The following is a 54,735-nucleotide window of genomic DNA, read 5'->3' as shown; positions in this document are numbered from 1 at the left end:
TGGCAGGGCGGGGCGCGCGATCCGGCGTGAACGGGTGGCGCACGGGTGTGACCGGTGACGCCGCCGGTGGAGGGGAGCGGGGGCTGACCAGCGATCCCGTGGTGTTCCGCATCCCGATGCGCACCCGCTTCCGCGGGCAGACGGCCCGCGAGGGCGTGCTGCTGCGCGGCCCGGCGGGCTGGGGCGAGTTCTCGCCGTTCCCCGAGTACGGGCCGCGCGAGTGCGCCCGCTGGCTGGCCTGCGCCCGCGAGGCCGCCTTCGAGGGCTGGCCCGCGCCGGTCCGCGACACGGTCCCGGTCAACGCCACGGTCCCGGCGGTCGCGGCCGAGCGGGCCTTCGAACTGGTCCGCGGCTCCGGCTGCGCCACCGCGAAGGTCAAGGTCGCCGAGCCCGGCCAGAGCTTCGCCGACGACCTGGCCCGGGTGGAGGCCGTGCGCGACGCCCTCGGGCCGTCCGGGCGGCTGCGCGTGGACGCCAACGGCGCGTGGAGCGCCGACGAGGCGGTGCGCCGGCTGAAGGAGCTCGACCGGTTCGGCCTGGAGTACGCCGAGCAGCCCTGCGCCACCCTGGAGGAGCTGGCGCTGGTGCGGCGCGCCTGCGACGTGCCGATCGCGGCCGACGAGTCGATCCGCCGCGCCGAGGACCCGCTGCGCGTGCGGGCCGCCGAGGCGGCCGACATCGCCGTGGTCAAGGTCCAGCCGCTCGGCGGGGTGCGGCAGGCGCTGCGCGTGGTCGAGGCGTGCGGGCTGCCCGCCGTCGTCTCGAGCGCCGTGGAGACGTCCGTGGGGCTGGCCGCGGGGCTCGCGCTGGCCGCCGCCCTGCCCGAGCTGCCGTACGCGTGCGGGCTCGGCACGATGACGCTGCTGTCCGGCGACGTCACCGCCGACCCGCTCATCCCCGAGGGCGGCGCGCTGCGCGTGCGGCGGCCCGAGGTGGACGAGCGTGCCCTGTCAGAGTTCGCCATCGACTCACCCCGATGGCTCGGCCGAATGCAGGAGGCGTCCCGGTGAATCCCGCGACCGCGCTGGCCACGGTGCTCGTCGACGAGCTGGTGCGCTGCGGCCTGACCGACGTCGTGCTCGCGCCCGGCTCGCGCTCAGCGCCGCTGGCGCTGGCGCTGCACGCCGAGTCGCGGGTGCGGCTGCACGTGCGCGTGGACGAGCGCTCGGCGTCGTTCCTGGCGCTCGGCCTGGCCCGGCGCTCGGAGCGGCCCGTCGCGCTGATCTGCTCCTCCGGCACCGCCGCCGCGAACTTCCACCCGGCCGTCATCGAGGCGGGCGAGTCGGGCGTCCCGCTGCTCGTGCTCACCGCCGACCGGCCGCCCGAGCTGCGCGGCACCGGCGCCAACCAGACCATCGACCAGGTGAAGCTGTACGGCACGGCCGCCCGCTGGTTCGCCGAGGTGGGCACTCCTGAGGACCGTCCCGGCCAGGTCGCGTACTGGCGGTCGCTGGCCTGCCGCGCCTACCAGCGCGCCGCCGGGCCCGCCGACCCCGGGCCGGTCCACCTCAACCTGGCCTTCCGCGAGCCGCTGATCCCCGACGGCGACACCTCGTGGAGCGAGCCGCTCGACGGCGACGCGACCGGCCCGTGGGTGCGCACCCGCGTCGCGCCGCCGCCCGTCGCCCTGCACCTGCCGCCGACGCGGCGCGGCGTGCTGGTGGTCGGCGACGGCGCCGCCAACGTGCGCCGCTACGTCGCCGCCGCCGGGATGGCCGGCTGGCCCGTCCTGTCGGAGCCGAACGGCGGCGGCCGCTACGGCGACCACTCCGTCTCGACCTACCACTACCTGCTGGCCACCCCCGAGTTCGCCGACGCGCACGCGCCCGACGTGGTCGTGACGCTCGGCCGGCCGGGGCTGTCGCGCCCGCTGCTGTCGTGGCTCAAGCGCGTCCAGGAGCACATCGTCGTCGCGCCCGCCCTCGACCGCTGGCCCGACCCCACCCGCTCGGCCACCCAGGTGGCGCAGGCCGTGGAGATCCCGGTGGCCTCCGGCGACGACGGCTGGCTGAACTCCTGGCGGCACGCCGACCAGGCGGCGCGGGCCGCGGTGGACCAGGTGCTCGACACCTCGGGCACGAGCGAGCCGCGCCTGGCCCGCGACCTGGCCGACACGCTGCCCAACGGCGCCCTGCTGTTCTGCGGCTCGTCCATGCCGATCCGCGACCTCGACCAGGCCATGCGGCCCCGGCGCGGGCTGCGGCTGCTGGCCAACCGGGGCGCCTCCGGCATCGACGGCGCGGTCTCGACGGCGATGGGCGCCGCGCTGGCCCACAACGGGCCGTCGTACGCGCTGCTCGGTGACCTGTCGTTCCTGCACGACCAGAACGGGTTCATCCTCGGGCCGCGCGAGCCCCGGCCCGACCTGTGCGTGGTGGTGGTCAACAACGACGGGGGCGGGATCTTCTCGCTGCTGCCGCAGGCGGCGCTGCGCGACCCGTTCGAGCGGGTATTCGGCACGCCGCACGGGGTGGACCTCGGGTACGTGGCCGCCGCGACCGGCACGCCGTACCGGCTGGTGGAGGAGCTGGGAGACCTGCCCAAGGCGCTGCGCGGCGAGGGGCCGCGCGTGGTGGAGGTGCGCACGGACCGGGAGGAGAACGCGCTGGTCCACGCCCGCCTGCGCGACGCCGCCCAGGACGCCATCCGCGCCGCCCTGGCCTGACCGGCCCGGGGCGGCTCCCCGCGCCTTCGCGGAGCCAGGAAACTGTGCCGGGGTCACGCGCCGCCGGGGTGGTGCGGGAAGAGGGCCGCGGCCACGTGGCGGGTGTCGGCGTACTCGACGACCGAGGTGATCCGGCCGTCCCGCACGGTGTAGATCCCGACGCAGCGGTTGTCGTACGTGCCCCCGTACACGGTCCGCGCTCTGGCGGTCCATTCGGCGACCACGCGGTCGCCCTCGGCGATCGTGCTGACGAGCTCGATCCGCGTCGTGCCGGGGACGAGGAGCGGGCCCATGCCGCCGAGGAAGTCCTGGATGATCGCGTCGCGGCCGCGCCACACCTTCGAGATCGGCAGGTCGCCGGGGTAGTGCCAGGTCGCGTCCGCGGCGAAGCTGTCGTGGACGACGTCGGCGTCGCCGTCGCGGACGGCCTCGACGTAGCGGATGACGACGTCCCTGGGGTCGGTGCCGGCGTTCATGATCAGGCTCCTTGGTCGGTGGCGCGTTCAGGCGAGGGTGAGGACGGCCTTGCCGCGGATGCGGCGCTCGCGCAGGTCGGTGAGGACGGTCGCGGTGTCGGCCCAGTCGGCGATCCGGCCGATCTCGGGATGCAGGCGGCCCCCGGCGGTCAGCCGGACGAGCGCCGCGAGGTCGTCGCCGAGCGAGGTGTCGGCGTCGAGGTAGTGGAAGTGGCGGATGACGGCCGACTCGGGTCCGTCGAAGAACGCGAAGAAGTCGAGCGTCGCCGGTCGCCGGCTGGCCTGCCCGAACCAGATGAGCGTGCCGCGCCTGGCGGTTTTGGCCAGGGCCGTCGCGAGGGACGGGCCGCCGGTCGATTCCAGGACGAGGTCGTACGGGCCGGGCGCGTCGGCCAGGTCGTGGACGACGGCGGCCGCGCCGAGCTCGATGAGCCGGGCGCCGCGCTCGGCGTCCCGGGTGACGGCGGTGACCTCCGCTCCGGCGGCGGCCGCCAGCTCGGTCACGTAGTGCCCCACGCCCCCGGACGCGCCGGTCAGCAGCACGCGCCGCCCCAGCACCGGCCCGGCCGTGCGCAGCAGCCGCAGCGCGGTCAGCCCGGCGAGCGGCAGCGCCGCGGCCTGGAGGGCGGAGACGCCGTCGGGCAGCACGGCCAGCGCGTCGGTCGGCACGGCCGCGTACTCCGCCCAGCCGCCGGCCATGGGGTGGCCGACGACACGGGCGATGCCGTTCGGCCCGCTCCCGTCCGCGGCCGGCTGGACGACCAGGCCCGCGACGTCCTTGCCGGGCCTGTCGCCGGGCGCGGGCGCCTCCAGCTTGAACGTCTCGCCCCGGTTGACGGAGAACGCCTCCACCTTCACCAGCGCCTCGTCCGGGCGCGGCGTCGGCTCGGGGACGTCGGCGAGCACGACCGGTTCCCTCGGATCTCCGGTCGGGAGCAGAGCCTTCACGGCGGGTACCTCCTGGGTGATGCGGTCCTCGGGCTGTCGGTGGCCAGTCCAGCAGGTGGGGGGACGGCGGGGCCAACAACGGAGCCGTCCGGCCGACAACGCCGCGTTGTCGGATATGGTCAGCGGCGTGGACCTGGATCTCGTTCTGGTTCGCGCGTTCGTCGCGACCGCCGAGGAACTGCATTTCGGGCGTGCCGCCCAGCGGCTGACCACCAGCCAGCAGGTGCTGTCCAAGCGCGTCGCGCGCCTGGAGTCGCTGCTCGGCGTGCGGCTGTTCGAACGCGAAGGCGGCACGCGCCTGACCGAGGCCGGTGAGCGCTTCGCGCCGGCCGCGCGCGAGGCTCTGGCGGCGGGGGAGCGCGCGGTCGCGGCGGCGCTGGGGACGGGGCAGGTCGTCCGGATCGACGTCTGGGGCCATCTGTACGCGCCGATGCGCACGGTCGCGCAGGCCGTGGCGGCGCTCGGCCCGGTACGCCTGGAGCCGGGCCCGGCACGTGACTGGCCGTCGGTCGCGGAGATGCTGCTGCGCGGCGACACGGATCTGGGCTTCGGCCGGGTGCACCCGCTCGGCGGGGGCCGCGACGCCGGCCTCGCCCAGCGGCTGGTGCGCCTGGAGCCCGTGGACGCGGTGGTCAGCACGTCCCACGCGCTGGCCGGCGCCGCCGAGCTGCGCCCGGCCGACCTGCGCGACAGCACCCTGTGGTGCCCGGCCGAACTGACCCGCCTGGACTTCCTGCGGCGCTTCGCCGACGAGTTCGGCATCACGCGGCGCCAGGACGGCCCCAACCTGGGACTGGACCATCTCGTCGAGCACATCCGCGGCGACGCGGCCTGCTTCACCCTGTTCCCGACCGACGCGCCGCTGCCTGACTACGCGGGTCTGCGCTCGATCCCGCTCACCGCGCCGACCCCGCTGTACGCCTGGTCGCTGGCCTGGCGGGAGACCCGCCGCCACCCGCTGCTCGACGTCCTGTTGCGCGGTTTCGCCGACGTGGGCCGCGCCCGGCGCTGGCTGGAGTACGCGCCGGAACGCGACTGGCTCCCGGACACCGACCACGCGAAACTGGCCGGGGTGTGATCATTGCTCGCCGGCGTCGTGCCGGGGCCGCCGCACGTAGCCGTGCAGGAAGGTGTGCACGCCCGCGGCGACCATCTCCCTGAGCGCGCTCTCGTCGTGCAGGGCGGCCCGGTCGGTCAGGTTGTCGGCGGAGATGAGCAGCATCAGGTGCCCGGCGGCGCGTGCGGGATCGTCGATGGCGAGCTCGCCGCGCTCGGCGATCCGGCGTAGGCGCTCGGCGAGTTCGCGCCGGGTGCGGCCGGGGCCGCTGTCCCGCCAGAGCTCGAGTGCCGCCGGCGGGATGTGCTCGATCTCGGCGTTGATCTGGCGGATGAGCGCGAAGTGCGGGGCCAGGTCCGAGGTCAGCACGCCGAGCCAGGCCATCCCGAAGTCGACGAGGTCCGCCTCCAGGTCGACGACCTTGCTCAGGTGGCGGTCGATGATGTCGACCATGGTGTCGGCGACCCGCCGCGTGCTCTCCTGGATCACGGTCTGGAACAGCTCGGCCTTGTCGGTGAAGTGGTTGTAGATGGTGCGGTTGGAGACGCCCGCCTCGGCGGCGATCGCGTCCAGCCCGGCGCGGGTGTAACCGTCGCGGGCGAACAGCGTCAGTGCTCCGGTCACGATCGCGCGGCGCTTGTCGGGCTGGCCGACCGGCTTCTTTCTCTCCGTCACGCTGCCTGAGGTTATCGGATTGCACCGTCGATTGCATTCGCTACACCGATCGATGTAATGTCTACACCGTTCGGTGCATCTACGTCCGTAGGAGAGATCATGACCAGGATCGGGATCGTCGTCGGCAGCACCCGCCCCGGCCGCCGGGGCCGTGCGGTCGCCGAGTGGGTCGCCTCGGTGGCCGCGCAGGAGCAGCCGGAGGCCGACTTCGAGATCGTCGACCTCGCCGACTTCGCCCTGCCGCTGCTGGACGAGGAGCAGCCGGCGCTGTTCGGCCGGTACGGCAACGCCCACACCGTGCGCTTCGCCGAGGCGGTCTCCCGCTACGACGGGTTCGTGTTCGTCACGCCGGAGTACAACCATTCGATCCCGGGCGCGCTGAAGAACGCCCTGGACTTCGTCTACGCCGAGTGGAACAACAAGGCGGCCGGCTTCGTCGGTTACGGCCTGCACGGCGCGACCCGCGCGGTCGAGCATCTGCGGCTGATCCTGGCCGAGCTGCGGGTCGCCACCGTGCGCACCCAGGTGGCGCTGTCCCTGCACCACGACTTCACCTTCTCCGCCCCCACCGAGCCGGGCGCCTTCACACCCGGCGCGCACCAGCACCAGACCCTCTCGACCCTGCTGGCCGACGTCGTCGTCTGGTCCCGGGCGCTGCAGCCGGTCCGGGAAGGAGCCCTGGCATGAGCGCGACCCCCGGCCTCCTGTCCGCAGCCGCCCTCGACGAACTGGCGGACGCCGTCGCCGCCGGCGCGACGATCGCCGGGCTCGGCGAGTCGACCCGGTTCGCCCACGACACCTTCGACCTACGCGACCAGATCTTCCGCAGGCTGGCCCATCGGCACGGCTTCCGCGCGCTGGCCCTCCAGGACGGCGCCGCCGTCGCGGCGACGCTCGACACGTTCGTCACCGGAGGCGACGGGGCCGCGGCATCCGCGGCATCCGCGTTGGACGGCGCCTGGCGGCCCTGGCGCACCGCGGGCATGGTCACGGCGCTGGAGTGGATCCGCGGGTTCAACCGGGACCACCTCGACGACCCCATCCGCATCTTCGGGGTCAAACCGGCCCAGGCGCGGCCGGAAGACTACGACGCCGTGCTCGGTCACGTCCGCCGTGCCGCCCCGCACCTGCTGGCCGAGCTGGCCGCCCACCTGGAGCCGATCCGTACCGCGCACGAGATCGACGAGCACGTGCAGCGGGCCCGAGGGCTGCATCCGGGCCGTCCCTTCGCCGAGCACGCCCGCGACGCGCTCGCCATCGTCGAGCGACTGCCCCGCCACGCCGACCTGGACGCCGACCTGGACGCCGTCCTGGCCCGGACGCGGCTCATCGTGGACTTCCACGAGCGCAGCGTCGCCGGACGCGGCGACTACGCCGGCGACGCCCGGGTGTGGGCGGGCACGATCATCGAGCACCAGCGCCGGACCGGGCACCGCGTGGCCTACTGGGACGGCATCGCGCACACCTCGGCCGCTCCGGCGACGCTGGGCCTGGCTCCTCAGCGCGGCCCTCAGCCCACGGTCGGCAGCGTGCTGCGCGACCACCACGGCGCGGGGTACGTCTCGGTGGCGATCGGCTTCCACCACGGCGACCTCGGCGTCGCCGCCGTCCCCGAACCCGCCCCCGACTGGCTCGACGCCCGGCTGGCCGCTCCGGGCCGGGCCGCCCGCTGGCTGGACCTGCGGCGCGGCGATCTGCGCCGCCGGTGGGAGGGACCCGCGAAGGTCCGCGTCATCAGCGGCGTCTACGACCCCTCCCGTGATCTCGCCGAGCACCTGGCGGTCGCCTCGCTGCCGGAGGCGTTCGACGTGCTCGTGCACCTGCGCCAGGTGTCCCCGGTTCGGTGGCTGGGCGCATGACCCCCTTCAGGCGGGGACGCCGGCCCGGAAAGGCGGGACTCCAGGAGAGCGTCACCTGGGGGACGGCGGGGTGTCCCGTGGTTCCTCGACCCTGGCGATGAGTTCGGCGAAGAGTTCGGCGGCGTCGTCGACCGCCGCCTGGTCGCCGGTGGCGAGGAGATCGAGAAGCAGTCCGCGGCCGACGGCGAGCGAGAGCCGGGCCGCGCGGCCGGCCTGGCGCGGGGGGAGGCCGTGCCTGGTGAGCATGTCGGTGACCGGGCCGGTCCAGGCCGTGACGACCGACTCGCGGAACCCGGCCGTCCAAGGGCGCCCGTTCAGGGCGTGCGCGTAGATCTCGAAGAACAGCCGTTCGGCCGGCGCGAGGGCGGGGTCGCTGACGCGCTTCCAGAAGGCCCGGGACAGTTCGGTGAGATCGCTGGTGTCGGCTTCGAGCGCCGCCAGGGCGGCGCGCTGGCGGGCCTCCATCAGGTTGACGATCTCGACCAGCAAGCCGTCACGTGATCCGAAGTGGTAGTGCAGCATGCGATGGCTCGTGCCGATCGCCGCGGCGAGCTCGCGCATGCTCAGATCGCTGAAGCCGACCTCCTGCAGGTGCTGGAGGCAGCGTTCGAGCAGCGTCTGTTTCGCGGTGCCTGACATGGCAGCCCTCTCGGCCATGCCCCTCATGGTAGCTGTACCGTTTGGTACATCACGGTGCGACCTTCTGGAACGGAGATCCTCATGCGGACGTCGACCACTGTCGCGGCGCCTGTCCCGGCGGTTTGGAGGGTCCTGCTCGACATCGAGCGCTGGCCCGACTGGACCGACACCGTGACCACGGCCAGGTGGCTCGACCCGGGCCCGACGCGGCCGGGGAGACGTGCGCGCCTGACCCAGCCGCGACTGGGCAGCGCCGAGTGGGAGATCACCGAGCTGGAACAGGAGCGGTCCTTCTCCTGGGTGCGGCGCTCGGCCGGCGTCACCACGGTCGGCGGCCACCTGCTGTCCGCGGGCCCGGACGGCGGAACAACCCTCACGCTCAGCATCGACCACTCCGGTCCGCTGGCCGGTGTGGTCCGGCTGCTCACCGATCGGCTCACCCGGCGATACATCGACACCGAAGCACGTGGCCTCAAGGCGTACTGCGAACGCTGACCGCGGCTCCTTCGAGGCCGGGAGCGTCACCGCCTCACCGCTGGTGGTTCGGCGGGGCATCGTGCAGCTCTCGGGCCCAGCGGCGGCTCCAGGCGTCGAGCGGCGCGAGCGCCTCGACGAGGTCCCGCCCGAGAGGCGTGAGGCGGTAGCCGTCGTCGCGCACGGCGGTCAGGCGGGCCGCGGTCAGCTCGTCGAGCCGGGTGCTGAGCACGCTGGAGGACATGCGCTCGCAGCGCCGCTGGAGTTCGCGGAAACCCGCGGGCTCCAGGCTCAGCTCCCACAGGATGCGCATCGTCCAGCGCCGTCCGAGCAGGTCGAGCGCGGCCATCACCGGCCGGCCGGACGACGATCCACGTACCGGTACGCCCGGCTGGGGCGCGCTCGCCGCCATGTGCACTCCCTTGCGCTCCGTCTGCCGAAGCATCATAGTGGTTCGGAAATCGAAGCAGGAGTGCTCACGTGCCGCGCATCGAACCGCTAGCCCCGCCCTATCCCGCCTCCGTCGAGCAGGCGCTGCGCCGCTGGATGCCGCCCGGCGTGCCGCACGAGCCGCTCACGCTGTTCCGCGTCCTGCACCGCAACCCGGAGCTGGCCTCGCGGATGTTCGTCCTGGGCGCCGGGCTGCTCGGCCACGGGCTGCTGCCCGCCGCCGACCGGGAGCTCGTCATCGCCCGCGTCACCGCCCGCGCAGGGTGCCGCTACGAGTGGGGCGTCCACGCGGCCACCCTCGCCCGGCAGGCCGGCCTCAGCCCGGAGCGGCTGCGGGCGACCGCCGCCCCCGGGGTCGACGGCTCGTGGCCCGCGCGTCACGCGGCGCTGCTGCACGCGGTCGACGAGCTGCACGAGACCGCGCGGCTGTCGCAGCCCGCCTGGGACGCCCTGCGCGTCCACTACCCGGACGAGCAGCTGATCGAGTTCCTCGTTCTGGCCGGTTGGTACCGCACCATCGGGTATCTGGCGAACGGGCTCCTGCTGGAGGAGGAGCCCTGGGCCGTCCCGTTCCCGGAAGAGCCGCGACCCCCGCGACCGGCCAGGGCCGAGGGGACCGACGGGAGTGACCGCCGATGAGCGGCGGCGGCGCGCGGGTCACGATCGTCCACGCCTGCCTGCGCGACGGCGAAGGCGGCAGCCCCACCGCGGTGATGGAGGAGGCGCCGTTGAGCGAGGACGAGCGCCGCCGCGTGCCGGTCCTGACCGGAACCTCGCACGCGGTCTTCGTCTCCGCGTACGACGGACCGGACGGACCGGACGGACCGGTGGCGAGCCTGCGCTTCTTCACCGCGGAGGGCGAGCTGCCCGCGTGCGGCCACGGGACGATCGCGGCCCTGGCCTTCCTCGCCGAGCGCGCCGGGAGCGCGGAGCACCGCACCACCCTCCGTACGCCGGGCGGCGACCTCCCTGGTCGCGCCGTGGGGGAGGAGGGCCACGTCACGGCCTCCTTCGACACCGGCTCCGTCGACCTGCGCGAGCCCACCGCGGCCGAGTGCGACCTCGTCCTGCCCGCTCTCGGCGTCACCCCGGACATCCTCGCGCCCGGTGCCCGGGTCGCCGCGGTGGGGCGGCCGCGGCTGCTGATCCCCCTCGCCACGCGGCCGGCCCTGGCCGCGCTGGACCCGGACCTCGACCGGCTCCGCGCCGCCTGCGACCGGCTGGGCCTCCTCGGCTGCTACGTCTACTCCGTCCCGGAGCGCTCCGGCCGGGCCGCGGCCCGCATGTTCGCCCCGTCGATCGGCGTGCCCGAGGACGTCGCCAACGCCAACAGCACCGCCTGCCTCGCCGCCCATCTCGCCGATCAGGGCTTCGCCGGCATCACCGTGGACATGGGCGACTCCCTCGGCAGTCCGTCCACGATCACCGCCGCCCCGCGGGGCGCCGTGGTCCGGCTGGGCGGTGCCGCGCGGATCGCGGGCGTCCTTCGCCTGCCGTGACCGGCCGGGAGAGACCGCGGAAGCCGGCGGGGCGAGCGTCTGAGCGGGAGCGGCGGCTTCGGGAGATCTTCACGGACCCGCAGGTCCATGACGGAGGGGACGGATGAGAAGGGTACTGCCGCCGGCCTCCGGCGACACGATCACGGACGGCCTCGCATCGGGCGCGCGCCCGGCGGAGTCGCGCGAGGTGGCGCGGGAGAGCCTCACCGCCGAGGCGAACCGGTGACCGCCGAAGACACGACCGCCACCGGCCGCATGCTCGTGCCGGCGCTGGTCTTCACCGCGCTCGTCGTGGCGGTCGTCGGCAGTCTCGGGGCGCCGCTGATCACCTCGGTGGCGGGCTCGTTCGGCGTGTCGCTGGCCGCCGCGCAGTGGACGCTCACCGCCCCGCTGCTCGTCGGCGCGATCGCCACGCCGGTGCTGGGCCGCCTGGGCACGGGGCCGCGCCGCCGCCAGGTCGTCCTGGCCACCTTGGCGGTCGTGGTGGCGGGCAGTGTGCTGACCGTGGCGCCGCTGCCGTTCGGCTGGCTGCTGGCCGGACGGGTGGCCCAAGGGGCGGGGCTGGGGCTGACGCCGCTGCTGATGGGCGTGGCCCGTGACCACCTGCCGGCGTCGCGTTCCGGCTCGGCGATCGCGCTGCTGTCGGTGGCCTCCATCGTCGGCATCGGCGTCGGCTACCCGCTGGCCGGGCTGCTGACCGACGTGGCGGGGCTGCGCGCGGCCTACGGGCTCGGCCTGCTGGTCACCGCGCTCGCGCTGGGCGCCGCCTGGTGGTCGGTGCCCCGGCCGCCGGCGGGCCGCGCGTCGGCCGTCGACGTGCCGGGTGCGGCGCTGCTCGGCGCCGGCCTGTCGGCCCTGTTGCTGGCGATCAGCCAGAGCGCTCTGTGGACCCGCCGTCCGGTCCTCGCCGCGGCGCTCGTGGCCGCCGCCGCCGTGCTGCTGGTCGGCTGGGTACGGCGCGAACGCCGGTGCGCGGCCCCGCTGGTGGACCTGGCGCTGCTGCGCACGCCCGCGGTGGCCGGGGCCAACGCGGTCATGCTGCTCGGCGGCGTCGGCATGTACCTGCTGCTGACCCTGGTCACCCGCTACGTGCAGACACCCGCCTCGGCCGGGTACGGGTTCGGCGTCGGCGTGTTCGTGGCGGGCCTGGTGCTGGTGCCGTTCTCGGCGCTGGGGTTCGTCGGCGGCAGGCTGGTGCGGCCGTTGCACGGGCGGTTCGCCCCGGCGGCGGTGCTGGCCGCCGGGGGCGGCGCCGTGCTGGCGGCGCTGGTGCTGTTCGCGCTGGCCCGCGGCCAGTTGTGGCTGTCGTTCGCGGTGATGGGCCTGCTGGGTCTGGGTGTCGGCGTGTTCTCGGCGGCGATGCCGGCCGCGATCCTGGCCGTCACCCCGGCCGGCGAGACGTCGAGCGCCATGAGCTTCAACCAGGTGGTCCGCAGCGTCGGCTTCTCGATCGGCAGCGCGCTGGGCGGTCTCACGCTGGCCGCCGCCACTCCGCCGGGCGCGACGTTCCCGGCCGACGCCGGATACACGTCGGCATCCTGGCTCGGCGCGGCGGCGATGGGCGTCACCGTCGTCGCCGCGCTCACCCTCCGGCAGGCGTCGCCGCCCGGCGACGGCCCGCCCGCGGGGCGAGGGTGATCCCGGTGCGCGAGCCGCGGGGCGGGGGTGATCCCGGTGCGCGAGCCGCGGCGTCCGCCTGCGCTCGGGGAGGCCGGGCGAGGTGCCTCCGGCCCCGCGCTGAGCACGCGGCCGTCGCGCCAGGGGACGCCTCGGCAGAATTCGCCTATATTTCCGGATACGGCGAAAAGCGTCCGAAAGGCGGAGCCGTCGCATGCTCTCCCCGCTCGCCCCAAGGGACGCCGACGGCCTGCTGTTCGACTGGGACGGCACGCTGGTGGACAGCCAAGGCGCCAACTACCGCGCCATGGCCGAAGCCCTGGACCTGCCCATCCCCGTCCGCGAGATCGTCGCCCGGTGCGACGAGCACTTCCTCCGGCAGGCCCACCGCGTCCGGGCGCACCCGGCCGTGCTGGAGATCGTCCGGACCTACCACGGCAGGCTGCCCATGGCCGTCGCCTCCGGCGGATCGCGGACCGTCATCTCCCGGACCATGCGCCACCTGCCCTACGCCTCCCTGTTCTCCACCGTGGTCACCCGCGAGGACGTCGAGCGCGGCAAACCCGCCCCGGACATCTTCCTCCTGGCCGCGCACCGGCTCGGGATCGCCCCTGAGCGGTGCGCCGTCTACGAGGACAGCGACGAAGGCGTCGCCGCGGCCCTGGCGGCGGGCATGACGGTCATCGACGTCCGCTCTCACACGGGCCGCTGGCCCGCCGGGTCCCGCTCGCGTGCCGGACCGATGGCACGGCCCGCACGCCTTGTCCGCACCTGCCCTCCGTTACGCCCCCTGCGAACCGGCCCGGGAGGCGTCGTGGCAGGTGGTTGAGTGCGTTCATGAAGATTCTCATCCTTGGCGGAACGGCATGGCTGGGCCGCGAGGTGGCGCGGCAGGCGGTCGGGCGGGGGCACGCGGTGACGTGCCTGGCGCGTGGCGAGAGCGGCCAGGCGGCCGACGGCGCGGTGCTGGTGGCCGCCGACCGGCGGGCGCCGGGGGCTTACGAGGAGGTGCGGCACCAGGATTGGGACGCCGTCGTGGAGGTGTCGTGGCAGCCGGGCCTCGTGCGCGGCGCGCTGGCGGCGCTGGGAGAGCGGGCCAAGCACTGGACGTATGTGTCCTCCGGCAACGCCTACGCCGACCACGGCGTGCCCGGCGCCGACGAGAGCCGGCCGCTGCTGGAACCCACCGACCGCGACGAGGTGGGCCGGGAGCTGTACGGCGAGGCGAAGGTCGCCTGTGAGCGGGCCTCGGCCGAGGCCGTGGGCGACCGGCTGCTCATCGCGCGCGCCGGGCTGATCGGCGGGCCCGGCGATCACAGCGGGCGCACGGGCTACTGGGTGGCGCGGGCGGCCCGCGACCCGCACGGCCCGCTGCTCGTCCCCGACTCCCTGGACCTCCCCACCCAGGTGATCGACGTGCGTGACCTGGCCGGCTGGCTGCTCGACTGCGCCGAGAGCGGGACGACCGGCACCTTCGACGCGGTCGGGCCCGTGGTGCCGTTCGGCGAGTGGATCGAGCTGAGCCGCGCCGTCGCCGGGCACACCGGGCCGGTGGTGCGGGCCGACCCGGCCTGGCTGCTCGAGCAGGGCGTCGCCGAGTACATGGGGCCGGAGTCGCTGCCGATGTGGCTGGTCGAGCCGGGATGGGAGGGCTGGTCCGCCCGTTCCGGAGCCGCCGCGCTCGCGGCCGGGCTGCGCCACCGCCCGCGGGCCGACCTGGTCACGGACGTGCTGGCGTGGGAACGCGCCGAGGGACTGGAGCGAGAGCGCCGGGCGGGGCTCAGCGCGGCCCGGGAGGAGGAACTCCTCCGCCTGCTCGGCCCCACCGGCTAGCCGTCAGCGTGGAGTCGCCCCGGCCGCGTGGCCTCACCCCGGCCGCGCGTGGTCGGCCCGGTCGCGTGGCCTCACCCGGGCCGCGCGGGGTCGGCCCGGTCGGTGGGGAGCCATGCGGCGGGGCCGTCCGAGATCCGCGCCGCCGCGGTCAAGGACGGGTCAGGACGCGCGTGACCTCCTCGGCGACCACGGCGCAGGCGTCCGCCGCCGGGTCGATCAGCGGGAAGTGGCCGGCGTCCGCCACCAGCGTGAGGCGCACCGGCCGGCCCGCCGCGGCGGCCGAGCGCGCGTAGGACGCGCTGACCTCGACCGGCACCACCACGTCGTCGCGCCCATGCACGATCGTCGTGGGCACACCCGCCGGCAGCAGTACCGCGGGGTCGGCCGACGGGCGCCGCTCCTCGAAGCGGTCCGGCCCGCCGAGCAGCTGGAGCGCGGCGTCCGAGCACACGGCCAGCTCGCGGGCCCGGACGAGGTCGGCGATCGGCGCGAGCGCCACGACACCCGCGACGGACGGGCCGGGAAGCCGCCACGGCGAAGCCGGCGGCAGCCTGTGACGCGCGGCGGCCCACAACGCGAGGTGCCCGCCCGCCGAGTGGCCGGTGAGCACGACGCGGCTCGTGTCCACCCCGGGCAGCGCGTCCGCCGCGAGGGCGGGCAGGGCGTCGAGGGCGGCGGCCACGTCGTCGAACGTCTCCGGCCAGCGCCCCGCCGCGCCCGGCGCCGCGCCGCCCCGCCGGTACTCCACCGAGGCCACCGCGAGACCCCGGCGGGCGAGGAAGGCGGCGAAGGGGGAGACGTGCCGCCGGTCGTAGGCCGCCCGCCACGCCCCACCGTGCAGGACGACGACGAGCGGCGCCCTCCCGGCGCCGGGGCCGGTGAGCCCGCCGGTGCCGGGCCGCGCGGAGGGCGCGGTCGCGGCACGGGAACCGGGGCCGGCCGCGGGGCCGCCGAGCGGCCCGCCGCGGGGAGCGTAGAGGTCGACGAGCTGGTCGGGGTGGCCGCCGTAGCACACGGTCGCGTCCGGCTCCGCGTACGGGTGGGAGAAGGCCGACGCCTGCTCGGCGGCGTCCTGATCCGCGGCGTCCTGCCCGGCGGCGTCCCGCCCGGCCGCGTTCACGTGCCGGCCGCGACGACCTCGGCCAGCACGCGCGCCGCCCGTTCCGTGTCCGCGAACGACACGTACAGGGGCGTGAAGCCGAACCGCAGCACGTCCGGGTGCCGGAAGTCGCCGACCACCCCGCGGGCGATCAGCGTCTCCATCACCGCGCCCGCCCCGGCGCAGCGCAGCGCGACCTGGCTGCCCCGCTCCCCGTGGCGGGCCGGAGTGATCGACTCGACGCGTCCCGGCCGCACGTACGCGGCGACGCACTCCAGGAAGAAGTCCGTCAGCGCCAGGCTCTTGTCCCGCACCGCCTCGATCGGCACCCCGTCCCACACCTCCAGCGCCGCCTCCAGGGCCAGCATCGAGAGGATGTCGGGCGTGCCCACCCGGCCCCGCACGGCGCCGTCCGCCGGCTCGTACCGGCCGGACATGCCGAAGGGGTCGCGGTGGGAGTTCCAGCCGGGCAGCGGCGAGTCGAAGCGGGACTGCAGGTCGCGGCGCACGTACAGGAAGGCCGGCGAGCCGGGGCCGCCGTTGAGGTACTTGTACGTGCAGCCGACAGCCAGATCGACGCCGTGCTCGTCGAGCCCGACCGGCAGCGCGCCCGCGCTGTGGCACAGGTCCCACACCACCAGGGCGCCCGCCTCGTGCGCGGCGGCCGTCACGCCCGGCAGGTCGTGCAGCCGCCCGCTGCGGTAGTCGACGTGGTTGACCAGGGCGACGGCGGTACGCGGGCCGAGGGCGTCCACGATGCCGGCCGGGTCGGCGGCGACCAGACGGCGGCCCGTCAGCCGCGCCGCCGACTCGGCGATGTAGCCGTCCGTGGGGAACGTCGTCGCGTCCACCACGATCTCGTCGCGCCCCTCGCCCGCCATCCGGACCGCGCCCACCAGCGCCTTGAAGACGTTCACGCTGGTGGAGTCGCCGGCCACGACCTGGCCGGGCGCCGCGCCGACCAGCGGCGCGATGCGGTCGCCGACGCGCTCCGGCGCCGTCCACCACCCGGACTCCGTCCAGGACCTGATGCGCAGCCGCCCCCACTGCCGCGCCACCACGTCGGCCATCCGGCCGGGCACGACGGCGGGCAGCGCGCCGAGCGAGTTGCCGTCGAGGTAGACGGTGTCGTCGTCGAGGACGAACTCCGCGCGCTTGGCCGACAGCGGGTCGGCCTCGTCCAGCTTGCGCGCCTTCTCGCGCAGGGCGCCCCGGTCGGAACCGAGAGAAAGGTCAGACATGGCTGCGCGCCGTCCAGAGCTCGGGGAACACGGTCTTGGCGGCCCGCTTCTCCAGCCACGCGACGCCCGCCGAGCCGCCGGTGCCGGTCTTGGCGCCCATCGCGCGCCGGGTCGCCACGAGATGGTCGTTGCGCCAGCGCCACACCAGCTCGGCGACGTCCGTCAGCGCCTCGCCGAGCCGGGCCAGGTCGGCGTCCCGGTCGCCGGAGTAGATCGCCGCCCACACCGCCTCGACCTCGGCGCTGGGCTCGTAGCGCTGCGACAGGTCCCGCTCCAGCACGGCCCGCGGCACGGGGTGGCCGCGCCGCGCGAGCAGGTGCAGGACCTCGTCGTACAGGCTGGGCTGGTGCAGCGCCTTCTCCAGCTCCTCGTGGACGCGCGGCGCGCCGCGGTGCGGCACCAGCATGGACGGCGACTTCTCGCCGAGCAGGAACTCCATCCGCCGGTACATCGCCGACTGGAACCCCGAGCCCTCGCCGAGCGCGGCCCGGTAGGCGTTGAACTCCTCCGGGGTGAGCCGCGCCAGCGGCCGCCAGGAGGCGTTCAGCGCCTCCAGCTCGCGCGCGCTGCGCCGCAGCGCGGCCATCGCGACGGGCAGCCGGTCCTCGCGCAGGGCGCGGCCGGCGGTCTCCCACTCGTGGACGATCACGGTGAACCACAGCTCCATGACCTGGGTGGTGACGAGGAACGCCATCTCGCCCGGGTCGTCGGACAGAGGGTGCTGCAGGTGGGTGAGGACGTCCGCGTGGACGTAGTCCTCGTACGGGGTCGTGCCCGCGAAGTCGAGGTGCGGCGAGTCGGGCCGCTCGGCCTCGCTCCGGCCGCCGGCCGGGCGGGTGTCCGCTGTTCGGGTGTCTGTGCGATGCGACATCGCTGTCTCCTGGAGACGTGCCACCGGGTAGCGGTCCGCTCCCTTCCTTCAGGCGATGGAGCCCCGGTCCCCTCGGGCCGGCCGCTCATGGTGCGACGCCGAACCCACCAGGCATGATGGGGGATCGTGTCCTGGTATGGCAAGGGGCGCCCGCCGCGTCGGATTCTCCGGCCGGGTCGCCGCGGGGCGCTCAGCCCTGGCCGGCGTGGGTGTGGCCGTGGGCGACCTCGGGCGGGCACGGCCGGGGCCGGCCGTCCCGCCGCCACTCCGTCACGGCGATGGCGAGGGCGACCAGCACGCCGCCGACGGCGGCGCCCAGGGCCACGGTCACCGCCTCCGAGGTGTCGCCGCTGGAGGTGAGCACCAGGTAGTACACGCCCGGCAGGGCCGCCGTGCCCACCGCGCCGCCGAGCCGCTGGCCCGTCTGCAGGGCGCCGCCGGCCGCGCCGGCCATCCGCACGGGCACCTCCTTGAGCGTCATGGTGATGTTCGGCGAGATCACGAAGCCGCTGCCGACGCCGCCGACGAGCAGCGCGGGGATCGCCGCCCACACGGCCACGCCCGGCGAGGCGAAGCCCAGCAGCAGCGCCGCCGCCGACAGCCCCACCACGACCCCGGCGAGCCCGAGCACGGTCAGCAGCCGTCCCAGCCGCTCCACCAGCCGCCCGGCCACGACGGCCGCGCCGGCCGAGCCGATCGCGAACGGCGTGACGCACAACCCCGACATCAGCGGCGAGAACCCCCGCCCGTTCTGGAAGTACAGCGCGAAGACCAGCCAGACGCCGCTGAAGCCGATGAAGTAGACCGTGGCGAGCGCCGCGCCCGGCGCGTAGCCGCGCGTCTGAGTGAGGAGTCCGGGCGCGAGCAGCGGGTCGTGGCCGCGGGCCGCGACGCGCCGCTCCCAGAGCACGAACGCCGCGAGCAGCACCGCCCCGGCGGGGAACATCCACCAGAGTTTGTGCACGCCGCCCGAGTCGGCCTGCACCAGAGGGAACATGAGGAGGAACACGCCGGCGCCGAGCAGCACCACGCCCGCCACGTCCAGCGTCCCGCGCCGGGCGCCGCGGCCGTGGGGCAGCAGCCGGGCGGCCAGGGCGAGCGCGGCCACCCCGATGGGCACGTTGACGAAGAAGATCCAGCGCCAGCCCTCCTCGGCGCCCGCGAGCGCGATGATCAGGCCGCCGGTGATGGGGCCGACCGCGCTGGAGACGCCGACGGTCGCCCCGAACAGGCCGAAGGCGCGCCCGCGCTCGGCGCCCCGGAACAGCTGCTGGATCAGCGCGGAGTTCTGCGGGGCCAGGAAGCCGGCGGCGATCCCCTGGGCGAGCCGGGCCGCGACCAGCAGCCCGATGGTGGGCGCGGCCCCGGCGGCCATGCTGCACAGCACGAACGCGGCCAGCGCGATCAGGAAGATGCGCCGCCGGCCCATCGCGTCGCCCAGCCGGCCGGCCAGGACGAGGGAGAGCGCGAAGGTGAGCGCGTACCCGGAGACCACCCACTGCACCTGCGCGGGGGAGGCCCCGAGGCCGCGCTGCATGGACGGCAGGGCCACGGCCACGATGGTCACGTCGAGCAGGATCATGAAGCCGACGACGAGGGTGACCGCGAGGGCCTTCCAGCGCCGCGGATCCGGTCCGGTGTTCTCGGACCCTGGTTGCATGGGACCTCCCTCCGTGAAGGCCGCCGCCCGCGGAGGGGGCGCTCGGCACGGCCTGAGGCGGCCCCGCGGCGGTCCTCGGGCGACCCTCGCGTGACCCTCGGTCCTTCTCCGGACGGCCTTCGGGTGGTCCTGAGGCGTGCAGGCGGGCTGCCACGGGCCGCCATGCCTATGGCAGGAACAACGCCTCCGGGATGGCGGGCATTTCGCCCGCGCCCCGATCGGACGCTCCGCCGCAGGTCCGCGCCTGGCCGACGCGACGACCGGCCGCGCCGCGGGTCAGCGCTCGATGAGCGTGACCTCCAGGGAGTAGTGCGAGGCGCGGTAGACGTGCGAGCCGTGCTCGACGGCGCGGCCCTGGTCGTCGTACGTGGTGCGGATCATCGTGAGCAGCGGGGCGCCGCGCCGCTCACCCAGCAGCCTGGCCTCGCTCTGGCCTGCCGCGCGGGCCCCGATGCGCTGGTTGGCCACCCGCATCCGCACGCCCGCGCCGCGCAGCAGCTCGTACAGGCCCCGCGTCTCCAGGTCGGTCGCGCCGAGCCGGGCCAGGCCGAGGGGCAGCCAGTTGTGCAGCAGGGCCAGCGGCTCGCCGGCCGCGTACCGCAGCCGTTCCAGGTAGAGCGCCTCGGTGCCCGGCTCCAGGCCGAGGATGGCCGCGATCTCCTCGTCCACGCTGCGCGGCTCCAGGGCGATGACCCGGGTGGCCGGCTCCTGGCCCGCGCGGCGCAGGTCGTCGTACAGGCTGGTCAGCTCCACCGACCGCTTGACCTGGCCGTGGACCACCTGGGTGCCGACGCCGCGCTTGCGCACGAGCAGGCCCTTGTCCACGAGATACTGGATGGCCTGGCGGATGGTGGGCCTCGACAGCCCGAGCTTGTCGGCCAGCAGGATCTCGTTGTCGAGCCGGGCGCCGGGCGCCAGGTCGCCTCGCCGGATCGCTTCGGCGATCTGCTCGGCCACCTGGAAATAGAGCGGCACGGGGCTGGATCGGTCCAGGTCGATCGCCAGATTCGCGGTCATGCCGATCAGGTTAACGCAGGTCATAATGTCCAGACAAATGCGACGGTCATGGACCGCGTACGGCATGATCGGAAGGGGAGCCCCCGCCGGGAATGGGCAGGGGAGTCCTCGTACCGTGGTGCCGAGACACCGCGGCGCCGATGCCATCGAGGGGGAGCCCGGCATGAACGCCACGCCACACGACGACACGCAGTTCCCGCACGACGCGCTGCTGGAGACGGCCAGCGAGGCCGCCCGGGCGGTCGGGCCACGGCTGCGCAAGGCGTTCCGCTCCCGCCCGGAGGTCGCCACCAAACGCGACTTCCAGGACCCGGTGACCGAGCACGACAAGGCGGCCGAGGAGAGCATCCGCGCCGTCATCGAGGGCCGCTGGCCCGGCAGCGCCGTCCTCGGCGAGGAGGGCGGGGCCACCGGCTCCGGACGGCTGCGCTGGTACGTCGACCCGATCGACGGCACCGCCAACTTCGCCGCCGGGTTGCCGTTCTTCTGCGTCTCCATCGCCGCCGCCGTGGACGGCGAACTGGTCGCGGGCGTGGTGTACGACCCGGTGCGCGACGACGAGTTCACCGCCTCGACGGCGGGCGCCTGGTGCAACGGCACCCCCATCCGCAGCGCCGGCGCCACCGGCGACCGTGAGGCCATGCTGCTGACGAGCTACCCGACGCCCCGCGACATGGCCGCCGAGGGCGAGGACGCGCTGCGGCGCTACGGCCGGTTCCTGACGTCGTTCTCGGCGGTGCGCCGGGTGGGCAGCGCCGCGCTCAAGCTCGCGCACGTCGCCGCCGGATGGTCGGACGCCGCGTACGGCACACGCGCCAACCCGTGGGACGTGGCGGCCGGCGCGCTGCTCGTCCGGCAGGCGGGCGGCGTCTACCTGGGCGACCCGCTCGCCACGAGCGACTACCTCGCCTGCGTCGGCGGTTTCGACCTCACTTCCTCGGCCCTGTCGGAGGTCGCCCCCTGACCCCGCGCGGCGCGGGCCAGGGCCGGCAGCTCGGCCAGCGACGTGATGCGCGGGAACCCGGCGGGCGGCGGCCGCGTCCCGAGGCGGTCGAGCCAGACCGAGCGCATCCCGGCCGCCGCCGGCGCCGTCACGTCGTTGACCACGTCGTCGCCCACCAGCAGCACCTCGCCGGGGGCCAGCCCGAGCGCCCGCGCCGCGGCCGTGTAGGAGCCCGGAGCCGGCTTGTAGTGCCCGTCCAGCACCTCGCCCGTCAGCACCGGCCCGACCCGGCCGCCGAGGCCGATCGCCCGGACCTTCGCCTCCTGCACGCGCTGCGACCCGTTCGTCAGCACTCCCAGCCGGAACCCCTCCAGCGCCGCCACCGCCTCCGCCGCGTCCGGGTAGGCGCTCCAGCTGCGCCGGTAGCGGACGGCGTACGCGCCGAACGCCGCGTCCAGGTCGTCCGGCACCGTGACGGCCAGCTCCACGCACAGCGCCCGGATCCGCCGCCGGCGCTGCTCCTCCAGCGAGCACTCGCCCGCGTGCCAGGCCCGCAGGTGCGGCTCCTCCAGCGCCTGCCACAGCGCGGCGACCTCCGCCATCCGCGGATGGCCGGGCGCGTGCTCGGACACCCAGCCGATGACGGCCGCGTCGGCCGCCGAGCGGTGGTCGAGCAGGGTGCCGTCGAGGTCGAGCAGGACGCCGCGGATCACACCCCTATCCTGGCACCCGTCCCGGCGAGGACGCGCGCCGCCGTCTCGTGCGGCGGATAGCCCAGCGTGAGCCCGCGCACCGACAGCGGCGCCCGCCGGAAGGCGTCCTCCGCGTCGTCGCGCAGCACGTAGCCGAGGGCGGGGGAGGACGCCCGGTGCGCGGCGAGCGCCTCCGCCTCCTGCTCGCCGAGGTCGCCCGGCAGCGCCCGCCGGTAGTCCGCGATCAGCGCGTCCACGTCGAACAGCCGCCCGTACGGCTCCGACAGCCCCGCCACCACCCGCACCAGCCCTTCGCCGGTGTTCCGCGCCCGGTAGACCAGGGCCGTGCCGCCGCTGCCGGTGAACCAGCGCATCGCCTCCTCCACCGGCAGCGTGAACACCCCGAAGGGCTTGCGCCCGTACAGCAGCGCCTCGGCGGTCCACCGGTCGCACCAATGCGCGTCCCGGTACGGCGACGGCGCCTTCGGCCCGGCCGTCAAGCCCTGGGCCAGCACCGGGTTCCAGGCCGAGACGAGGGGGCTGGAGAAGCGGGGCATGCGCGGGCCGGCGCAGCGGCTCAGCACGTAGCCGTACCAGATCGCCACCACCTCGATCCGCCGGCCGGGCAGGAAACGCTCGTAGACGCCGTTCATCACCTGCCCGTTGTCGGCGTGGCGCCACGGGCCCGCGGGGACGGCCCCGCCCGCGGGCGCCGGGGGAGTCCGGTAGTCGGGACGCAGCATCCACGTGTAGGCCACGGCGTGGGGGACCTTCCCGGTCGGCGTATGCATGACTGGTCTGGATCAAGTGGTGGCCATCGTGCATCACGCGTGGGTATGTTGCAACACACCAGGTCCTGACCTGGTTCCTGCTCGCCGGCGTGGGGGATTCGACGTATGCATACGATCGTCGCGGCGCGGCTGGCCGCGCTGCGGCGCGCCCGCCGGCTGTCCATGAGGACGGCCGCCGACGCCGCCGGGCTGAACACCTCCACGGTCTACCGCATCGAGCACGGGCACGTCGCGCCGCGCGAGTCCACCACCGACACCCTGCTGGAGCTGTACGGCGTGCACGACGCCGCCCAGCGCCGGCACGTGCTGGCGCTGCTGCGCGGCGAGCGGCGGCCCGGCTGGTTCGACGCGCCGGAGATCCCGCTGTGGCTGTCGCGGTTCCTGGCGCTGGAGGACGAGGCGGCCGAGGTCGACGCGTACGCGCCCATGTTCGTGCCCGCCCTGCTGCAGACGCCGGCCTACGCCGAGGCGACGGTCCGCGCCTGCGGTCACCCGGGCATGACGCCCCAGCAGGTCAAGGCCGGGGCCGGGACGATCCTGCGCCGGCAGGAGCTGCTCGACCGCGACGGCGGCCCGCGCGTGCGGGCGGTCGTGGACCGCAGGGCGCTGCTCGACCCGCCGCTGGCGTGCCCGGCGGACCGGGTCGGGCAGGTCGACGCGATCGCGGCGGCGGCGGGGCGGCCCGGGGTCGCCGTCCAGGTGGCGCGCCCGTGCACCGAGACCGGCCACCTCTACCACGGGCCGCCGTTCACGCTGCTGGGCTTCGCCGGGCGGGACCGGCCGGGCGTGCTGGTGCTGCACCTGCTGCACGGCTCGACCGTGGTGGACGACCCCGAGACGGTGCGGGCGCACCACGAGGCGTTCGCGCGGCTGTCGCGCTCGGCCCACGACGCCGCGCGGACCCCGGACGTGCTGGCCGGGATCCGCGCCGAGCTCACCGCCTGACCGGCCGCCGGCCCGGGCGGACGCGGCGGCTCAGAAGGAGGCGGGTCAGCCGGTCGGAGGGTGGTCGCGGCGGTGGTCGCCCGCCCGCCGCACGTGCTCGATCATGAGCTGCTCGGCGGCGGCCCCGTCGCCGCGCTCCAGCGCGTCCAGGATGCCTTCGTGCGCCTCCAACTGGTGCGGCACCTGGCCGGGGTCGAGCCACAGCGAGGCCGTGGCGGGCACCGGGAAGCTGTCGTGCACGGCGCGGGCGTGCTGCCCCAGGAATGCGGGGCCGCCGATGTCGGCGATGCGCAGGTGGAAGTGCCGGCTCTGCTCGCCGAGCCGGTCGAGCCGCCCGCCGGCCGCGTCGCGGGCCATCGCGGCGTGCAGCTCGCGCAGCCAGTCGAGCTCCTCCGGCGTGATCCGGTCGGCGGCCAGCCGGGCCCCCAGGCCCTCGACCACCGCGCGCAGGCCGTAGAACTCCTCCAGCGCGTCGTCGCCGAGGTCCACCACCGTGGCGCCGTGATGGGCCTCGTAGCTGATCAGCCGGTCCTTCTCGAGCCGGCGCAGCGCCTCGCGGACCGGCGTGACCGACACCCCGAGGCGGCGCGCGATCGCCGCCGCGCGCAGCGCGGTGCCGCCGGGGATGCGGGCGGAGCGGATCTCCTCGGCCAGCACGCCGTAGACGTAGTCCGCCTTGCTCATGGGCGGGGTCACGGAGGGGCGCGGATCGGAGCTGGGCATGGGTCCAGTCTCTCGCACGAGGGCCACCGGTTGACCGTGAACGTATTTCTTATACGTTATAAGACATGACGAGCCTCGCCGACCTGCGGGTCATCGACGCCGCCACGCTGTTCGCCGGCCCCTCCGCCGCGATGATGCTGGGCGACTTCGGCGCCGACGTGATCAAGATCGAGCACCCCCGGCGCGGCGACCCGTCGCGCGGGCACGGCGCCGCGGTGGACGGCGTCGGCCTGTGGTGGAAGTCCCTGTCGCGCAACAAGCGCGCCGCCGCGATCGACCTGTCGCACCCGGAGGGGCAGGAGATCCTGCGCCGCCTCGCCGCCCGTTCCGACGTGCTCATCGAGAACTTCCGTCCCGGCACGCTGGAACGCTGGAACCTCGACCCCAAGGACCTGCTGGAGCTCAACCCCCGGCTGATCGTCGCCCGCATGACCGGATTCGGGCAGAGCGGCCCGATGGCCCGCCGCCCTGGGTTCGGCACCCTGGCCGAGGCGATGAGCGGCTTCGCGGCGATGACCGGCGAGCCGGAGGGCCCGCCCACGCTGCCGCCGCTCGCGCTGGCCGACGGCATCGCGGGCCTTGCGATGTCGTACGCGATCATGGTGGCGCTGCACGCGCGCGAGCGGACCGGACGCGGGCAGGTCGTCGACATGGCGATCATCGAGCCGATCCTCGGCCTGCTCGGCCCGCAGATGAGCGCGTACAAGGCGCTCGGGGCCGTGCCGCGCCGCACCGGCAACCGCTCCAGCAGCAACGCGCCCCGCAACACCTACCGCACCCGCGACGGCCGCTGGCTGGCCGTCTCCACCAGCGCGCAGGCGGTCGCCGAGCGCGTCGTCACACTCGTCGGCCGGCCCGACCTGGTGGCGCAGCCGTGGTTCTCCAGCGGGGCGGGCCGGGTCGCGCACGTGGACGAGCTGGACGAGGCCGTCGCCACCTGGATCGCCGCCCGCGACGCCGACGAGGTCATCGCCCGCTTCGAGGAGGCGGAGGCGGCGGTCGCCCCCATCTACGACGTCCGCGACATCGCCCGCGACCCGCAGTACGCGGCCCTGGGCACGTTCGTCGAGCTGCCGGACGAGGAGCTGGGCTCGGTGACGATGCAGAACGTGCTGTTCCGGCTGTCGGACACGCCCGGCGAGGTGCGCTGGCCGGGCCGGCCGCTCGGGCACGACACGGACGAGGTGCTGGGGGAGCTGGCCTACGGCGGCGAGGACATCGCCGCGCTGCGCGAGCGGGGCGTGATCGCATGACGTCCCCGGCGTCCGGGGTGCCCGCCGTCTCGTGGCTGTACGTGCCGGGGGACCGGCCCGAGCGGTTCGCCAAGGCCGTCGCGTCGGGGGCGGACGTGGTGATCATCGACCTGGAGGACGCGGTCGCGCCCGCCCGCAAGGACGAGGCCCGCGCCAACGTCGCCGCCTACCTGCGCGAGCGCGCGTCCGACCCTGCGGACGTGGCGGCGGACGTGGCGGTGCACGTGCGGGTCAACGACCTGACCACGCCGCGGGGCCGCGACGACGTGGCGGCGCTCGCCGGGCTGCCCGGGCTCGACGGCCTCCGGCTGCCCAAGGTCGAGTCGGCCGCGGTCCTGGACGCGCTGGCCGGCTGCCCCGTGCCCGCGTACGCGGTGCTGGAGTCGGCCGCGGGGATCCTGGCGGCCCCGGCCGTCGCCGCCCACCCGCGCGTGGCCGGTGTGGCGCTGGGCGAGCAGGACCTGTCCGCCGAACTGTCGATCACGGACGTGGCCGCGCTCAACCAGCTCCGCCTCCAGGTCGTGCTGGCCGCCGCCGCGGCGGGCCTGCCGCCCGTGCCCATGTCGGTCCATCCGAACGTACGGGACGAGGAGGGGCTGCTGGCCTCGTGCGCCGCGGGGCGGGCGATCGGGATGTTCGGCCGGGCGGCCATCCACCCGCGCCAGATCCCGGTGATCCGGCGGGCCTTCACGCCCACCGAGGAGGAGACGGCCCGGGCCGCGGAGATCGCCGAGGCGGCCGAGCGGGCGGAGCGCGAGGGGCTGGGGGCGGTGGCGCTGCCGGACGGCCGCTTCGTGGACGCCCCGATCGTGGCCCGCGCCCGCCGCACCCTGGCCCTGGCCCGCCACCTCGCCCGGCCACCCGCCTGACCCGCCACCCGCCTGACCCGCCACCCGCCTGACCCGCCACCCGCCTGACCCGCCACCCGCCTGACCCGCCGCACCCTTTGCGCGGGCCGCCTCCCCTCACCTCGTCGCGATGCCTCGCCGCCTGACGTGCCTCACCCTCTCGGCGGGTGCGCACCTCTCGGGGGAGGGAAGCAGGAGGGCGGCGGAAGGCGCCTCAGGCGCGAACGCGGACGGGGCGGGAGCGGGGACGGCGCGAAGGGCTCGGGGCGGCGGTGTCTCGCGGGAGGTGTGGATCCGGCGGGCGGGGAGCGGTCAGGGCACCCAGCGGGCGGAGAGTTCGGCGTCCTCCGGGGCCGGGCCCGGCAGGGCGGCGTGGGAGGCGGGGCGGCGCAGGGCGTCCAGCAGCAGCGCCAGGTAGCGGTGCCGGAGCTGCCCCGTACGCTCCTCGTCGCCCAGCTTGACCGACGCCATCTGCTCGAACAGCAGCGCGATGTCCGCCGTCGTCACGTCCGGCCGCAGCACCCCCGCCGCCACGGCCCGCGCGTGGATCCGGGTGGCCAGCTCGGAGGCCCGGGCCGCCGCCGCGCCCAGCTCCGGCGTGGGCTGGAAGGTGCCGGCCAGCTTGATGGTCAGCGAGCTGCTGTCGGCGTCCACGATGCCGCGCATGTAGCCGGCGAACGCCTCCCACGGGTCGCCCTGGTCGTCCAGGGCCTTCTCCGACACCGCGATGTAGAGCTCCAGCCCGTCGAGGCACAGCTTGCGCAGCAGGTCCTCCTTGCTGGCGTAGCGGCGGTAGAGTGCGCTGATCCCGACGCCGGCCCGTTCGGCCACCGCGGCGATCGGCGCGCCCGGGTCCGCGGTGAAGACCGCCCGCGCCGCCTTCAGGATCAGCTCGTCGTTGCGTGCGGCCTGGGCCTTGCGCCCGCTCATGGGTGAGGTCGTCATAGCGCCACTATAGCGGAACGAAGTTTTCCGTTCCAAGCGTTGATCGCATTGGTCCGTATGTCTATACGACAAGTTGATATTGATGTACAACCGGGGCGAGCCTGATGGTCATGGAGGTGTCCCGTGAGACGAGCCCCTGTCGTGCTGGCCCTGCTCTGCGCACTGACGCTGGGCGCCTGCTCCTCCTCGTCCGGAGGAGCCGGCGCGCAGAGCGCCCCGGCCTCCGGCTCCGCCCCGCCCGCGGCGAGCGGCGGCACGTTCGCCGTCATCACCCACGCCTCGGCGGGCGACGCCTTCTGGGACGTGGTGAAGAACGGCGCCGAGGCGGCGGGCAAGCAGTACGGCGTCACCGTCACCTACCAGGGCGACGGCGACCCCGGCAAGCAGTCGCAGCTCATCGACCAGGCCGTCGCGCAGAAGGTGGACGGCCTCGTCGTGTCCATGGCCAACCCCGACGCGCTGAAGGAGGCCGTCGGCCGAGCCGTCGCCGCGAAGATCCCCGTGGTGACGATCAACTCGGGCGCCGGCTCCTCCAAGGCGTTCGGCGCGATCACCCACGTCGGCCAGTCGGAGGACGTGGCCGGGCGCGGCGCCGGCGAGCAGCTCAGGGCCGCGGGCGTCACCAAGCTCCTGTGCGTCGTCCACGAGGCCGGCAACGTGGGGCTCGACCAGCGCTGCAAGGGCGCCGAGCAGGGCCTCGGCGGCACGGTCGAGCGGCTCCAGGTGGACGTGGCCAACCTCGCCGACGTCACCTCCAAGGTCGCCGCGAAGCTCCAGTCCGACAAGCAGGTCAACGGCGTTCTCGCGCTCAACCCGGCCGTCGCGGTCGCCGCGCGCGACGCCGTCAAGGACTCCGGCTCCCAGGCCAAGCTCGCCACGTTCGACCTGTCGGGCGACGTCGTGACGGCCATCAAGGACGGCGAGATCCTGTTCGCGGTGGACCAGCAGCAGTACCTCCAGGGCTGGCTGCCCATCACGTTCCTCACCCTGTACAAGAAGAACCTCAACACCGTGGGCGGCGGGCTGCCGGTCAACACCGGACCCGGCTTCGTCACCAAGGACAACGCCGAGCAGGTCGCCAAGCTGGCCGAGGCGGGCACCCGATGACCCCTGCCGGAGGTCCGTCGTGACGGCGGCGGCCGGCCGGGCGGACGAGCGGGTCGCCCGCGCCGGCCTGGTGCGGCGGCTGCTGATCCGCCCCGAGCTGGGCGCGGTCGTGGGGCTGGTGGCGGTGTTCGCGTTCTTCGCGGCGCAGTCGCCGGTGTTCCGCTCGCCGCAGGGCGTCGCCAACTGGCTCGACCCGGCGGCCACGCTCGGCATCATGGCCGTCGCCATCGCGCTGCTGATGATCGGCGGCGAGTTCGACCTGTCGGCCGGCGTCCTCACCGGGACGACCGGGCTGATCCTCGTCACGCTCGCCACCCGGTACGGCCTCGACGTGTGGACGGCGATGCTCGTGGGCCTGGTCGTGGCCCTGGCGATCGGCCTGGCCAACGGACTGATCGTGACCCGGACCCGCCTGCCCAGCTTCATCGTCACGCTCGGCACGTTCCTCATGCTCCAGGGCGTCAACCTCGGCGTCACCAAGGCGCTCACCGGCACCGTGCAGGTCAGCGGCCTGCGCCGGGCGGCCGGCTACGAGGACGCCCGCGCGCTGCTGGCCGGCACCGTCGAGATCGGCGGCACGCCGTTCCGGGTGGCGATCCTGTGGTGGCTGCTCGTCACGGCCGTCGCGACCTGGGTGCTCATGCGTTCGCGCCCGGGCAACTGGATCTTCGCGGTGGGCGGCAACGAGCAGGCGGCGCGGGCCGTGGGCGTGCCCGCCGCGCGCACGAAGATCGCGCTGTTCATGACCACCGCGTTCGCGGCCTGGCTGGTCGGCTCGATCCTCGCCCTGCGCTACACCTCCGTGCAGGCCAACATCGGCATCGGGCAGGAGTTCATCTACATCATCGCCGCGGTGATCGGCGGCTGCCTGCTGACCGGCGGGTACGGCTCGGCGATCGGCGCCTCCGTCGGCGCGGTGATCTTCGGGATGGCCGACAAGGGCATCGTGTTCCTCGGCTGGGACGCCGACTGGTTCAAGTTCTTCCTCGGCGCGATGCTGCTGCTGGCCACGCTCGCCAACCGCCTGGTCCGGCGGTACGCCGAGGAGGTGAAGCATTGATCATCGAGACCCGCGGCATCGGCAAGACGTTCGGCTCGGTGCTGGCCCTGCGCGACGTGTCGATGGGGGTCGCGGCGGGCGAGGTCACCTGCGTGCTCGGCGACAACGGCGCCGGCAAGTCCACCCTCATCAAGATCCTGTCGGGGGTGCACCGGCACGACGCCGGGACCTTCCTCGTGGACGGCCGGGAGGTGAGCTTCGGCAGCCCGCGCGAGGCGCTCGACCGCGGCATCGCCACCGTCTACCAGGACCTCGCCATGATCCCGCTGATGTCGGTGTGGCGGAACTTCTTCCTCGGCTCCGAGCCGCGCAGGGGCCCGGCCTTCGACGTGGCCCGGGCCCGCCGGATCGCCCGCGAGGAGCTGCTGGCCATGGGCATCGACATCCGGGACGTGGACCAGCCGGTCGGCACCCTGTCGGGCGGCGAGCGGCAGTCGGTGGCGATCGCCCGGGCCGTGCACTTCGGCGCCCGGGTGCTCATCCTCGACGAGCCGACCTCGGCGCTCGGCGTCAAGCAGGCGGGCGTCGTGCTTCGCTACATCGTCCGGGCCCGCGACCGTGGGCTCGGCGTCGTGTTCATCACCCACAACCCGCACCACGCCTACCCGGTGGGCGACCGGTTCCTGCTGCTCAACCGGGGCACGAGCCTGGGGGAGTACGGCAAGGCCGACATCACCCGCGAGGAGCTGACGGCGCTGATGGCCGGCGGGGCGGAGCTGGCGGAGCTGGAGCACGAGCTGCGGCGCGAATGACCCCGCCGGGAGTCATCGGCGGGCCAGGGCGAGGGGCAGCAGGACGTGGTCGACCAGGCGGCGGGCCAGGTCGCCGTCCACCGGCTCGCCGCTGATCAGCCCCCGGAAGAGCAGGGCCGCCGGCCCGAGCTGCCACAGCAGCTCGGTGTCGGCGGCCGCCGCCAGCTCGCCCCGGTCCCAGGCCCGCTGGAACACCTCCAGCATGAGCCGCCTGCGGCCCGTCACGTAGTGCCGGTCGACGGCCGCGGCCAGCTCCCTGTTGTGCCGGATCTCGCCCACCAGGCCGGCGAGCACGTCGCCGAGCGGTTCCAGCTCGGCGACGAGGAACTCCATGAGCCACAGCAGGTCGCCGCGCAGGCTTCCGGTGTCGGGCGCCTCGGGCAGCGGTGAGGCGGCGCTGACGAACGCCGCCACCACCAGGTCCGCCTTCGTCCGCCACCGCCGGTAGACGGTCTGCCGGCTCGCCCTGGCCCGGGCCGCGACGGTGTCCACGCTCAGCCGGTCGTACCCGCTCTCGCGTAACACCTGGAGGACCGCGCCGAGCAGCTCGGCCTCGCGTGCGGGACCGCCCCGCAACGGGGTCACGGACATGACCATTAGAGTAAGCGCGCGCCCGCCCCGACTGTAAGGCCCCTCAGGGGGCGGACTGTGTCCTGATCGGGGTTTCCCGCCCGCTCACCGGAGCGTGGCGAAGAAGGCGCGCACGTCCTCCACGTACGCCGCGGGCTGCTCCAGGGCGGCGAACGTGCCGCCGCGCTCGTGCTCGACCCAGCCGACGATGGTGTTGTCGCGCTCGGCGAAGCGGCGGATCGGCCGCAGGATGTCCTTCGGGAACACCGAGACCGACGTGGGCACCGTCGCCGGCTTGAGCTCCCACTCCACGCTGGTGTCCTGCTCGGTGTCGGGGGTCTCGACGAACGAGCGGGCCGCCGAGCCGGCCGTGTTGGTCAGCCAGTAGAGCATGACGGTGGTGAGCAGCCGGTCGTCGGGGACCGGCTCGTCGCTCCACTCGTGGTAGACGCTCGCGAACCAGGCCAGCAGCGCCACCGGGGAGTCGGCCATGCCGTAGGCGAACGTCTGCGGGCGGGCCGACTGGATGAGCTTGTAGCCGTACTGGCCGGTCAGGTAGCGCTCGCGGAAGGCCATGCGCTCCTGCTCCACCTCGCTCAGCCCGTCCAGCTCGCCCGGGACGCCGATGGGGAAACAGATGATGCCGTTGCCGTGCATGCCCGCCACCCGCTCGGGGGCGAGCACGCCGACCTCGCGGGAGATCCACGTGCCCCAGTCGCCGCCCTGCACGCCGAACCGCTCGTGGCCCAGGCGCGTCATCAGCTCCAGCCACGCCTTGGCGATCCGGGTCGAGCCCCATCCCGTCTCGGTGGTCGGGCCGGACAGGCCGTACCCGGGCAGCGACGGGATGACCAGGTGGAAGTCGCGGGCGAGCGGCTCGATCACGTCGAGGTACTCGACCGGGGAGCTGGGCCAGCCGTGCGTGATGAGCAGCGGCAGCGCGTCCTCGCGGGGGGAGCGCACGTGCAGGAAGTGGATGTCCTGGCCGTCGATCCGCGTGACGTACTGGTCGTGGGCGTTCAGCTCGGCCAGCGCGCCGTCCCAGTCGTAGCCGGTGCGCCAGCGGGCGACCAGGTCCTTCATGCGGGCGAGCGGGACGCCGTACTCCCAGCCGACGCCGGGGACCTCGTCCGGCCAGCGCACCCGGTCGAGCCGTTCGCGCAGGTCGTCGAGGGCGCCGCGGTCGGGCTCGAAGCGGAAGGTGCGGATGTCGTTCGCGGTCAAGCCATGCCTCCATCGTTTCGGTACGCTGTACCGTACAGCATACGGTTCGAACCGCGCAAACCGGCCCGATCGTTGATCTACTTTGTAAAGGCGGTAGCTTGGTGGGGTGTCCTCTTCGTACCTCACCCTCAAGACCGCCATCGAGCACGAGACGGAGGCGCGGCGCTCCCGGTTCGTCTGCGCGGTGGCGCCGGTGGGCGGGGTCGAGGAGGCGCAGGAGTTCATCGCCGAACGGCGCCGGCTCCACGCGGCCGCCACGCACAACTGCACCGCGTACGTGATCGGGCAGCGCGTGCAGAAGGGCGACGACGACGGCGAGCCCGGCGGCACCGCAGGCACCCCCATGGTGCAGGCCCTGGTCGGCCGGGGGTTCAGCGACGTGGTGGCCGTGGTGACGCGCTACTTCGGCGGCGTCCTGCTCGGAGCGGGCGGGCTGGTGCGGGCCTACGGGTCAGCGGTGACCGAGACCCTCGACCGGGCCGAGGCGGTGCGCATGGTGCCGGCCCGGCTGGTGCGCGTCTCGGTGGCGCACGACCAGGCGGGACGGGTCGAGAACGGCCTGCGCGCGTCGCGGTACGCCGTGCGCGACGTGGCCTACGGGGCGGCCGTGGAGTTCGCGGTGGCGGTGGGGGAGGACGAGGTGCCCGCGTTCACGGCGTGGCTGGCGACGCTCACGGCCGGGCGGGCCCGCGTGGAGGCCGGCGAGGGCATCCACGTCCCGTCGTCCTGAGCGGCGTGGGGCAGGTCCCGTCATCCTGAGCGCCGTGGGGATCGCCCCCCAGGCGTGGCGCGGCGCTCACCCCTCCAGGGCGTACTGCATCACGCGGAACTTGGCCTGGGCCTCGGCCAGCTCCGACGCCGGGTCGGAGTTGCCCATGATGCCGCCTCCCGCGAACAGCCGGGCGCGGCGCCCCTCCACGACCGCCGAGCGCAGCGCGATGCCCCACTCGCCGTCGCCGTGGGCGTCGATCCAGCCGACCGGGCCGGCGTACCCGGCGCGGTCCATGCCCTCCAGCTCGCGGATCACCTCGATCGCCGTGCCGGTCGGCGTGCCGCCGACGGCGGCGGTCGGGTGCATGGCGGCCACGACGTCCAGCACGGACGCCCCGTCGGCCAGCCGGCCGGTGACGTGGCTGGCCAGGTGCTGGACGTTCGGCAGCACCAGCAGCTCGGGCTCGTCGGGGGTGTGCAGCGAGGAGCACAGCGGCGCGAGCGTCTGCCGGACCGACGCGATCGCGCACTCGTGCTCGTGGCGGTCCTTCTCGGAGGCGAACAGCGCCGCGCCCCGGGCGACGTCGTCGGCGGCGCCGGTGCCGCGCGGCGTCGTGCCGGCCAGCACGAGCGACTCGATGTGCTCGCCGGTACGGCGGACCAGCAGCTCGGGGGTGGCGCCCACGAGCCCCGCGACGGAGAAGGTGTAGCACTCGGGGTAGCGGCGGCTGAGGCGGGCCAGCAGGAGCCGGATGTCGATGGGCCGGTCGGCGGTGGCGAGCAGGTCGCGGGCGAGCACGACCTTCTCCAGCTCGCCGGCGCGGATGCGGCGCGAGGCGCGGGCGACGATGTGCTCCCACTCGGGCGCGGTGAGGCTGCCGTCGCTGTAGCGGATGCGGCCCGGCGTGCGGATCGGGGCGAACGGCTGCAGGCGCGGCTCGCCCACGGTGGTGAGCCAGGCGCGGCCGTCGCGGCGGGCCAGGATCGTGCGGGGGACGATCAGCGTGGAGCCGGGCGCGTTCTCGTCGAAGGTGAACGTGCCGAAGGCGACCGGTCCGGAGCCGGGCGTCTTGACGGCGTCGTCGATGTGGGCGTCGCCGAGCACCTCGGCCAGCCACTGGCGGGCCCACGCGAAGCGGCGCGGGCCCGGCGGCACCTCCACGCGAGCGGCCTCCCCCCAGCCGACGAGCCCCTCGCCGTGCCGGATCCACGCGAACGGCGCGGTCTTCGGCAGGGAAGCCAGCAGGTCACCGGGGTCGCCCACGGGGGTGGTGCGAACCGGTAGCGGGCGGGTGGTTCCGAGCGCGACACTCACTCAAGACACTCTATGCGGGAACTGAACACGTTCGACTGTGACCCCCTGGAATGGGTGGTAACGGTCAAGGATCCAAGAAAAACCTGCATATTTGCCGACGTGCGGCGTTGTTAACGGTATCGCCGCCACCTGCCGCTCCCCGGCGGGGACTGTCAAGCCGCGATATGAAGTCGGTTGTGAAATGGCCCACCTCCCCCGCCGGTCATAGTGGGTCCAAGATCGGATCCCTACCTTGGGGGCCATGATCCCTCGCCTCCTGGCCGCCGCGCTCCTCCTGTCCGGCTCCGGGGTCGTCTGCGGCGCCGGCCCCGCGACGGCGGCCACCGGCGTCCCCGTGCCCACCTCGATGGTGGCGCTCGGCGACTCCATCTCCAGCGGGTTCAACGCCTGCGGCTGGTACGTCTCGTGCACCTCCCGCTCGTGGTCCGCCGGCGACAACGCGGAGGTCGCCAGCCACTACCTGCGGCTGCTGCGCCTGGACGACGACATCCAGGGCCACAACCGCAACCTCGCCGTGCCCGGGTCCACCAGCGCCGGCCTCATGAGCCAGGTGCGCCAGGCCGTCGAGCTGAAGCCGGGCTACGTGACGATCCTCATCGGCGCGCAGGACGCGTGCGTGGGGACCGAGCGCGAGATGACGCCGGTGGCGCTCTACCGGCAGCGCATGGACGCGGCCCTGGCGGCGCTGCGCGACGGGGTGCCCGGCGTGCGGGTGTTCCTGGCCAGCATCCCGGACCTGCGGCGGCTGTGGCAGGTCGGCCGGAGCCACGCGCTCGCCCGGACGTTCTGGACGGCCGGGCACATCTGCCAGTCCATGCTGGCGCGTCCCTCGTCGGTCAAGCGGGCCGACGTGGCCCGGCGCGCGCGGGTGCGCGCGCGGGTGATGGCCTACAACGAGCAGGCGGCCGAGGCGTGCGCCGCGCTCGGCGACTCCTGCCGCACGGACGGAGGAGCGATCTTCCGGTACCGGTTCACGCTCGACCACATCAGCAAGTGGGACTTCTTCCACCCGAACGCCGCCGGCCAGCGGGTGCTGGCCGAGGAGACGTTCGGCCACGGCTTCGCGTGGGAGGACGACCGCGAGGACGTCAGGTGACGCCGGACGGTCACCGGCACTGGGCGAGCATGGCCCGCTTGTCGGCAGGGGTGACCGGCACGTCGTACTTCACGGCGACCTGGGCGAAACGCGTCACGTAGGCGCAGCGGATGCGGCGGCGGGGCGGCAGCCAGCTCGCCGGGCCGGAGGCGTCCTTCTGCTCGTTCGCCGCGCCGTCCACGGGCAGGAGGTTGAGCGGGTCGTTGGCGAAGTTCAGGCGTTCGGACATCGGCCAGCGGGCGGCGGCCATCCGCCAGGCGTAGGCCAGCGGGACGACGTGGTCCACCTGCACCTCGTCGGCGTCGGACTTGCGCCACGCGATGGCCTTGCCGGTGTACGGGTCGGTCAGGCGCATGGCGACCACCACGCACCGCGACCCCTTGCGGTACCGGACGTCCTGGCCGTCGCGGGCGAGCAGGTCGTCACGGGTGCGGCAGCCGTTGCCCGCGTACGGGACGCCGGGGGCGGTGTCGGCCCAGTTGCCGCCGTACCGGCTGCGCGCGTACCCCGTGGCGGGGCCCCGGCCCTTGACGCGCAGCCGGGAGATGAGCTTGCGGGCGGCGGCCCGGTCGGCGCCGGAGGTGATCGGGGCCAGACCGGGGCGGGTGCCGCCGGTGTTGGCCAGCGGGCTGGCGGCGGTGCCGACGGCGGCGGTGCGGGTGGCGTGGGTGCCCTTCGCCGTGCCGAACAGGGAGACGACGAGGACGCCTCCCGCGATGAGGGCGACCGTGTCCTTTGTGCTCAAGCACGCCTCCGATGGGGGTGACGGGGTGTTGGGCACAGATCTCTAGAGAGATTCCCGGCATGGCCGACATCGACACGTACGCCGGCGAAACTCCTAGTCCCTGACGGTCGCTCGCACGGCGAGGGCCTCCAGTTCGGCGACCGCCCGGTCGGTGGCCGTCTCGGCGGCGATCTCCGCCGCCAGTCGCCGCGCCTCGCGCCGGTAGGACGGCTCGCGCAGGACCCGGGCGACCGCCTGGGCGATCACACCGGCCGAGGCGGTCTTCCTCACGGTGATCCCGGCGCCGGCGACTTCGACGTGCCGGGCCACCTCGACCTGGTCGCGCCCGAGCGGCACGCAGACCAGGGGGACGCCGGCGGCCAGGGACTTGACCGCCGTCCCGTGGCCGGCGTGCGTGACGGTCACCGCGGCGTGGCGCAGCGCGGCGCTGTGCGGCGCCGCGGCGGTCACCAGGACGTTGCCGGGGGCGCGGACCGTCGCCGGGTCCACGGCCGGGCCGGTGGTCAGCAGCCCGCGCACCGGCAGTGTGCCCAGGGCCTCGGCGATGCGCTCCAGCAGCGGGTGCTGCTTCATGAAGGACGAGCTGAGGCCGACCAGGACCAGCGGCGCGTCGCCCGCGGGCAGTTCCAGCTCCGCGGCCCAGGCCGGGTCGTCGAGGCGTGGGCCGACGTGCCGCACGTGGTCGGGGAAGCGCCTGCCGGGGTAGTCGAGGGCGCGCGGCGACAGCACGAGCAGCCGGTCGACGCGGTCGAACGCGCCGACGACCGAGTCCACAGCCGGCAGGCCGCTCGCGACGCGGGCGGCGTTGAGCGCCGGCAGTCCCTTCTCCCACGGTTTGAGCATCAGCGCGGTCACCGCCCGGTCACGCAGGCGCCCCGGCGCCCCCGTGGCCGGGGCGAAACCGGGGCCGGGCGGCGGCGCCCCCGGAGTGGGGAACGGGTACAGCGTCGTCACCAGCGAGGCCACGGGGATACCGGCGGCCTCGCCGGCGGTGAGCGCGCCGAGCAGCATGTGCTCGGCGACCAGCACGTCGGCCGGGCGGGCGCGCAACTCGGCCAGGGTGTCCCGGGCGTAGTCGGCCGCGGGACCGCAGACGATGCGATCCCGCAGCCGCGCGAACGCGCCCAGCGGGGTGCGGGTCTCGAAGTCCTTGATGACGTCCTTGGCCGGGTCGCCGGCGTCGCCCTGGGGCGCCGTGGTCCAGGCGATCGGCTCGGCGCCGACGGCGGCGACCTCCTCGTGCAGTGACGTGTCGGCCAGCACCCGGACGTCGTGGCCGCGCTCGCGCAGCGCGCGGGCGATCGACAGCACGGGCGGCACGGCTCCGCCGCCGGCCCAGGTGGCGAACAGGAAGCTCTCAGGCATCGGGTCTCTCCCGTGGGTCGATCGAGGTCAACAGGTCCCGCATGGCGCGTTCGGCGTCCTCGCGCGACAGGCCGAGGTCGCGCCGCCACAGCTTCCACAGGTAGACGTCCGTGGCGGCGTGGTGCAGGTTCAGCGCGTGCTCGCGGGCGGGGCCGGCGGCGGGGAGGCGGTCGGCGAAGACCTGCTCCAGCCACGCCCGGTGCAGGCCGCGCGCGTGGGCGGCGGCGCGGGCGATGGCCGGGACGCGGTCCATCTGCGCGGTCCAGAGCACGTTGGCGTCGCCGTGCCGCTCGTAGTCGGCGAAGAGCGCGGCCACGATCGCCGCCACGTCGCCGGTCGGCGCCTGACGGGTGAGCGCCGCGTCCGCCGCCAGCCGGTCGGCGACGGCGTCGGCCAGGCCGTCCTTGCCGCCGAAGTGATTGACGATCGTCTGCACCGACACGCCCGCCTCGTCGGCGACGTGCTGCAGGGTGACGTCGTCGTACCACTCCCGCATCCACAGCGTGGCCGCCGCCTGCACCACGCGCGTACGCGTGGCCTCCATGGCCGCGGCGCGGGCCCCCAAGCGGTAGGGGCGCCTCGCCTCACTTTCCATGGAGCCATAACTATATTGAATTGATCCTTCGGTCAAATGAACGCGCTTCGTGCGGCTGTCGGCTACCGAACGTGGAGGTGCCGCTGACCCGGCTCGGGCTCGGACCGGCCACCCCGGCCCCGCGCGCCCGCCGGCTGGACGACGAGTACCGGACCCGCGACGCCGTCGTGGACGCTGCGGCTGTCGGGGGAGTCGGTCCTCGTCCTCGACGAGACCGATTTCCCGTCCGCCGTCAGCCGGACACACCGGTCGTCAGCCGGACCCGCCCGTCGACGGCCGGACAGGCGGTCGAACGGCCGGCCGGTACGACAAGACCCCGGCAGTCTCATCCTGCCGGGGTCTTCCCGCTCTGCGCCGACCCGCCGGCGGCTGCCCGCCCGGGATCTCTCGGGGATCTCCCGCGGGCGCTCGCCAGGTCGCGGCCGGGCTACGCGGGCGGGGCGGCGGCCCCGTTCACGGTCTGGCGGCGCAGCTCGAAGGCGCCCCGGCCCGGCACGTCGCCCGGCCGGTCGAGCCCGCGGACGCGCTCCTCGCCGCCGGACCCGTCCTCCCACGCGCGGGCGTCCTCGGAGTCGCGGGGGTCGTCGGCGTCCTCGGCCTCGTCGTTCTCGTCCTGGGCGTCGTCGGCGTCCTCGCTGCCGTCGGTGGCGTCGGCGTCGTCCCGGGAGGCGTCCCGGGGTCCGGACGTGTCCTGCGGGGCGGCGGGGGCCGGGGGCTCGGGCTTGACGTACGTGCCGTTGCGGCGGGCCAACAGCTCCTCCAGCAGCGCGTCCCACTGCGCGCCGACGGCGTCGACGTCGTACGTGCGCGCCGTCTCCAGCGCCCCGGCGGCGAGACGGCGGCGCAGGTCCTCGTCCTCGATCACCCGCATGATCGCCGTGGCGAGGTTGGCGTTGGTACGGGGCTTGACGAGCAGCCCGTCCACCTCGTCGGTGATCATCTCCTTGGGCCCGTGCGGGCTGTTGAAGCTGACGATCGCCAGCCCCTTGGCCATGGCCTCCAGGATCGTCATCGGGAAACCCTCGTGCCGCGAGCTCAGCACGAAGATCGAGGCCTTCTCCAGGTCAGCGCCCACGTCCGTCGTCGGGCCGGGCAGCACGACCTTGCCCTCCAGGCCGGCCTCGGTGATCTGGGCGCGCAGGTTGTCCTCCTGCGGCCCGGCGCCGTAGATGCGCAGCTGCCAGTCCGGGTGCGCCTGCGCGACCGTCTCCCACGCGGTGATCAGCCGGTGGAAGCCCTTGAGTCGGGTCATGCGGCCGACGGCCACGACCACCTTGGCGTTCAGGTCGGCCGTGCCGCCTCCCATGGGCGGCACGGCGTTGGGGATCCGCACCAGGCGCTTGGGCTTCTTCGGCAGCGTGTTGCGGTAGTCGCGCAGGTCGGCCTTGGTCAGCGTGGTGAGCGCGTCGAAGCGGCGGTAACGCCACTTGATGAGCTCCTGCATCGGCTCGACCTGGGTGCGCAGGGCCACGTGCTCCTGGCCGATCGTGATGACGCTCGGCAGCGCGAGCTGGGCCATCGCCAGGTTCAGCCCGGGCCGGGTGGCCATGAGGACGCCGGTGTCGAGGGAGCGGATGTAGCGGGCCAGCTGGAGGTCGGTCCAGAGGTTGAACCGGTGGTAGGCGGTCTCCTCCTTGGGGATCAACCGGCTCGGCATCTTCGACAGCATCGCCCGCATCGGGTCGGGGCTGGGGTTCAGCCGGTCGTCCAGGAACCGGAACCTGACCCTCGGGTCGATGGGGAAGAACGGCTCCTCGGCTTCCTTCAGGATGCTGACGATCTCCACGTCGTGCTCGCGCGCCAGGTAGCTGGCAAGGTTGAACACGGTCCTGATCGTGCCGCCCATGCCGTACGCGTGGAGCAGGAGGATCCGCACCTGACGAATGGAGGGGGGCGGCGCCTTGCGCGCCTTGCGCCGGTTGTAGCCCTTGTACAGCCTCACCATCGCCGACTTGCCCTTGCGTGCCAGTGCGCGCACCAGAGGGGTCCCCCTTGACTTGAGAGTGTCACAACACACATGGCCGGTGGCGAGCCGCTCTCACCACCGGCTTATTGTCTCGCTTCGGCGGAGTGCACCATTCATCCCCGTGGCACTATCCCCACCTATGATCATTAGACGCCGCAAATGGTCTTAAGGTTGCATCGGTGATCGAGCCGAAACCAACCTGGGCGAGGTCTCCCGGGACGGCGCGCACGGCCCCTGCGTGTCCCCGCGTCCGGAGCGGCGGGCGCGACCGGCGAGGTCGATGTGGTGCGGCCGGGTGCCGGCGAGGCGGGCTCGGGGGTGACCTGGCACGGCTGCGGAGCGGCTGTCTGGTGCGGGGGCGGGGGTGGGCAGCCGGGACGTGGCCGCGGCTGCCCTTCAGGTCACCGGCTAGACCTCGTCCGGCTTGCGGGTGTCCTTCTTCGCGTCCTTGACCTGCCTGCTGGTCTTGATCGCTTCCTTCTTGGACTTGCCGGACTTGGTGGCCGGTTTCTTCTTCGTGTCTGCCATGGTTTCCCCCGTGTGGCTATGGTGCCCGAATGGCACACTAAGCCGCTTAATACCCATTCGGCCCCGAAACACGACATAGCATCATCAGTGAGTCCTCATGGCATCGGTCTCACCGGCCTCAGGCCCGTCAGAGCAGGGTGAGCTGCTCCGGCGCGGGGCCGGCGGCGGGCGGCGCCGGGGGAGGGGGCGGGCCGATGCGGCGCCTTCGCCTCGCGTCGGCGGCGCCCACCCTGTAGCGCTCGGCCAGGCCCCTGACCTGCTCGATGATCCGCCGCTGGTACTCGCGCGGCGCGTAGGAGCCCCTGCCGTACAGCTCCAGGTAGCGCGGCACGAGACGCGGGTGCTCGCGGGAGAGCCACGCCAGCCACCACTCGCGCGCCCCCGGCCGCAGGTGGAGCACGATCGGCGCGATGTGCGTCGCGCCGGCCTCGGCGATCGCCTTGACCGTGCGCTCCAGCTCGGCGGGGGAGTCGGTGAGATACGGCAGGATCGGCGCCATCAGCACGCCGCAGCCGACGCCGCGCTCGTTGAGCGTGGCGCACACCTCCAGGCGCCGCCGCGGGTCGGGGGTGCCCGGCTCGACCTGGCGCCAGACGTCGGCGTCGAGGAAGGCGACCGACATATTGGCCCCGACGTCGGTGACCTCGGCCGCCTCGGTGAGCAGGTCGAGGTCGCGCAGGATCAGGGTGCCCTTGGTGAGGATCGAGAACGGATTGGCGGCGTCGCGCAACGCGCGCAGGATGCCCGGCATGAGCTGATACCGGCCCTCGGCGCGCTGGTAGCAGTCGACGTTGGTGCCCATGGCGACGTGCCGCCCCCGCCAGCCCGGGGCGGCCAGCTCCCTGCGGGCCAGCTCGGCGGCGTTGACCTTCACCACGATCCTGGAGTCGAAGTCGGCTCCCGCGTCGAGGTCGAGATAGCGGTGCGTGTTGCGGGCGAAGCAGTAGACGCAGCGGTGGCCGCAGCCCCGATAGGGATTGATCGTGTACTCGAACGGGACGCGGCTGGCGGCGGGGACCCGGTTGATGATCGAACGGGCGTGGATCTCGTAGAACGTCATGCCCCGGAACTCGGGGGTGTCGAAGGTGCGCGTGGCAGCGCCGCGGGCGAACAGCGGCACGACCGGATCATCCGCATTCGTCTCCGTCAGGCGGAGGTTGTCCCAGCGCATGCCACTGATTAGAACAGAGGTTCGAGCGTGATCGCAAACGGAAAAGAGGCGGCAATTACCTGACAGGGCGGGGGCTAATGATCTTCAGGGTTGGGCAGAACACCCGCACAGAGCTTGCGTTCCGGAGGTGCATCCATGGCCTGGTCGCAGGACGAGGAGCGATTGCTGGCACAGATCGAGCGGCACCTCGTCGATGACGATCCCCGTCTCGTGGCGCGACTGGAGTCGTTCAACGAGCGAGTCCGCCGCAACGAGGCGAAGGCCGCCGGCCAGGGGCCCTTCGGGCGGAGGCCGCGCCGCTCCACGGTGATCATCCTGATCAGCTGGGTGCTCATCGCCACGCTGGTGGCCACCCTGCTGGTCATGGTGCTCCAGCACGGAGGCGTCACGTCCCTCTGATCCCGCAATTCCCGGCTCGGCAGCTGTGTAGCCGTCTTGGGTGGATTTTTGAGGCTTTGTTTGGTGATCGGGTGCGGCGTCCGTAGGCGTCCGTAGAAGGGCGAAAGACGGGGTGGGGCCCCGATGGCGCCGACCGCCGCGGCCGCTCGTGCGGCAGTCGCGCGCGTGGTCGGCGCCGGGGCGCACAGCCCAGTCGGGCGGATGATCCCATCAGGGGGACGATCCCATTCGGGCGGACGATCCGGTCTGCGCGAACGGTCCGATCGGGGGGACGGTCCGGTCGGGCGGATGGTCCGATCGGGCGGACGGTCCGGTCGGGGGGACGGTCTAGAGGTCCTGGACGTCGGGCCCGGTCGAGCCGCCGTACGTGGCGATCTTGTACTCGGTCGCCGCGAGGGAAAGGGTCAGCTCGCGGATGCGGCGGCGGATGGTGTCACGATGTTCGAGCAGCATGTCGAGCCGCTCGGGCACCGTCTCCGTCCCGGCGTCGACGAGCGCGACGTAGTGCTGCAGGTCGCGCATCGGCATGCCGGACAGCCGCATCCGGGTGAGGAACACCAGGCGCCGCACCGCCGCGGCGTCGTAGACGCGGTGGCCGTAGCCGTCGCGGGCCACCTCGACCAGCCCGGCCCGCTCGTAGTAGCGCAGCGTGTGCGGCGAGATGTCCAGCAGGTCGGCGACTTCGGCGATCGTCATCGGCTCGGGCACGTGGGCCGCGTCGGTGAGGGAGTGGATCGCCTCGACCGACAGCGGCGCGTCGTCCCCGAGCGCATCGAGCGCCCTGGTCATCAGGTCGTCGGTGGCCATGACGGCCAGCCTAGACGGGCCGGACCGACGCCGGGGCGTCGGCGAAGTCCGCGCCGCGGGCGATCGGGGCCCACCGCTCGACCTCCTCCAGGCCGCGCCGGTACACCCCCGAGATCCGCTCGACCGCCTCGCGCCCGAGCGGCAGCCGCAGCGGCACCTCCTCGCCGTGCGCGAGGGACACGATGATCTCCGCCGCCCGAACCGGGTCCCCTTCCTGGAGGCCGTCGGCCCCGGCCATGTCCGCGCGGACGGCCGCGAGCAGGTCGCGGTAGGTCTCGGACGCCTCGGTGAACTCCAGCACGTCGGCCGCGTTGAAGCCGGTCCGGAACCGGCTCGGCTCGACGATCATCACACGGATCCCGAACGGCGCGACCTCCCCGGCCAGGGACTCCGACCAGCCTTCCAGGGCGAACTTCGACGCGGAGTACGTCGACACGCCGGGGAACGACATCCGCCCGCCCTGGCTGCTCATCTGCACGATCGTCCCGGCGCCGCGGGCACGCATGCCGGGCAGCGCCGCGCGGACGAGCGCGGCCGGGCCGAACAGGTGCAGATCCATCAGCTCGCGCAACTGCGCGTCGCCGACCTCCTCGACCGCTCCGACCACGGCCCGGCCCGCGTTGTTGACCAGCACGTCCAGCCTGCCGAAGCGGTCGAGGGTGTCGCGCACGAGGTCCGGGGCCGCGGTGACGTCCCGGACGTCGTAGGGGGCGACCATGAAGGTGCCGGGGTACGTGGCCGCCAGGTCGGTCATGCTCTCGGGCCGGCGCACCGCCGCCACCACGTTGTCGCCGGCCGCGAGCGCCGACTCCGCCAGGGCGCGCCCGAAGCCGCGGGACGCGCCGGTGATGATCCAGGTCTGTGTCGTCATGGCGGCGACGCTAGGGCTTCGAGCGCGCTCGAACGCAAACCCCCGCGACCGCCCGGGACGAAGACCGCCGATTTCCCGGCCCTCCAGGGCTGTGCAGAAGGCACTCGCGGCCGTACACTCGTAGACGAGTATTCGTTGACGAGTGAGAGGGGCCGAGGATGGCGAAGCGGCGGAAGGTGGGCAGCCTGCTGGCGCTCGCCGTGCTCTCCGTCGTGGCCCAGCGCCCGATGCACGCCTACGAGATGGCCTCCGTCCTGCGGGCCCGTGGCAAGGACCAGGACATGGCGATCAAATGGGGGTCCCTCTACACGGTCGTCCACAACCTGGCCCGGCACGGCCTGATCGGAGCGGTCGGCAGCGACCGGCAGGGCGGGCGCCCCGAGCGCACCGTCTACGAGATCACCGCCGAGGGCCGCGCCGAGCTGGCCGACTGGACGCGCGAGCTACTGTCCGACCCCGAGGAGACGCCGCGCAGGTTCGAGGCGGGACTGTCGGTCATGGCCGGACTGCCGCCCGAAGAGGTGACCGAACTCCTGCGGCGGCGGCTCGACGCGCTGGAACGGCTCACCGCCGCCCAGCGCGAGGCACTGGAGCGCGACACCGGGGAGCTGCCCCGGCTGTTCGTCCTGGAGTCGGAGTACGCGCTGGCGATGCGCGAGGCCGAGGCGGCGTGGACCCGGTCACTCCTCGACGAGCTGGCCGGCGGCACGTTCCCCCGGCTGGAGGAGTGGCGCGCCTTCCACGGGGCGGGCCGGATGCCCGCGGACGTGGCCGGACTCTCCGAAAGGGGGCGCGTCACGGACTGACCCGAGCGAAGCATCACGGACTGACCCGAACACGCGTGAAGGCCCCGGCGAAGGTGCGGGAACACCGCCGCCGGAGCCCTCGGAAAACCTCGAAGCGAAACCCGCGCGGGGCGGATCCCGGCCACGAGATGGCACTCGCAAGCATATCCGGGCCTCCCCCGCGTGGACTTCCGGCACGTCCACACCACGGATGGGGAACGACCATGAGCAACGTGAAGGCCGCCGTCGAGCACGTGACCTCGGCCGACGGCACCGCCATCGCCTACCGCACCCTCGGCTCCGGGCCCGCCGTCGTGCTGCTGCACGGCATGATGCAGAGCGGGCCCAGCAACATCGAGCTGGCCCGCGCGCTGGCCGGCACGCACACCGTCCACGTGCCCGACCGGCGCGGGCGAGGGGCGAGCGGCCCGCGGCGTCCGGGCCACAGCGCGCGCAGGGACGTCGAGGACGTCTGCGCGCTGCTCGACGCCACCGGGGCCCGCGACGTCGTCGGCGTCAGCGCCGGCGCGATCGTCGCGCTGCTCACCGCGCTGGCCCGGCCCGACGTGCGGCGGGTCGTCGCGTTCGAGCCGCCGCTGGGCCTCGACGGGGCCGGCGACACCGGCTGGATCGCGCGCTTCGACCGGGAGATCGCCGAAGGGCGGATCGAGGCCGCGCTCGTCACCGGCATGCTCGCCGCCCGCCTCGGGCCGCCCGGCTCCCGGCTGATGCCCCGGCGGCTGCTCGAACGGCTCACCACCGCGTTCATCGCCCGCCAGGAGCGGGACGGGGACGGCGAGGAGCCCGGCTATCGCGAGCTGGCCCCGACGATCCGCCACGACGGGCTGCTGGTGGCCGAGACGGCGGACCTCGTGCCCCGCCTGCGGGAGCTGCGGGCCGAGGTGCTGCTGCTCGGCGGCACCAGGAGCCCGGCGTACCTGAAGCGCGCGCTCACCGCCCTGGAGGGCGCGCTCCCGCACGCGCGGCGGGTGGTGCTCCGGGGCGTCGGCCACGAGGCCACCGGCAACGCCGCCAACAGAGGCAAGCCTGAGCTGGTGGCCCGCGAGATCGAGCGCTTCCTGACCTGAGCCTCCGCTCACCGGCCGCGCGAAAGCCCCGCGGCCGGTGAGCGCGGGAGACCCTGTGTGCGGGAGACCCTGTGTGCGGGGGACGTTGCGTGCGGGGGAACGTTGCGTGCGGGGGACCCTGCGCGCGGGAGGCCGTGCCCGCTGGAGGCCGTGCGCGCGGGAGGGTCAGAGGCCGCGCAGGAAGGCGGCGGCGATCGGCGCGGCGACCTTGCCGCCCGTGCCGCCGCCCTCCACCACCACCGCGAACGCCACGTCGCCCTTGAACCCCATGAACCAGGCGTGCGTCTTCAGCTTGTCGCCGGTGCCGTACTCGGCGGTGCCCGTCTTGCCGTGCGTGCCGGCCGGCAGGCCGGAGCCCTTGGCCGTGCCCTTGGTGACCACGGCGGAGGTCAGGGAGTGCATCGCGTCCTTGACCCCGTCGGGCAGCGGGTGCTCCTGGGCCTTCTGCGGCAGCCCCGGCACGAGGGTCGGCGGACGCCAGGTGCCGTCGGCGATGGCGGCGGCCACCGACGCGATCGACAGCGGGCTCGCCGTGATCCTGGCCTGCCCGAACGCCTCGGCGGCCAGCTCGGCGTCGGACTGGGCGCGCGGCATGCTGGCCTTGGTGGCGGGCACGCCGATGTTGAGCGGCTGGTTGAAGCCGACCGACTCGGCCGTCTCAAGCAGCTTGTCGGCGCCGAGGCGGCGCTCGGCCATCGGCGCGAACGTGGTGTTGCAGGAGTGGGCGAAGGAGTCGAGGAACGACAGCGACCCGAACTCCTCCTCCTCGGAATTGCGGATCTTCAGCCCGCCCACGGTCGCGTACTTGGGGCAGGTGACGGAGTCGCCGGGCGCGACGCCCTCGGCCAGCAGCCCGATCGCCGTGACCGCCTTGAACGTGGAGCCGGGCGGGTAGCGGCCGTCGAGGGCCCGGTTGAAGCCGCCCACGTTGTTGACCACGGCCAGGATCTCGCCCGTGCTCGCCTTGATGGCGACCATGGAGGTGGGCTTGTCGACGTCCTTGACCGCGGCGACGGCGGCGGCCTGGGCGCGCGGGTCGAGGCTGGTCTTCACGTCCTCGCCGTCGGTGCCCTCGATGGTGTGCAGGGTCTTGCCGCCGACCTGGATCTCGGTGGTCGGGGTGCCCGCGAGCCGCTTCTGGAACGTCTCCTGCAGCCCGCCCCGGCCGACCGCCTGGCCGACCTGGTAGGCGCTGCCGAGCTTGGCGACGTCCTTCTTGGTGGCCTTGTCGAGGTAGCCGACGAGCTGCTGCACCGAGCCGCCGGCCTTGCCGTCGTCGATGCGGCCGCCGTCGGCATCGGTGATCTTCGCGCGGTCCGGCCAGCTCGTCTTGATCTTGAATGTCGCGCCGGAGGCGAGCGACGGGTGGAGGGTGGCCGGGGTCCAGTCGACCTTCCAGGCGCGGTCGGCGACCTTGAGGTCGATGCGGCCCTGGTAGGTCCACTCGCCGATGTTCTTCAGCTTCAGGGTCGCGGTGTACGGCACGCGGGCCCGGTCGTCGGACTCGGTGAGCGGGCCCAGCTTGATCTGCGTGGACTCGACGGCCAGGGCGGTGCGCATCTGGTCGTAGGCGGTCAGCGGCTGCTGGGTGGCCAGCTCGGCCCGCATGGCGGCCGTGTCGCCCGCCTGCCAGGCCGCGGCGTACCGCCGGGCGGTCTCGGCGGGCGTGCCCCGCGTGTGCAGCAGATACCAGGCGCCGCCCCCTGCGGCGCCCACTGCCAGCACGGTGATGCCGGATACGATCGCGATGGTGCGGCCACGCGCCACTGGTCAGCCCCCTGGTCCTCGGCAGCGCTTGCTCGGTCCCCGAGCTTAGCCGCGCGCGCCGTCCCCCGCGTCCGAAGCGGCGATCTTGGACGTGGCCTCGCCGGCCCCTCCGGCCGCTGAGCCGTTCGCCCGGGACCCGTCCGCCCTCGCCCCGTTCGGCGCGGAGCCGTTCGCCCCGGAGCCGTTCGCCGCGGACCCGTTCGACGCGGACGTGCCGCCGTCGGACGCCGGCGTGTCGCCGTTGGAGGCGGCCTTGACGCTGGCGGCGTACGCCGGCACGTACTCCTGGCCCGAGAGCCGCTGGATGGCGGCCATGATCTCGTCGGTGACCCGCCGGCGGTCGCGGGCGTTGGCGTGGCTGCCCTCGAACGTCATCGGCGCCCCGATCTTGATGCCGATCCGGGCCGGGCGCGGCACCTTGGCGCCGACCGGGAGCACCTTCTCGGTGCCGCTGAGCGCGACGGGCAGCACCGGCGCGCCCGTGCGCAGGGCCAGCCACGCCACGCCGATCTTGCCGCGGTAGAGGCGGCCGTCGGGTGAGCGGGTGCCCTCGGGGTGGATGCCGAACAGGTCGCCGCGCTCCAGCACCTCGGTCGCCGCGTCCAGCATGGCCTGCGCGGCGTGGGCGCTCTCACGGTCGATGGGCAGGCTGTTGCCCAGGCGCATGAACCAGCCCGCGACCGGATTGCCGGAGAAGTACTCGTTCTTGGCGACAAACGTCACCGGCCTCGGCAGCAGCGCCGGCAGCAGGAACGAGTCGAGCACGGACAGGTGGTTGGCGGCCAGGATCGCGGGCCCCGTCCTGGGCACGTGCACCGCGCCGGAGATGTGCGGGCGGCACATCACGTGGGCGAGCGGTGTGGCGGCGAACTTGACCACTTGGTACAGCAATGGGCTCTCCTGGCGGATCGTCGGTCGGCCACCCCACCATAGAGCAGGCGCCCCGGCCGGAGCCGGGACGCCTGGAAAAGCATTGAGGCCGATGTGGCGGTCGCCTCCTCGGCGAGGTGCACAACACGGCTCCAGCCGAACGGTATTCCGTGAAGGCGGTAATTTGCGGCCCGGGGGACACAGACCACATCGGCCACTCGACTCTAACGGACATCCGGTGACGCGTATTCCATCGGACCCAAAGATTCGGTCACGTCCTGGTCCACTCCGGCTGTGCGACGTCGAAGACCCGCAGGTCACGGCCGCGCAGGGCCACTTCGGCGAACTGCCACAAAATCGCCCCGGTCGGCGCGTGGACCACGATCGAGGGGCCCAGCGGCATCTGCAGCAGCCCGGCGGCGGTCCAGCGCGGCACCCCGGGGGCCAGGAAGCGCTCCAGCGGCACGGCGTGCACGGAGGCCACCTCGCGGGCGTCGGCCACGGGCCGCTGCCGGCCGCCGAACGCCACGACCGGTGTGATCGCGAACCCGGAGTCGGTGACGTAGTCGTCCAGCAGCCCCGCCACCTCCACGCCGCGGACCGCGGTCTCCTCGGCCAGCTCCCGCAGCGCCGCCTCGACCGGCCGCTCGCCGTCCTCCAGCCGCCCGCCGGGCAGCGCCCACTGGCCGGCGTTGCGGCCGTGCGGTGAGCGCCTGATCAGGACGGTGTACGGGGCGCCCGCGTCGTCCTCCAGCACGCATACGGTGACGGCGGCGCGGCGGACACCGGGCGCGGGTGGCGCCTCGCGGCGGGGGAAGGCGGCCAGGCGGGAGGCGACCAGCTCGCGCAGCTCGCCGATGGAGGGAAGCACCGGCCCAGGATCCCACGCCCCAGGATCACGCTGTCGGGACGGCTCCCGGCAGCCGCACGGTGACGCTCAGGCCGCCCTCGGGCCGGGCCTCGGCGGTGACGGAGCCGCCGTGCGCGTCGCAGATGGCCCGCACGATGGACAGCCCCAGTCCCGCCCCCCGCGCCGAGCGCACGCGGTCGCCCTGCAGCCGCCGGAACGGCTCGAACAGGTCCTCCACCTCGTACGGCGGGACCGCCGGCCCGCTGTTGGCCACCGTGGCCACCGCCTGGCCGTCCTCCTCGCGCACCCGCACCCACACCTCGCCGCCGCGCACGTTGTACTTGGCCGCGTTCTCCACCAGGTTGAACAGGCAGCGCTCCATGAGCAGCGGGTCGCCCGCCGCGAGGGCCGGGCGCAGGTCCGCGTGGACGGCGAGGGGCCGCTTGCGCCCGGCCAGGTCGAGCTGGTCCAGCACGGTGCGCGCCACCTGCGCCACGTCCACGGTCTTGCGCACGGCCAGCTCCTGCTCGGACTGGGCGAGCAGGAGCAGGCCCTCGATGAGCCGCTCGTAGCGGGCGTTGGTGCCGAGCAGCGCGCGGGCCAGCGCCTTGAGGTCCTCCGAGGCGGCCGGCTCCTCCAGCGACACCTCCAGCACGGTGCGGTTGATCGCCAGTGGGGTGCGCAGCTCGTGCGAGGCGTTGGCGATGAAGCGCCGCTGCCCCTCGAACACCTGGTGCAGCCGGTCGAGCATCGCGTCGAAGGTGTCGGCCAGCCGCTTGACCTCGTCGGGCGGCCCCTCCAGCGCGATCCGCTCGTGCAGGTTGCTCTCGGACAGCCGGCGCGCCGTCTCGGTCACCCGGTCCAGCGGGCGCAGCGCCCGGTCGGCGACCAGGTAGCCGAGCACGACGGCGAGGACGCCGAGCAGCACCATGATGAGCGCCGAGGAGCGCAGCATGTCCGCCAGGACGGTCGCGGCCCGCTGCTGCACGTCCGCGGTCGTCTTCTGGAACAGCACGTCGTCGGGCGGCGGCTGGACGAGCGCGACCGGCTTGTTGGTGATGATCTTCGTGAAGCCGACGGAGAACTGCTGGCTGAGCGCCCGCGCGGTCAGCAGGTACGTGGACCACAGCAGCAGCGACCCGGCCACGAAGAACAGCCCGCCGTACAGGAGCGTCAGCCGCACGCGCAGGCCGAGCCGGTGCCACGGCCGCACCCGGCCGGGTGAGCCGCGCCACGACCGCCACGAGCCCCCGAGCCGGCCCCCGAGCCGAGCGGTCCGGCGCGTCGTGGGCGCCGTGGGCGCCGTCACAGCCGGTACCCCCGGCCCGGGACGTTCTCGATCAGCGGGGGAGCGCCGAGCTTGCGGCGCAGGGAGGTGAGCGTCACCCGCAGCACCCCGCTGGCCGCGTCGGCGTACTCGTCCCACGCGCTCCTGCGCAGCTCCGCCGAGGTGACCAGCCGCCCCTCGGCACGCAGCAGCGCGTGCAGCACGTCGAACTCCTTGCGGTTGAGCGCGACCGGCCGCCCGTCGCGCGTGACCGTGCGCCGGCCCGGGTCCAGCAGCAGCCCGGCCCGCTCCAGCGGCGCCGGACCGCCCCGCCGGGAGCGCCGCGACAAGGTCCGGATCCGCGCCACCAGCTCGGCGAACGTGAACGGCTTGACCAGGTAGTCGTCCGCGCCGAGGGTCAGCCCGTCCACCCGGTCGCGCACCCGACCGGCCGCCGTCAGCATGAGCACCCGGCCCGCCGCGGCCCCGCCCGTCAGCTCCCGGCACACCTGGTCGCCGTGCACCTCGGGCAGGTCGCGGTCCAGCACCACCACGTCGTACGGGACGTACGCGGCCAGCTCCAGCGCCTCCTGACCGTCGTAGGCGACGTCCACCGCGATGGCGTGCAGCCGCAGCCCGCGCGCGATGGCGTCGGCCAGCTCCTCTTCGTCCTCCACGACGAGCACCCGCATCCCCGGGCCCCCTTTCCGTTCCGCAACGACAGTGGCGGATCGGGTGTTAGCGGCGGATAAGCGCCGGGGCGTTCGGCGTGCGCGGGGTGCGTGGCGTGCGCGGTGTGCGCGGCTTATCGCCGTTTAGCACCGGCCCCGCTGGAGTGAGCGTCGCGCCGCGGCGAACGACCGGCGGCGTCCCCGAAGGAGACGACGATGAACGTACGACCCCTGCTGGCGGCCGTCTGCGCGGCGGCGGCCCTGAGCGCCTGTGCCGCCAAGGCGCCGGCCTCGGACGGCGTGGCCAGCGCGGGCGGCGCCACGGCGAGCCCCGGCGCCTCCGCCGCCGCCACGGCCTCCCTGGACCCCAGGAGCGCGCAGCTCAAGTTCGCCCAGTGCATGCGCGAGCACGGCATCGAGATGGACGACCCCGAGCCCGGCGGCGGCATCCGCATCAAGTCCAGGAAGGGCGACGAGGCGAAGATGCAGGAGGCCCAGAAGGCGTGCGGGCACTTCATGGAGAACGCGGTCGGCAAGCTGCAGGGCAAGATGGACCCCAAGGCGCGCGACCAGGCGCTGAAGTTCGCCCAGTGCATGCGCGAGCACGGCATGGACATGAAGGACCCGTCGACCGACGGCCGGATCGAGATCAACGTGCGGCCCGGGACGCCCGAGGACAAGGTCGAGGCCGCGCAGCAGGCGTGCAAGGAGTTCGAGCCCGGCGGTGGGCCCCGATGAGGAAGGGGCTCGTGCTCGCCGGGGCGGGCGCGCTCGCGGTGGCCGCCGCGTGGACGGCGGTGGCCGTGCTCGGCGACGGCGGCGCCGGCGCGGCGAACCCGGCGCCGAGGGCCGTCCCCGCCACGGCCGAGATCACCCGGCAGGACCTCGTCGACACCAAGACCGTCACCGGCGCGCTCACCTACTCCGGCGAGCGGCAGGTCACCACCGGCGCGTCCGGCACGGTGACGTGGGTGGCCGCCGAGGGCTCCGTGGTGCGCCGCGGCCACAAGCTGCTGTCGGCCGACCGCAGGCCGGTCGTCCTCATGTACGGCAAGCTGCCGCTGTACCGGGAGCTGCGCCAGGGCATCGACGACGGCCCGGACGTCGAGCAGCTCGAACGCAACCTCAAGGCCCTCGGCTACGGCGACTACCTCACCGTGGACGAGCATTACAGCTACGCCACCCACCTCGCGGTCAAGGAGTGGCAGGAGGACCGGGGGCTGCCCGAGACGGGGCGGGTGGACGCCTCGCAGGTGGTGTTCCTGCCCTCGCTGGTGCGCGTCACCGACGCGGCCGTGGAGGTCGGCGACCGGCTCGCCCCGGGACGCCGGGCCATGACGGTCAGCGGCGTGCGGCGGGTGGTCCACGTGGACCTCGACGCCGACGACCAGGCGCTGGCCCGCAAGGGCGCGAAGGTGACCGTGGAGCTGCCCGGCGGCGAGCGCGTCTCCGGCCGGATCACCTCGGTCGGCACGGTCGCCGAGACCAGCGGCCAGGGCCAGGACCAGAGCGTCACCGTGGACGTCGACATCACCTTGGCCAAGGCGCCGAAGACCCGGCTCGACCAGGCGCCGGTCGAGGTGGAGATGGAGAGCGAGCGGCGCGAGGGGGTGCTGTCCGTGCCGATCGAGGCGCTGCTGGCGCTGCGCGAGGGCGGCTTCGGCGTCGAGGTGGTCGAGGGCGGCGCGACCCGGGTCGTCGGGGTCAGGACGGGCGCGTTCGGCGGCGGCCGGGTCGAGGTCGAGGGCGCGGGACTGGCCGAGGGCATGAAGGTCGGGGTGCCGTCCACATGACCGGCTCCCAGCCTGGCGTGACCGGTTCCCCGTCCGGCGTGACGGACCCCCGGCCTGGCATGACCGGCTCCCCGTCCGGCGTGACTGATCCCCTGCCCGGCGTGACCGGCTCCCCGGCGGGCGTGACGGACCCCCTGCCCGGCGGCCTCGCCTCCGTCGGCGCGGCGTCGTCCATGCCCGCCCCCGGCCCGTACGTGGTCGAGCTGCGGGGCGTGACCAAGGTCTACCCCGGAGGCGTCCGGGCGCTGCGCGGTGTGGACCTGGCCGTGGCCGACGGGGAGCTGGTGGCCATCGTCGGCCGGTCCGGGTCCGGCAAGTCGACGATGCTGCACATGATCGGCACGCTCGACCGGCCCACCTCCGGGACCGTCCGGGTCGACGGCCACGACGTGGCCACGCTGTCCGACCGGGAGCTGTCGGCGCTGCGTGGGCGTACGCTCGGCTTCGTCTTCCAGCAGTTCCACCTCAGCCCCGGCCTGAACGCGCTGGACAACGTGGCCGACGGCCTGCTCTACACCGGCACCCCGCGGCGGGTGCGGCGTGAGCGGGCCGCCGCGGCCCTGGAGCGGGTCGGGCTCGGCCACCGGCTGGACCACCGGCCGTACCAGCTCTCGGGCGGCGAGCAGCAGCGCGTGGCCGTCGCCCGGGCCGTCGCCGGCGACCCGCGGCTGCTGCTGGCCGACGAGCCCACCGGCAACCTCGACTCGGGCGCGGGCGCCGAGGTGCTCGGCGTGCTGCGCGACCTGCACGCGGCCGGCACGACGATCGCCGTCATCACCCACGACGCGGAGATCGCGGCCTGGTGCCCCCGGCGGGTGCGGCTGCTCGACGGCCGCGTCGACGGCGACGAGGGCGACGGGACCGCCCGGCCGGGGGAGATCGTGAAGGGGGCGCGGACATGAGCCGGCGCACACGGCCAGAGGACGCGGACATGAGCCGGGGCGCGCCGCCAGGGGACGCGGGCATGAGCCGGGGCGCGCCGCCAGGGGACGCGGGCATGAAGGGGCGCACGCCGCGCGGGCCCCGCCCGGCCCGGCTCGGCCCGGCCGACGTGCTGCGGGTGGGAGCCGCCGGGCTGCGGGCCCGTCCCGCCCGGGTCTTCCTGTCGGCCCTGGGCATCGCCATCGGCATCGCCACGATGATCGCGGTCATCGGCATCTCGTCGTCGTCGCGCGAGCAGCTCATGCGCCAGCTCGACCGGCTGGGCACCAACCTGCTCACCGTCGCGCCGGGCCGCACCATGTTCGGCGAGGAGGCGGAGCTGCCGCTCACGGCGCTCGACATGGTCAAGCGCATCGGTCCCGTGCGCACGGCCTCGGCCACGGGCACGGTCAAGACCACGGTGCGCCGTACCGACCGCATCCCGGAGGCCGTGACCGGCGGCATCGCCGTGCAGGCCGCCACCACCGAGCTGCTGGCCACCCTGGAGGGCCGGGTCGCCGAGGGCGCCTGGCTGAACGCCGCCACCGAGCGCCGGCCCGCCGTCGTCCTCGGCTCCGAGGCGGCCACGCGGCTCGGCATCACCCGCACCGGGGTGCGGGTCTGGATGGGCGGGCGGTGGTTCACGGTCGTCGGGATCCTGCGGACGATGCCGCTGGCGCCCGAGATCGACCGGTCGGCCCTCGTGGGGTTCCCGGCCGCGGAGAGCCTGCTCGGCTTCGGCGGGCATCCCACGACGATCTACGAGCGGTCCGCCGAGGAGTCCGTCGAGGCGGTCCGCGACGTGCTGGCCCGCACGGTCAACCCGGAGAACCCGGGCGAGGTCGAGGTGAGCAGGCCCTCCGACGCGCTGGCCGCGCGCGCCGCCGCCGCGGGCGCGTTCACGAACCTGCTGCTCGGTCTCGGCGCCGTCGCGCTGCTGGTCGGCGGCGTCGGGGTGGCCAACACCATGGTCATCTCGGTGCTGGAGCGACGCAAGGAGATCGGGCTGCGCCGCTCGCTGGGCGCCACGCGCGGGCAGGTGCGGGTGCAGTTCCTGACCGAGTCGCTGCTGCTGTCGGCGCTCGGCGGGGTCGCGGGGGCGGCGCTGGGGACGGTGGCCAGCGCCGGGTACGCGGTGGCGCGCGGCTGGCCGCCGGTGGTGCCGCCGTGGGCGATCGGCGGGGCGGTGGGGGCGACCCTGGTCATCGGCACGATCGCCGG

At 74.3% G+C, this 54,735-nt stretch carries 57 protein-coding genes (1 of these 57 cut by a window edge); 28 read left to right on the top strand and 29 right to left on the bottom strand.

The window, feature by feature from the left end; translation table 11 throughout:
• Positions 1-98: 98 nt before the first annotated feature.
• The gene (locus tag HT134_RS01670; RefSeq protein WP_175600046.1) at positions 99-1,010 is read left to right on the top strand and encodes an o-succinylbenzoate synthase; all 912 of its coding nucleotides are present in this window, start codon (positions 99-101) and stop codon (positions 1,008-1,010) included.
• Positions 1,007-2,665, top strand: coding sequence for a 2-succinyl-5-enolpyruvyl-6-hydroxy-3-cyclohexene-1-carboxylic-acid synthase (gene menD, locus HT134_RS01665; protein WP_175598465.1), 1,659 nt, complete (start codon positions 1,007-1,009; stop codon positions 2,663-2,665). Before HT134_RS01670 ends, menD begins: the two co-directional genes overlap by 4 nt.
• Positions 2,666-2,718: 53 nt before the next feature.
• Here the strand turns inward: menD and HT134_RS01660 are convergent, their stop codons facing one another.
• Positions 2,719-3,141 (bottom strand): nuclear transport factor 2 family protein, encoded by a 423-nt coding sequence (locus HT134_RS01660; protein WP_175598464.1) that lies wholly within the window; start codon positions 3,139-3,141, stop codon positions 2,719-2,721.
• A gap of 27 nt (positions 3,142-3,168) precedes the next feature.
• Positions 3,169-4,089, bottom strand: a complete 921-nt coding sequence (locus tag HT134_RS01655) for a zinc-binding dehydrogenase (RefSeq protein WP_175598463.1) — start codon at positions 4,087-4,089, stop codon at positions 3,169-3,171.
• A gap of 127 nt (positions 4,090-4,216) precedes the next feature.
• Here HT134_RS01655 and HT134_RS01650 point away from each other — a divergent pair, with 127 nt between their 5' ends.
• Positions 4,217-5,167: a LysR family transcriptional regulator gene (locus HT134_RS01650; protein WP_217707136.1), complete on the top strand. Its 951-nt coding sequence runs from the start codon at positions 4,217-4,219 to the stop codon at positions 5,165-5,167.
• Here the strand turns inward: HT134_RS01650 and HT134_RS01645 are convergent, their stop codons facing one another.
• Positions 5,168-5,821, bottom strand: coding sequence for a TetR/AcrR family transcriptional regulator (locus HT134_RS01645; protein ID WP_175598461.1), 654 nt, complete (start codon positions 5,819-5,821; stop codon positions 5,168-5,170). It lies immediately after the preceding gene.
• A 99-nt stretch (positions 5,822-5,920) separates the two neighbouring features.
• Between HT134_RS01645 and HT134_RS01640 the strand changes: the two genes are divergently transcribed.
• Together HT134_RS01640 and HT134_RS01635 are read left to right on the top strand one after the other, a co-directional pair.
• The gene (locus HT134_RS01640; protein WP_175598460.1) at positions 5,921-6,508 is read left to right on the top strand and encodes an NADPH-dependent FMN reductase; all 588 of its coding nucleotides are present in this window, start codon (positions 5,921-5,923) and stop codon (positions 6,506-6,508) included.
• Positions 6,505-7,680, top strand: coding sequence for an erythromycin esterase family protein (locus HT134_RS01635; RefSeq protein ID WP_175598459.1), 1,176 nt, complete (start codon positions 6,505-6,507; stop codon positions 7,678-7,680). Before HT134_RS01640 ends, HT134_RS01635 begins: the two co-directional genes overlap by 4 nt.
• Before the next feature lie 51 nt (positions 7,681-7,731).
• On the opposite strand, the gene HT134_RS01630 is transcribed toward HT134_RS01635, so the two are convergent.
• Positions 7,732-8,337 (bottom strand): TetR family transcriptional regulator, encoded by a 606-nt coding sequence (locus HT134_RS01630; protein ID WP_217707135.1) that lies wholly within the window; start codon positions 8,335-8,337, stop codon positions 7,732-7,734.
• A gap of 63 nt (positions 8,338-8,400) precedes the next feature.
• Here HT134_RS01630 and HT134_RS01625 point away from each other — a divergent pair, with 63 nt between their 5' ends.
• A complete protein-coding gene (locus tag HT134_RS01625) occupies positions 8,401-8,814 on the top strand; it encodes an SRPBCC family protein (RefSeq protein WP_175598458.1) in 414 nt (137 codons plus the stop codon).
• A 34-nt stretch (positions 8,815-8,848) separates the two neighbouring features.
• Here HT134_RS01625 and HT134_RS01620 read toward each other — a convergent pair whose 3' ends face one another.
• Positions 8,849-9,205 (bottom strand): winged helix-turn-helix transcriptional regulator, encoded by a 357-nt coding sequence (locus tag HT134_RS01620; RefSeq protein ID WP_175598457.1) that lies wholly within the window; start codon positions 9,203-9,205, stop codon positions 8,849-8,851.
• Between the two features lie 68 nt (positions 9,206-9,273).
• Here HT134_RS01620 and HT134_RS01615 point away from each other — a divergent pair, with 68 nt between their 5' ends.
• The 6 genes from HT134_RS01615 to HT134_RS01595 all read left to right on the top strand — a co-directional run bounded on the left by HT134_RS01615 (position 9,274) and on the right by HT134_RS01595 (position 14,192).
• Positions 9,274-9,882, top strand: a complete 609-nt coding sequence (locus HT134_RS01615) for a carboxymuconolactone decarboxylase family protein (RefSeq protein ID WP_175598456.1) — start codon at positions 9,274-9,276, stop codon at positions 9,880-9,882.
• Complete coding sequence (locus HT134_RS01610; RefSeq protein ID WP_175598455.1) at positions 9,879-10,742, top strand: PhzF family protein; 864 nt, start codon at positions 9,879-9,881, stop codon at positions 10,740-10,742. Before HT134_RS01615 ends, HT134_RS01610 begins: the two co-directional genes overlap by 4 nt.
• Before the next feature lie 103 nt (positions 10,743-10,845).
• Positions 10,846-10,968, top strand: a complete 123-nt coding sequence (locus tag HT134_RS46685) for a hypothetical protein (protein ID WP_281387359.1) — start codon at positions 10,846-10,848, stop codon at positions 10,966-10,968.
• Positions 10,965-12,380, top strand: a complete 1,416-nt coding sequence (locus HT134_RS01605; RefSeq protein WP_217707134.1) for an MFS transporter — start codon at positions 10,965-10,967, stop codon at positions 12,378-12,380. Before HT134_RS46685 ends, HT134_RS01605 begins: the two co-directional genes overlap by 4 nt.
• Positions 12,381-12,573: 193 nt before the next feature.
• A complete protein-coding gene (locus tag HT134_RS01600) occupies positions 12,574-13,188 on the top strand; it encodes an HAD family hydrolase (protein ID WP_175598454.1) in 615 nt (204 codons plus the stop codon).
• A gap of 8 nt (positions 13,189-13,196) precedes the next feature.
• Positions 13,197-14,192: a Rossmann-fold NAD(P)-binding domain-containing protein gene (locus HT134_RS01595; RefSeq protein ID WP_175598453.1), complete on the top strand. Its 996-nt coding sequence runs from the start codon at positions 13,197-13,199 to the stop codon at positions 14,190-14,192.
• 148 nt (positions 14,193-14,340) lie between these two features.
• Here HT134_RS01595 and HT134_RS01590 read toward each other — a convergent pair whose 3' ends face one another.
• The 5 genes from HT134_RS01590 to HT134_RS01570 all read right to left on the bottom strand — a co-directional run bounded on the left by HT134_RS01590 (position 14,341) and on the right by HT134_RS01570 (position 20,080).
• Entirely contained in the window at positions 14,341-15,312 is a 972-nt protein-coding gene (locus HT134_RS01590; protein WP_175598452.1) for an alpha/beta hydrolase family protein, read from the bottom strand.
• The gene (gene kynU, locus HT134_RS01585; RefSeq protein ID WP_175598451.1) at positions 15,309-16,532 is read right to left on the bottom strand and encodes a kynureninase; all 1,224 of its coding nucleotides are present in this window, start codon (positions 16,530-16,532) and stop codon (positions 15,309-15,311) included. The genes HT134_RS01590 and kynU overlap by 4 nt, the downstream gene beginning before the upstream one ends.
• Positions 16,525-17,403 carry a tryptophan 2,3-dioxygenase family protein gene (locus tag HT134_RS01580; RefSeq protein WP_175598450.1) on the bottom strand — a complete coding sequence of 293 codons (879 nt, stop codon included), beginning with the start codon at positions 17,401-17,403 and terminating at the stop codon, positions 16,525-16,527. Before HT134_RS01580 ends, kynU begins: the two co-directional genes overlap by 8 nt.
• A gap of 190 nt (positions 17,404-17,593) precedes the next feature.
• Entirely contained in the window at positions 17,594-19,063 is a 1,470-nt protein-coding gene (locus HT134_RS01575) for an MFS transporter (RefSeq protein ID WP_175598449.1), read from the bottom strand.
• A gap of 276 nt (positions 19,064-19,339) precedes the next feature.
• Complete coding sequence (locus HT134_RS01570) at positions 19,340-20,080, bottom strand: GntR family transcriptional regulator (RefSeq protein ID WP_175598448.1); 741 nt, start codon at positions 20,078-20,080, stop codon at positions 19,340-19,342.
• A 163-nt stretch (positions 20,081-20,243) separates the two neighbouring features.
• Between HT134_RS01570 and HT134_RS01565 the strand changes: the two genes are divergently transcribed.
• Positions 20,244-21,044: an inositol monophosphatase family protein gene (locus HT134_RS01565; protein WP_175598447.1), complete on the top strand. Its 801-nt coding sequence runs from the start codon at positions 20,244-20,246 to the stop codon at positions 21,042-21,044.
• On the opposite strand, the gene HT134_RS01560 is transcribed toward HT134_RS01565, so the two are convergent.
• Both HT134_RS01560 and HT134_RS01555 read right to left on the bottom strand, forming a co-directional pair.
• The gene (locus HT134_RS01560) at positions 20,981-21,736 is read right to left on the bottom strand and encodes an HAD family hydrolase (RefSeq protein WP_175598446.1); all 756 of its coding nucleotides are present in this window, start codon (positions 21,734-21,736) and stop codon (positions 20,981-20,983) included. The two genes, HT134_RS01565 and HT134_RS01560, sit on opposite strands and share 64 nt — an antisense overlap.
• Complete coding sequence (locus tag HT134_RS01555) at positions 21,733-22,506, bottom strand: hypothetical protein (protein WP_217707133.1); 774 nt, start codon at positions 22,504-22,506, stop codon at positions 21,733-21,735. The genes HT134_RS01560 and HT134_RS01555 overlap by 4 nt, the downstream gene beginning before the upstream one ends.
• A gap of 105 nt (positions 22,507-22,611) precedes the next feature.
• Here HT134_RS01555 and HT134_RS01550 point away from each other — a divergent pair, with 105 nt between their 5' ends.
• On the top strand, positions 22,612-23,451 hold the full coding sequence (locus HT134_RS01550) for a helix-turn-helix domain-containing protein (protein WP_175598444.1): 840 nt from the start codon (positions 22,612-22,614) through the stop codon (positions 23,449-23,451).
• Positions 23,452-23,496: 45 nt separating this feature from the next.
• Here the strand turns inward: HT134_RS01550 and HT134_RS01545 are convergent, their stop codons facing one another.
• Positions 23,497-24,174, bottom strand: coding sequence for a GntR family transcriptional regulator (locus HT134_RS01545; RefSeq protein WP_246363510.1), 678 nt, complete (start codon positions 24,172-24,174; stop codon positions 23,497-23,499).
• A gap of 65 nt (positions 24,175-24,239) precedes the next feature.
• Between HT134_RS01545 and HT134_RS01540 the strand changes: the two genes are divergently transcribed.
• Positions 24,240-25,427: a CaiB/BaiF CoA transferase family protein gene (locus HT134_RS01540; protein WP_175598443.1), complete on the top strand. Its 1,188-nt coding sequence runs from the start codon at positions 24,240-24,242 to the stop codon at positions 25,425-25,427.
• Positions 25,424-26,296 (top strand): HpcH/HpaI aldolase/citrate lyase family protein, encoded by an 873-nt coding sequence (locus HT134_RS01535; RefSeq protein ID WP_175598442.1) that lies wholly within the window; start codon positions 25,424-25,426, stop codon positions 26,294-26,296. The genes HT134_RS01540 and HT134_RS01535 overlap by 4 nt, the downstream gene beginning before the upstream one ends.
• 291 nt (positions 26,297-26,587) lie before the next feature.
• Here the strand turns inward: HT134_RS01535 and HT134_RS01530 are convergent, their stop codons facing one another.
• Positions 26,588-27,220: a TetR/AcrR family transcriptional regulator gene (locus HT134_RS01530; protein WP_246363509.1), complete on the bottom strand. Its 633-nt coding sequence runs from the start codon at positions 27,218-27,220 to the stop codon at positions 26,588-26,590.
• Positions 27,221-27,343: 123 nt separating this feature from the next.
• Here HT134_RS01530 and HT134_RS01525 point away from each other — a divergent pair, with 123 nt between their 5' ends.
• From HT134_RS01525 to HT134_RS01515, 3 genes are read left to right on the top strand one after another with little or no spacing between them, the layout of a single operon-like run.
• The gene (locus HT134_RS01525; RefSeq protein WP_175598441.1) at positions 27,344-28,327 is read left to right on the top strand and encodes a sugar ABC transporter substrate-binding protein; all 984 of its coding nucleotides are present in this window, start codon (positions 27,344-27,346) and stop codon (positions 28,325-28,327) included.
• A 19-nt stretch (positions 28,328-28,346) separates the two neighbouring features.
• Positions 28,347-29,387, top strand: coding sequence for an ABC transporter permease (locus HT134_RS01520; protein WP_175598440.1), 1,041 nt, complete (start codon positions 28,347-28,349; stop codon positions 29,385-29,387).
• On the top strand, positions 29,384-30,139 hold the full coding sequence (locus tag HT134_RS01515; RefSeq protein WP_175598439.1) for an ATP-binding cassette domain-containing protein: 756 nt from the start codon (positions 29,384-29,386) through the stop codon (positions 30,137-30,139). The genes HT134_RS01520 and HT134_RS01515 overlap by 4 nt, the downstream gene beginning before the upstream one ends.
• Before the next feature lie 12 nt (positions 30,140-30,151).
• On the opposite strand, the gene HT134_RS01510 is transcribed toward HT134_RS01515, so the two are convergent.
• Positions 30,152-30,730 (bottom strand): TetR/AcrR family transcriptional regulator, encoded by a 579-nt coding sequence (locus HT134_RS01510; protein WP_175598438.1) that lies wholly within the window; start codon positions 30,728-30,730, stop codon positions 30,152-30,154.
• Between the two features lie 84 nt (positions 30,731-30,814).
• The gene (locus HT134_RS01505; protein ID WP_246363508.1) at positions 30,815-31,933 is read right to left on the bottom strand and encodes an epoxide hydrolase family protein; all 1,119 of its coding nucleotides are present in this window, start codon (positions 31,931-31,933) and stop codon (positions 30,815-30,817) included.
• A gap of 106 nt (positions 31,934-32,039) precedes the next feature.
• On the opposite strand from HT134_RS01505, the gene HT134_RS01500 reads away from it, so the two are divergent.
• Positions 32,040-32,663, top strand: coding sequence for a YigZ family protein (locus HT134_RS01500; RefSeq protein ID WP_175598436.1), 624 nt, complete (start codon positions 32,040-32,042; stop codon positions 32,661-32,663).
• 66 nt (positions 32,664-32,729) lie between these two features.
• Here HT134_RS01500 and HT134_RS01495 read toward each other — a convergent pair whose 3' ends face one another.
• Positions 32,730-33,959, bottom strand: coding sequence for an isochorismate synthase (locus HT134_RS01495; protein WP_175598435.1), 1,230 nt, complete (start codon positions 33,957-33,959; stop codon positions 32,730-32,732).
• A 241-nt stretch (positions 33,960-34,200) separates the two neighbouring features.
• On the opposite strand from HT134_RS01495, the gene HT134_RS01490 reads away from it, so the two are divergent.
• Positions 34,201-35,055 carry a GDSL-type esterase/lipase family protein gene (locus tag HT134_RS01490; RefSeq protein WP_175598434.1) on the top strand — a complete coding sequence of 285 codons (855 nt, stop codon included), beginning with the start codon at positions 34,201-34,203 and terminating at the stop codon, positions 35,053-35,055.
• Between the two features lie 10 nt (positions 35,056-35,065).
• Here the strand turns inward: HT134_RS01490 and HT134_RS01485 are convergent, their stop codons facing one another.
• The 5 genes from HT134_RS01485 to HT134_RS01465 all read right to left on the bottom strand — a co-directional run bounded on the left by HT134_RS01485 (position 35,066) and on the right by HT134_RS01465 (position 41,425).
• On the bottom strand, positions 35,066-35,800 hold the full coding sequence (locus tag HT134_RS01485) for an HNH endonuclease family protein (protein ID WP_175598433.1): 735 nt from the start codon (positions 35,798-35,800) through the stop codon (positions 35,066-35,068).
• 93 nt (positions 35,801-35,893) lie between these two features.
• Entirely contained in the window at positions 35,894-37,165 is a 1,272-nt protein-coding gene (locus HT134_RS01480; RefSeq protein WP_175598432.1) for a glycosyltransferase, read from the bottom strand.
• The gene (locus tag HT134_RS01475; RefSeq protein ID WP_175598431.1) at positions 37,158-37,760 is read right to left on the bottom strand and encodes a TetR/AcrR family transcriptional regulator; all 603 of its coding nucleotides are present in this window, start codon (positions 37,758-37,760) and stop codon (positions 37,158-37,160) included. The genes HT134_RS01480 and HT134_RS01475 overlap by 8 nt, the downstream gene beginning before the upstream one ends.
• A gap of 427 nt (positions 37,761-38,187) precedes the next feature.
• Positions 38,188-39,738: a glycosyltransferase gene (locus HT134_RS01470; RefSeq protein ID WP_312887915.1), complete on the bottom strand. Its 1,551-nt coding sequence runs from the start codon at positions 39,736-39,738 to the stop codon at positions 38,188-38,190.
• A 643-nt stretch (positions 39,739-40,381) separates the two neighbouring features.
• Entirely contained in the window at positions 40,382-41,425 is a 1,044-nt protein-coding gene (locus HT134_RS01465; protein ID WP_175598430.1) for an Rv2578c family radical SAM protein, read from the bottom strand.
• Positions 41,426-41,560: 135 nt separating this feature from the next.
• On the opposite strand from HT134_RS01465, the gene HT134_RS01460 reads away from it, so the two are divergent.
• Positions 41,561-41,824: a DUF3040 domain-containing protein gene (locus HT134_RS01460; RefSeq protein WP_175598429.1), complete on the top strand. Its 264-nt coding sequence runs from the start codon at positions 41,561-41,563 to the stop codon at positions 41,822-41,824.
• 327 nt (positions 41,825-42,151) lie between these two features.
• Here HT134_RS01460 and HT134_RS01455 read toward each other — a convergent pair whose 3' ends face one another.
• Together HT134_RS01455 and HT134_RS01450 are read right to left on the bottom strand one after the other, a co-directional pair.
• Positions 42,152-42,631 carry a MerR family transcriptional regulator gene (locus tag HT134_RS01455; protein ID WP_175598428.1) on the bottom strand — a complete coding sequence of 160 codons (480 nt, stop codon included), beginning with the start codon at positions 42,629-42,631 and terminating at the stop codon, positions 42,152-42,154.
• Between the two features lie 10 nt (positions 42,632-42,641).
• Entirely contained in the window at positions 42,642-43,502 is an 861-nt protein-coding gene (locus HT134_RS01450) for an SDR family NAD(P)-dependent oxidoreductase (RefSeq protein WP_175598427.1), read from the bottom strand.
• Positions 43,503-43,660: 158 nt separating this feature from the next.
• Here HT134_RS01450 and HT134_RS01445 point away from each other — a divergent pair, with 158 nt between their 5' ends.
• Both HT134_RS01445 and HT134_RS01440 read left to right on the top strand, forming a co-directional pair.
• Entirely contained in the window at positions 43,661-44,308 is a 648-nt protein-coding gene (locus tag HT134_RS01445) for a PadR family transcriptional regulator (protein WP_175598426.1), read from the top strand.
• 203 nt (positions 44,309-44,511) lie between these two features.
• Complete coding sequence (locus HT134_RS01440) at positions 44,512-45,375, top strand: alpha/beta fold hydrolase (protein ID WP_175598425.1); 864 nt, start codon at positions 44,512-44,514, stop codon at positions 45,373-45,375.
• Between the two features lie 165 nt (positions 45,376-45,540).
• Here HT134_RS01440 and HT134_RS01435 read toward each other — a convergent pair whose 3' ends face one another.
• From HT134_RS01435 to HT134_RS01415, 5 genes are all read right to left on the bottom strand, one after another.
• A complete protein-coding gene (locus tag HT134_RS01435) occupies positions 45,541-47,091 on the bottom strand; it encodes a penicillin-binding transpeptidase domain-containing protein (RefSeq protein ID WP_312887914.1) in 1,551 nt (516 codons plus the stop codon).
• Between the two features lie 96 nt (positions 47,092-47,187).
• Positions 47,188-48,033: a lysophospholipid acyltransferase family protein gene (locus HT134_RS01430; RefSeq protein ID WP_246363507.1), complete on the bottom strand. Its 846-nt coding sequence runs from the start codon at positions 48,031-48,033 to the stop codon at positions 47,188-47,190.
• A gap of 250 nt (positions 48,034-48,283) precedes the next feature.
• Positions 48,284-48,883 carry an NUDIX hydrolase gene (locus HT134_RS01425; RefSeq protein ID WP_175598423.1) on the bottom strand — a complete coding sequence of 200 codons (600 nt, stop codon included), beginning with the start codon at positions 48,881-48,883 and terminating at the stop codon, positions 48,284-48,286.
• Between the two features lie 25 nt (positions 48,884-48,908).
• Positions 48,909-50,171 carry a sensor histidine kinase gene (locus HT134_RS01420; RefSeq protein ID WP_175598174.1) on the bottom strand — a complete coding sequence of 421 codons (1,263 nt, stop codon included), beginning with the start codon at positions 50,169-50,171 and terminating at the stop codon, positions 48,909-48,911.
• Entirely contained in the window at positions 50,168-50,821 is a 654-nt protein-coding gene (locus HT134_RS01415) for a response regulator transcription factor (RefSeq protein ID WP_175598422.1), read from the bottom strand. The genes HT134_RS01420 and HT134_RS01415 overlap by 4 nt, the downstream gene beginning before the upstream one ends.
• Before the next feature lie 195 nt (positions 50,822-51,016).
• Between HT134_RS01415 and HT134_RS01410 the strand changes: the two genes are divergently transcribed.
• The 4 genes from HT134_RS01410 to HT134_RS01395 form a co-directional block, all read left to right on the top strand.
• A complete protein-coding gene (locus HT134_RS01410) occupies positions 51,017-51,538 on the top strand; it encodes a hypothetical protein (protein ID WP_175598421.1) in 522 nt (173 codons plus the stop codon).
• Positions 51,535-52,593, top strand: a complete 1,059-nt coding sequence (locus tag HT134_RS01405) for a peptidoglycan-binding protein (protein ID WP_175598420.1) — start codon at positions 51,535-51,537, stop codon at positions 52,591-52,593. The genes HT134_RS01410 and HT134_RS01405 overlap by 4 nt, the downstream gene beginning before the upstream one ends.
• 173 nt (positions 52,594-52,766) lie before the next feature.
• Positions 52,767-53,495 carry an ABC transporter ATP-binding protein gene (locus tag HT134_RS01400; protein WP_217707339.1) on the top strand — a complete coding sequence of 243 codons (729 nt, stop codon included), beginning with the start codon at positions 52,767-52,769 and terminating at the stop codon, positions 53,493-53,495.
• Positions 53,496-53,590: 95 nt separating this feature from the next.
• A protein-coding gene (locus HT134_RS01395) for an ABC transporter permease (protein WP_175598418.1) crosses the window boundary here: on the top strand, positions 53,591-54,735 show its 5' portion. It continues 61 nt past the right edge of the window; 1,145 of the gene's 1,206 nt are visible here — the first part of the coding sequence; it begins with the start codon at positions 53,591-53,593; its stop codon lies off the right edge, out of view.

The organism is Nonomuraea rhodomycinica (assembly GCF_013363995.1).
Taxonomy (GTDB): Bacteria; Actinomycetota; Actinomycetes; order Streptosporangiales; family Streptosporangiaceae; genus Nonomuraea; species Nonomuraea rhodomycinica.
Note: the sequence above shows the minus strand (reverse complement) of the source record. Positions and strands in the feature narration are given on the sequence as shown.

Excerpts from the sequence above, each read along its gene's own strand:
- HT134_RS01660 (WP_175598464.1), bottom strand. The coding sequence starts at position 3,141 with ATGAACGCCGGCACCGACCCCAGGGACGTCGTCATCCGCTACGTCGAG.
- HT134_RS01640 (WP_175598460.1), top strand. The coding sequence starts at position 5,921 with ATGACCAGGATCGGGATCGTCGTCGGCAGCACCCGCCCCGGCCGCCGG.
- HT134_RS01635 (WP_175598459.1), top strand. The coding sequence starts at position 6,505 with ATGAGCGCGACCCCCGGCCTCCTGTCCGCAGCCGCCCTCGACGAACTG.
- HT134_RS01630 (WP_217707135.1), bottom strand. The coding sequence starts at position 8,337 with ATGGCCGAGAGGGCTGCCATGTCAGGCACCGCGAAACAGACGCTGCTC.
- HT134_RS01625 (WP_175598458.1), top strand. The coding sequence starts at position 8,401 with ATGCGGACGTCGACCACTGTCGCGGCGCCTGTCCCGGCGGTTTGGAGG.
- HT134_RS01620 (WP_175598457.1), bottom strand. The coding sequence starts at position 9,205 with ATGGCGGCGAGCGCGCCCCAGCCGGGCGTACCGGTACGTGGATCGTCG.
- HT134_RS01610 (WP_175598455.1), top strand. The coding sequence starts at position 9,879 with ATGAGCGGCGGCGGCGCGCGGGTCACGATCGTCCACGCCTGCCTGCGC.
- HT134_RS46685 (WP_281387359.1), top strand. The coding sequence starts at position 10,846 with ATGAGAAGGGTACTGCCGCCGGCCTCCGGCGACACGATCACGGACGGC.
- HT134_RS01600 (WP_175598454.1), top strand. The coding sequence starts at position 12,574 with ATGCTCTCCCCGCTCGCCCCAAGGGACGCCGACGGCCTGCTGTTCGAC.
- HT134_RS01595 (WP_175598453.1), top strand. The coding sequence starts at position 13,197 with ATGAAGATTCTCATCCTTGGCGGAACGGCATGGCTGGGCCGCGAGGTG.
- kynU (WP_175598451.1), bottom strand. The coding sequence starts at position 16,532 with ATGTCTGACCTTTCTCTCGGTTCCGACCGGGGCGCCCTGCGCGAGAAG.
- HT134_RS01580 (WP_175598450.1), bottom strand. The coding sequence starts at position 17,403 with ATGTCGCATCGCACAGACACCCGAACAGCGGACACCCGCCCGGCCGGC.
- HT134_RS01575 (WP_175598449.1), bottom strand. The coding sequence starts at position 19,063 with ATGCAACCAGGGTCCGAGAACACCGGACCGGATCCGCGGCGCTGGAAG.
- HT134_RS01570 (WP_175598448.1), bottom strand. The coding sequence starts at position 20,080 with ATGACCGCGAATCTGGCGATCGACCTGGACCGATCCAGCCCCGTGCCG.
- HT134_RS01565 (WP_175598447.1), top strand. The coding sequence starts at position 20,244 with ATGAACGCCACGCCACACGACGACACGCAGTTCCCGCACGACGCGCTG.
- HT134_RS01555 (WP_217707133.1), bottom strand. The coding sequence starts at position 22,506 with ATGCATACGCCGACCGGGAAGGTCCCCCACGCCGTGGCCTACACGTGG.
- HT134_RS01550 (WP_175598444.1), top strand. The coding sequence starts at position 22,612 with ATGCATACGATCGTCGCGGCGCGGCTGGCCGCGCTGCGGCGCGCCCGC.
- HT134_RS01545 (WP_246363510.1), bottom strand. The coding sequence starts at position 24,174 with ATGCCCAGCTCCGATCCGCGCCCCTCCGTGACCCCGCCCATGAGCAAG.
- HT134_RS01540 (WP_175598443.1), top strand. The coding sequence starts at position 24,240 with ATGACGAGCCTCGCCGACCTGCGGGTCATCGACGCCGCCACGCTGTTC.
- HT134_RS01535 (WP_175598442.1), top strand. The coding sequence starts at position 25,424 with ATGACGTCCCCGGCGTCCGGGGTGCCCGCCGTCTCGTGGCTGTACGTG.
- HT134_RS01530 (WP_246363509.1), bottom strand. The coding sequence starts at position 27,220 with ATGACGACCTCACCCATGAGCGGGCGCAAGGCCCAGGCCGCACGCAAC.
- HT134_RS01510 (WP_175598438.1), bottom strand. The coding sequence starts at position 30,730 with ATGTCCGTGACCCCGTTGCGGGGCGGTCCCGCACGCGAGGCCGAGCTG.
- HT134_RS01490 (WP_175598434.1), top strand. The coding sequence starts at position 34,201 with ATGATCCCTCGCCTCCTGGCCGCCGCGCTCCTCCTGTCCGGCTCCGGG.
- HT134_RS01480 (WP_175598432.1), bottom strand. The coding sequence starts at position 37,165 with ATGCCTGAGAGCTTCCTGTTCGCCACCTGGGCCGGCGGCGGAGCCGTG.
- HT134_RS01475 (WP_175598431.1), bottom strand. The coding sequence starts at position 37,760 with ATGGAAAGTGAGGCGAGGCGCCCCTACCGCTTGGGGGCCCGCGCCGCG.
- HT134_RS01465 (WP_175598430.1), bottom strand. The coding sequence starts at position 41,425 with ATGCGCTGGGACAACCTCCGCCTGACGGAGACGAATGCGGATGATCCG.
- HT134_RS01460 (WP_175598429.1), top strand. The coding sequence starts at position 41,561 with ATGGCCTGGTCGCAGGACGAGGAGCGATTGCTGGCACAGATCGAGCGG.
- HT134_RS01455 (WP_175598428.1), bottom strand. The coding sequence starts at position 42,631 with ATGGCCACCGACGACCTGATGACCAGGGCGCTCGATGCGCTCGGGGAC.
- HT134_RS01450 (WP_175598427.1), bottom strand. The coding sequence starts at position 43,502 with ATGACGACACAGACCTGGATCATCACCGGCGCGTCCCGCGGCTTCGGG.
- HT134_RS01445 (WP_175598426.1), top strand. The coding sequence starts at position 43,661 with ATGGCGAAGCGGCGGAAGGTGGGCAGCCTGCTGGCGCTCGCCGTGCTC.
- HT134_RS01440 (WP_175598425.1), top strand. The coding sequence starts at position 44,512 with ATGAGCAACGTGAAGGCCGCCGTCGAGCACGTGACCTCGGCCGACGGC.
- HT134_RS01415 (WP_175598422.1), bottom strand. The coding sequence starts at position 50,821 with ATGCGGGTGCTCGTCGTGGAGGACGAAGAGGAGCTGGCCGACGCCATC.
- HT134_RS01410 (WP_175598421.1), top strand. The coding sequence starts at position 51,017 with ATGAACGTACGACCCCTGCTGGCGGCCGTCTGCGCGGCGGCGGCCCTG.
- HT134_RS01405 (WP_175598420.1), top strand. The coding sequence starts at position 51,535 with ATGAGGAAGGGGCTCGTGCTCGCCGGGGCGGGCGCGCTCGCGGTGGCC.
- HT134_RS01400 (WP_217707339.1), top strand. The coding sequence starts at position 52,767 with ATGCCCGCCCCCGGCCCGTACGTGGTCGAGCTGCGGGGCGTGACCAAG.